Origin of the sequence: Streptomyces sp. NPDC050504, from assembly GCF_044458065.1 — a bacterium.
Taxonomy (GTDB): Bacteria; Actinomycetota; Actinomycetes; order Streptomycetales; family Streptomycetaceae; genus Streptomyces.
This window is the reverse complement of sequence record NZ_JBITHO010000003.1, coordinates 916,322-973,992: the sequence shown is the minus strand read 5'-3', so window position 1 is coordinate 973,992 and position 57,671 is coordinate 916,322. Positions and strand designations below refer to the sequence as shown.

Genomic DNA, 57,671 nt, shown 5'->3' with positions numbered 1-57,671 from the left:
ACGCGCCTTGCTGGGCCTCGACGTGGCAAGCGGGCACATGGCATCCGGACACCTCGACACCGCGTTCGCGCTCGCCGGCCGTTCGCTCGACACGGGGCTGCGACTGCGCTCCGGCCGGGTCGTCGAGCGCGCCCGCGCATTCCGGCGCGGCTACTCCTCGGCTACCCCGCCGACCATCGTCCGCGACTTCGACGCGCGGCTGCACGACGCCTATCTGTAGAAGACGAGAGGAAGACATGAGAGTTGGAATCACGGGTCACCGCGGTCTGCCCCCCGAGGTCGAGCAAGAGGTACGCCGCGCCCTGGTCGAGGCGGTCAAGGCGTACGACCCCGCCGAGCTGGTCGGCTTGAGCTGCATCGCGGACGGACCCGACACCTGGTTCGCGCAGGCCGTCCTTGACCACGGCGGACAGATCGAGGTCGTGCTACCCGCCGAGCAGTACCGCGCCGACCTCCCCGACTGGCACCACCCCACGTACGACGAACTGCTGCGCCGCGCCGCAGCCGTGCACCGCACAGGCCTCGATGGCTCCGACTCTCAGGCCCACATGGCGGGCAGCGAACTCCTCGTCGACCAGGCCGACGAGCTACTCGCTGTCTGGGACGGACAACCAGCACGCGGATACGGCGGCACGGCGGACGTGGTCGTCTACGCCGAGGGCAGGAGGGTCCCGTTGCGTGTGCTCTGGCCCGAGGGCGCGACGAGAGACTGAATACTCCCAGTCGCGAAGACCACATCCACCGGTCGCAGCGGAACTGAGCCTCATGAAGAAGGAGCGAAGCTGACACCAGACTGGGAAGACGGTCCCTCCAAGAGACAACGGGCCTACGTGGGGATCCGAGTTACTCAGGTCCGCGGTTGCTTGTCGTGCGGCATCTACGCACGGCGCTGCATCTCGCGCCAACTCCAACCGCGCCGTACTCCGCCTCTCGGGGGGGGCAAGAGCCACCGGGATTGAGGCATTCCATCTCGGTGTGCGGCTAGCTGTCGACCTTAATCCGTCCGCCTGGTGGGATGTTCTGCGCCATGGAAATGACGAAGGCCGGTGTCATGGACGGCCGTTCAGTGTCTATGCACCCTGAACTTGCAGCCCATGGGCAGGGAGAACCGAGCCGCAGGTTATGTAACTGACAGCTACGAGCCGTCACTTGTAGCTATGACTCAAGGTGAACAGTCGGGTATGAGAGTTGCGGCCACCACTTCAAAGGGGAAGCTTTTGCGGCTTTTGAACCAAAGGAGATTTCGTTGCGAAAGCAAAATCCACCCAATAGATGTCATCCACTTGGGGGAAACCGAGACGCCTGTTGACCGTGACGCACAGGGCATCTACCTGCAACAACGGGCAGATGACCCTCAGTACATAGCTATTGCGCAGCCTGGCGTTTGCGGAATCTCGCCCCTTCGGCCGCTTGTATGATTGGCCAGGCTTCATTCGCTTCCCCTTGAACTCAACTTAGGAGTAAGTGAGTTCGAGGATTCCGGCCCGCTGAAGAGGCGCCGGTTGATCAGTCCCGTGAGGCTGACAGGGGGAGAGGGGAGGTGGTGCGATGAGCTCCGAGGTGGAGGTGCGCCGCAGGTGGACCGGCCCTGAAAAGTGGACGGTTGGCTTGGCGGCTGTGACTCTACTGGTGGCGATCATCGCCTTGGCGGTTCAGTTCACTCAGTAACACTGAGTACCGCCCGAGGACCCGGCCGAGCCGAGCAGCTGCACACCATGCAGCGAGCCCGGTCTCTTGGTGATCGACCGGGCTCGTGAACTGCGTAGGGGGGCCTGACCGGGGTAGGAGCCGGGAGGGCCCTCCGTCGCTCCCGTCGCGATTCGCAAGCAAACTATTTTGCTTACAGATTCCATTCAACGGACGACAACTAGGACTATACAACGCGACGTTGTCATCCACACAGGTAGGTGGAAGACCTGAAGAGACGGGTAGCCACCTGGCCTGCGGTCACGCCATGGGTCGGCGCGAGGTTGTCGAGGTCGAGGCGGGTACCGCTGTCGGGACACGGGCACGAAGAGCGAGACCATGCCCCGACAGGGGCCGAGCCGTCTGTCGGGCCCTGGTCCGTCACTGATCCAAGAGCGTGAGGGCATTGCATGCCTCGCGGCGGCGTGCCTGTACATCGTGGATACGGTGAAGCAGGTACGAGGACTCCATATCCGGTACACGTCTTTATGGAGTGGCGTGGTTGCGAACGCGTCGCCTTCGCGAAAGTGACGAATGGTGGTGATCAGAGCCAACCGAACCGGGAGCGCCCGACGAGTCCCAAGCTGCTGTCAGTGATCCGTAGTACCCGCGCACGCGCGCGCAAGGCGCGACCGGTCGCGCCTCATTCACACCAGGGACTCCGGGGGCGTAGGGGACACCCTGCCGGGTCTGCTCTCTACAACCTTCCCCCTCCCCTGGAGAGGAACAGAGAAGAGGGGGTGCTACAGCGTCCCCCTCGTCCCCACACTCGGCTCAACGGGCAGATTAGGCGCACGATTCAGTCCGCCCCCCGCGGGGGGCCGTCCCCCGTCGGTGACACCGCGTCCCCTCCCATGATCACGTCGCCCCCATCACACACGACCGCCCCGGCAGCATCGAGCCAACCGGCGCGGTTGTACGGGTATCGAGCTACGCGGCGGCCATGATCGTGTAGCGCCTGCCGTTCTTCTTGCTCGTCGGGGCGGTGATGGCGATGCCTCGGGCTCGGAGCGCCAGCGCGGTCTACCTGAGGCGTTGGCTCAGGACCGCTGCGGTGCGCGGCCACCGGTCGGTGCTGCCGCCGACTCGGGCTGTGAGTACATCGAGCAGCTCGGTCATGGTTCCTGTCCAGCCACCAACGGGGAACATCGACGAGCCGACCCAGTCGCGCAGCGTGGCGGTAACGGGCTGACCGTCGAGCACAGCGTCGACCAAGTCGTCCTGCGCCCCGTAGAAGGTGTTCAGCCCTTGCCATCCAGTGACACGGTCGATCGCGTGCAGCAGCACCGCGAAGTCGGCCATGCGAGCAAGGCGGGTCAAGTCTGCTGCTGCCGGGAGATCGGCCCAGACCTCATCGGCGAGGTCGAGCAACGCCCCGAGGACTTCCGGGCGCGCCCCCTCGTACGCACCCCTCAGAGCGGCGGCCGTGCGCCTCTGGGTAATCGGCAGCAGTTCGAGCGGCGTCATGCGCTCGGCCAGGTCATTGCGCAGTGCGCCGATGTCAATGCCGGTGAGCAGTACAGGCCGTTGATAGACCAGTAGGCTCACGTCATCGTCGCTGTACAGAGCTCGACTCACCTGCGCGTCGCCTGTGACGACGCGACACAGCGCGTCCGACAGACAGCCCGGTACGCCCGAGAGGTTGCCGAGCGCGAGCATCCATCTGGCAGCCACCGGTACGCAGAGGTTCGAGCGCGAGCACGATCAGCCTCGACGACGACACCGTGAGCGTCCTGCGGGCCCACCGGGTCCGACAGAACAAGGAGCGGCTCAAGGCCGGGGCAGCCTGGCAGGCCACTGGGAAGGTCTTCGTCCAGGAAGACGGTTCCTGGCTGCGCCCCGACACCGTGTCTAGGGAGTTCCGGCGCGTGTCCGACGAGGTCGGCCTCCCGCCGATCAATCTCCGTGACCTGCGACACTCGACGATCACGCTCACGTCGGACACGTACACGAGCCTGATGCCGCAGGTGGACAAGGCCGCCGCTGAGGCAGCCGCACGACTCGTCCCTCGGGCCCGTCCCGCGGTCGCAGCGAACACGGCCAGCGACACCACCGCTCCCGCATCTCTCCCGCACGAGGGGTGAAACGACGAAGCGCCCCGACCGGCCGAAGCCAGGCGAGGCGCTAAGTAGCAGGTCAGAGGGGTTCTCCTCCGCCTACAGCAGGTAGGCCATGTCGGACTCGAACCGACAACCAACGGATTAAAAGTCCGCTGCTCTGCCAATTGAGCTAATGGCCCTTGGCACAACACCCCCGAGCATAGCCCGCCGGGGCCCGTCGGCCGATCGGGTATCGGTCGACGGGGCCCGGCGCGGCCCGGAAAGCGGGGAGTGCGGGGGCGTGTGCGGGGCGCGGGGCGGGGCTAGTACAGGCCCTCGTACGGCTGCCAGCCCGTGCCGAGCACCGCCGTCGCGCCGAACGTTCCCCGGCCCGTGCCGAGGTTGCGCAGCAGGCGGCCGCTGGTGTCGCGGGTCAGCAGGTCGTTGGTGCCGTTCGCGTCCAGGTCGCCGACGCCGACGAAGGCGTTGCGGTTCGCGGCCCACTTCGCGCCGTGGGCCAGGACGCCGGGCCTGACCGTGGCGGAGCCGTCCGCGCGGGTGCGGCCCTCGTAGCGCCAGAGGTTGTCGGCCTTGTCGACCGCGAGCAGGTCACCGACGCCGTCGCCGTTCAGGTCGCCCGCGCCGATCACCGCGCGGAAGCCCGTCCACTTCGAGCCGATCTTGACCCCGGGCCGCAGGCCGCCCGTCGCCGTCGTCGCGTAGAGGTAGACGTCACCGGTCGTGCGCTGGCGGGCCACCAGGTCCGGGCGGCCGTCGCCCGTCATGTCGCCGGGGGCGGTCAGGACGTCGAAGGCGCTGAAGCCGCGGCCGATCCTGACCCGGGCGCCGCCCGGACGCGGCAGGCCGCGGCCCTCGGCGTAGCGGTAGAGGTCGCCCGCCGTGGTGCGCACCAGCAGGTCGTTGGCGCCGTCGCGGTCCACGTCGCCGAGCGCGACGACGTGGTTGACGCCCGACCAGCCGGCGGAGGGGATGCCGCGGTTCATGCCGGGCCCCTGGTGGGCGCTGAGCTCGCCCTGCCGCCGCGTCAGCAGCTCGGGCTCGCCGTCGCCGTCGTGGTCCCGGAACGGCGCGGTGCCGCCCTGCGCCCGCACCACACCGGAGGTCACCGCGCGCGTCCCCGCGCCGTCGCCCGCGTCCGCGCTCAGCGTCCAGGCGTACGGGCCGTTGACGACCGGCTTCCCGTCGGCGTCCTTGCCGTCCCAGCCCGCCTTCAGCACGGCCCCCTCAGGGGTGGTGACCGTGCCGGAGACGGTACGGACGGTCCTGCCCGTGCGCTGCTCCTTCAGGGCGAGGCTCCAGCGCGCCACGGGCCGCGACAGCAGCCACTCCGGCGCCCAGGCGGCCTGCCCGCCCCCGCGGCCGCCGAAGTCGGCCGCGCCGTCGACCCGCGCGTCCACGACGCCCACCGCCGAGCGCGGGACGGTCACCGGCTTGATGTGGATGCGCTGCTGCGCGTCGGTGTACGCGACGTGGCCGCCGAACCTGTCGACGGTCCAGCCGATGCCGCGCCCCGCGGAGTCCGACGGCGGGGCGTCGGAGAACACGCGCGTCGTCACGGGCGCGTCGCCGCCCTCGTGGAAGTCGGTGAGCACCAGCTTGTTCAGCGTCTTGTCGTTCCGTACGAGATAGCCGTCGCCCAGCAGCACCTCGCCGTTCCTGGGGACCGCCTTCGACACGCGGGTCTTGCTGTCCCAGACTCCGGCCTTCGACGTGCCGCACACCCAGTAGACCCAGCGGCCCACCACCTGGAGTTCGGTGGGGGAGCAGCCGGAGCCGAGCGGGAAGTCGGCGGAGTTCTTCTTCGTCGCGAGGTTCGTCCAGCTCACCGTCCCGGACGTCCTGCCGGGCTTCCACAGGAGCGGGCCCCAGAGCGCCGCCGCGGTCTGCGAGCGGGTGAGGACGACGCCGGTCTCGCCGTGCTGCTCGAAGTCGGCGACGTACTGACGGCCGTCGTCGCTGTTGGTGACCGTGTAGCGGCCCGTCCCCGCGACGAGGCTGCCCGGTCCGCCGAGGTGGACGGTCTTGGCGGTGGAGGTGGAGAGGGGCGCGCTCACGCCCCAGTCCGTGCCGTGCGCCACCAGCCCGTCGCCCAAGGAGCGCAGGCCGCCGTAGGAGTTGCCGTAGTAGCTGCGCACCCGTCGCTCGCCCGGTACGGGCGTGCCGGACAGCGCGGTGTCCCGCTCGTACAGGGCCCTGGTGGAAGAGCCCTCCGAGTCGGCGACGTAGTGGAGGCGACCGGCGCCCAGCGCCAGTTCCTGGACCTTCGTCGGGATCGGGGCGACCGTCTGCAACCGGGTGAGGACCGGCTCCCCGTCCGGCCCGGTGGTGATCCGCCGCACGGCCCAGTCGCTCGCCTTGGTGCCGCCGACCGCCATGGCGCCGCCGGGCGCGGGGATCAGCTCCTCGGAGGCCTGCGGCAGCAGTTCGCGCGCCTCGCCGCCGCCGACCGGCACCGACTGGAGCTTGTAGCCCGCCCTGGTCCCCTCCCAGCCCGGGTCGATGAGCTTGCGGAACACGATCCGGTCGCCGACGGCCACGGCCACGGTGAACGGGCGCTCGCCCGGGGTCTGGGCGGGCAGCGGCGTCCGCGTCGGCGTCGCCGACGGGTCGTCGCGCGGCACCGTCCGGACGACCCCGCCCTCGTCGTTCTCGGCCCACAGCACCAGGTGCTCGTCGCCCATGGACCTGATGTCCGAGAACCGTGCGTTGGACACGGGGCGCAGCTTCCCCGTGGCGTAGTCCAGGTAGAAGCGCTGGCGCGCCTCGCCCTCCAGGTGGAAGTCGAGGAACGCCCCTTCGAGGTCCTGGAGGTGGGTCGGCCAGACGCGTTCCGCCCCGGCGGGGAAGCCCGTGACCGGGGTCTCCACGACCGTGTCGCCCGTCTTGCGCAGGATGCTCAGTCCGGTGATCCCCGTGTCCGGCACCCTGGCCACCGTCACGGTGTCCGCGGTGTACACGACGGCCATGTCGTCCGCCTGGAAGTCGAACTCCGTGACGGCTCCGGTGGCGAGGGAGCGGATGCTCGCCCGGTAGCCGCTCTCGCCGTAGGTCTCCGTGACGCGGAGACCCGAGTGGTCCAAGTTCCGGTCCGGGCGCGTCGTCGGCCGGGTCTCGCCGGTGGCGGAGTCCGTCCAGAAGTACTTGTCGCTGCCCTCCTGCCTGGATACGTATCCGGTGCTTCCCGCGTCCGACAGGTGCACGGAGCGGGGCGCGCGGCGGGCTTCCGCCGGGATCACGACCTCTTCGGGTGCGGCGGAGGCGGACGCGGAGGAGGCGGGCGCGGAGGAGGGAGAGGAGGCGGCGGAGGCGGCGGCGGGTGCGGCGGACACCGTGGTCTTCGTTCCCGTGTCCGCCGCGACGGCCGTGCCGGGGGCGGCCAGGAACGGGGCGCCGCTCGCGGCGAGTGCGACGGCGGTGGCCGTCAGCCGGATCCTCCGGTGCGGGCGTCTCGTGCTCGGCGTTCTCATGCTGTGTGTCATTCCGTTTCGTCGGACCGAGGCTTCGTTTCGTCGGACCGGAGGGTGGGGTGGTGTGGTGGGGCGCCGGACCGGAGGGTGCGGTGGGCGCCGGTCAGGACGCAGGAGTCAGGCGTCAGGAAACGGAGCGGTACTTCTGCCAGCCCGCGCCGATCCGTACGGTCGGGCGCAGGGCACCCGCCCCGGTCACGTAGTTGCGCAGCAGGTGACCCGCGGCGTTGCGGGAGACCAGGTCGGGAACGCCGTCCTTGTTGAGGTCGCCCGCGCCGACGAAGGCGTTGCGGCCCTTGGCCCAGCCGCCGCCTGCCACCAGGACGCGCGGCTTCAGCGAGCCGGAGGCCGCACCGGCGTACCGCCAGAGGTTGTCGGCCCTGTCCACCGCGTACACGTCCGCGACGCCGTCGCCCGTCACGTCGCCCGCGCCGAACACCGCGCGGTAGCCGGTCCACTTGGCGCCGATCTTCCCGCGCGCCTTGAGGCCGCCCGCGGCGTTGTTGGCGAACAGGTACAGGTCGCCGGTCGTGCGCTGCCTGGCCACCAGGTCCGCACGGCCGTCGCCGGTCAGGTCGCCGGGCGACATCAGGACGTCGTACTGGTTCCAGCCGGTGCCGAGCTGTCGCTCCTCGGAGCCGTTGAACACGAACCCGCCGTGGCAGTTGAGCGTGAGGGAGGTGAGCTTGCCGCCGGGACGGCGCAACAGCGCGTCGTTGCAGGTGTCGCCGTTCAGGTCGCTGAAGGGCACCACCGCTTCGTAGGTGCTGGCCAGGTAGCTGCTGTCGACCACGATGCCGCCGCGGCCGTTGCCCCGGTGGACCTTCAGCTCCCGCGTCCCGGCGGCGCCGCCGGGGCCGTCGAGCGTCAGCAGGTCGCCGACCCCGTCGTTCGGGCCGGAGAAGTCCCGCCAGGGCGCCGTGCCCGCCACCTTGAGCCGGCCGCCGCGCACGAGCGGCGCGCCCTGCCCGTCGGCGGGGAGGACCGTCAGGGTCCAGTCGTACGAGCCCTTGACGGCCTGGTTGCCCTTCGCGTCCTTGGCGTCCCACACCGGCGTGAGCCTGCCGCGGGTCTCCCCGCCGGTCAGCGTCCGCACCGCCCTGCCGGTGATCGCGTCCTTGAAGGCGAGCGTCCAGCGGGCGGCGGGCTTGGACAGCACCGCGTCCACCGGGACGACGAGGTTGGCCGAGACGGCGGGGGACTCGTCGGTCAGGGTCAGCGGCTGCGCGGGGACGCCGGAGGGCACCACGTGCACCCGCTCCTGTGCGTCCGCGTACGCGACGTGTCCGCCGAACCGGTCCACGCTCCAGCGCACGTGGCGCTGCGGTGCCCCGGTGTCGGGCAGGTCGCCGATCGTGCGGCTCTCGGCCGAGCCGGTCGCCACACCGGTCAGGACGAGCTTCCCCGCGCCCTTGTCGTGCGTGACCACGAAGCCGTCGCCGAGCAGTGCCTCGCCCGGAGGGACGGGCACGGACTTCTTCGCCGTACGGTCGTAGACCCCGGCCGGGCCGCCGTCGGCGCAGTTCCAGTAGATCCAGCGGCCGACCGTCTGGAGTTCGGCGGGGACGCAGCCCGAGCCCGTGGCGACGGTCTCGGTGACCCTCTTGGTGGCGAGGTCGAGCGCGGTGACGCTGCCCGCGCCGGTGCCCGGGGCCCACAGCTTCCCGTCCCAGAGCGAGGCCGCCGTGCCCGGCCGTTGCAGGACGGGCACGCTGCGGAACGTGTCGTAGACGGTCTGCGCGCCCGTCTTCGCCCCGGCGTGGAGGGCGTAGTGCCCCGCGGCCGAGGTGACGGCGCCGTACTCGGGCGTGGTGAGGGAGTCGTGGTACTCGCCCCTGCCCGACCAGAGCCGGCCGGTCCCGTCGCCCAGCGGGTCCTCGCGGACGAACCCGCCGCCGCCCGCGCCGCGCAGCGAGCGGCACTCGTGGTCGGCCGCCGCGCAGTCCGTCGGGCCCATGTGGAGCGACCAGAGCGCCTCGCGCGGGCCGGGGACCGGCGTTCCCGCGGCGGCAAGGGGGCGGACGTAGTCGAGCCGCCGCCCTGTCGGTGCGCTGTCGTCGGTGACGGCGAGGAAGCCGTCGGAGAGCGCGAGTCCGTCGATCCGGGCGGAGACCGGCGGCAGCCGCTTGATCTGCGTGACGACGGGCCTGCCCGTCGCGTCGGGGGCGATGCGGCGGATGCCCCAGTCGGCGGGGGACGTGCCGCCGACGGTGACGGCGGTGCCGCCGGGGGCCGCCGCCAGCGCACCGGCGGCGCTCCGGCCGGGCAGCAGCGTCCGGGGGCCGCCGTCGAGCGGCACGACCTGGAGGCGCGTGTCCCACTCGTGGACGATCTGGCGCACCAGCGAGTCGCCCACCAGCGCCAGTTGGTGCGTCGGCTTCGACGGGCCAGGGGCGCTCATGGTCACCGTGGACGGCTTCGCCGAGAGGTCGGCGCGGGGCGACACCGTCAGGGTGGCGTTGTCCAGGCCGTACGCCACGAGGTACGTGGGCGAGAGCATGGCGAACCGGTAGTCGTCGGTGAGCGGCGCGGTGACCCCTTCGAAGCGTCCCGTCTCCGCGTCCACCACGAACATCCGGCGCGTGCCGTCCAGCCGCCCGATGAAGACGATCGCACCGGAGTCGGCCGTGACGGGCTCGCCGGTCGTCGCGCCCTCGGGCAGCCCGTTCAGCGTCGCGTCACGGGTCGTGCCGTCGGCCTGCGGGGTGAGCAGGTGTTTGACGGAGCGGGCGCCGTCGGCCGACGTGACGTGCGCGACGACGGTCGATCCGTACGTGCCCGCGTACCGCGCCCCCTCCGGGAGCGTGACCACCCTGGTGGTGCCGGTGGCCGCGTCGCGCAGTTCGACCCGGCCGTTCCCGACGTGTGCGAGCACGTCGCTGCCCGTCGGCTCGACCTTGACGCCGGGTCCCGGCGCGGCGACGGGGAAGGACCTGCCGTCCGCGTACCGCGTCCACTGGCGACCTGCCAGCCCCTCCTCGGTGTGGAACACGCCCAGCGCGCCCGCGCCGTCTCCGGGGCCCGACCTTCCGGGGTACGCGAGTTCGGCGGCCCTGGCCGAGGGCCGCAGCGTCTCGGGAACCACGACCTCGGCGGGTGCGGCGGACGGACCGGTTCCCGGTGCGGCGGTCTCCCCGGGCGCGGCGAGTGCGGCCGGGCCGCCCGTCGGGCCGAGACCGGCGGCGAACGCCACGGCCAGCACGGTGGAAACGCCGGCACGCAGCAGCGCATGACGGTTCAAAAGGAGCCCCTCCCCAGGTGCCCGTAAAGGCGTGGGAGGGCTCGACGGCCGCGCTTCGGGCGTGACGCGCCCGGTCCGGCCCCCCCCTTGCCGTGCCCCCACCACAAGTGGGCGGAGCGTAACAGCCGCCTCATGGGCAACGGAAGGGGTTTTCGAACCTGTTCAAATCACTGTGCCGTACGTCCCGGACGGCACCGCTCCGTACGACCGTCCGTACGAAGCGGCACGAGCCCGTCCGTACAGAGCGGCACAAGCCCGTCCGTACAGAGCGGCACGAGCCCGTCCGTACAGAGCGGCACGAGCCCGTCCGTACGGCTCAGTGGATGCTGCCGTACTGCTGCCACCCGGCCCCGACCTGCACCGTCCCGCCGAACGACCCCTTGCCGTCGCCCGCGTTGCGCAGCAGCTCGCCGGTCGGGCGGCGGGAGATCAGGTCCGCCCTGCCGTCCCCGGTCACGTCCCCGACGCCGACGAACTCCGCGCGGTTCACGCCCCAGTTCTTGCCGTACACCAGCGCTCCGGGCTTCAGCGCGCCGCTCTTCGTGCCGTCGAACCGCCACAGCGAGTTCGCCCTGTCGACCGCGAGCAGGTCGCCGACGCCGTCGCCGTTCAGGTCGCCCGCGCCGATCACCGCGCGGTAGCCCGTCCACTTCGAGGCGATCTTGACCCCGGGCTTCAGGCGGCCCGTCGCGGTGGTCGCGTACAGGTACACGTCACCGGTCGCCCGCTGCCGCGCCACCAGGTCCGGCAGCCCGTCCCCCGTCATGTCCCCCGCCGTGGTCAGCACGTCGAAGGAGTTGAAGCCCGCGCCGATCCGCACGCGCGGCGCCTTCGCGGACGGCAGGCCCACGCACTTGCCGGAGACGGCGGACAGTTCGCCCTTCGTGTCCCGTACGACGAGGTCGTTGCAGCCGTCGCCGTCCAGGTCGCCGAACGGCACGACCGCGGTGACGCCCGCCCAGCCGCCGGAACCGGTGACCACGCGGCCCGAGGTCCCGGTCCTGTCCGTGATTTCCTCGTGCGAGGTGAGCTCCGCGCCGCGCTTGGCGATCAGCTCGGGAACGCCGTTCCCGTCGAGGTCGCGGTACGGCGTGGCGCCGCCGGTCACCGTGAACTTCCCGGAGCCCGCCGTGCGCGCCCCCGTGCCGTCGCCCGGGTCGACGCTCAGCGTCCAGCTGTGCGTCCCGCCGGCCGCCCGCTTGCCCCCGGCGTCCTTCACGTCCCAGCTCGCCTTGATCCGGGCGCCGTCGGGCGTCGCGGACGCCCCCGACAGCGTCCGCACCGTGCGGCCCGCCGCGTCCTTGACCGTGACGCTCCAGCGCGCCGCCGGGCGGCTCAGCAGCCAGCTGCCGTTCCAGGTGTTCTCGTCGTCCCGCGGGGAGTTCGCCGCGACCCAGATGTCCGCGTCCGACTCCACCGGGCCGATCGAGGAGCGCGGCACGGTCACGGGCCGCACGTGGACGCGCTGCTGCGCGTCCACGTACGCGACGCCCCCGCCGAACTTGTCGACGGTCCAGCCCGTGCCGCGCCCGGCGCCCGCCGGGACCTCGGCGAACGCCGACGTCTTCGCGGGGCCCGTACCCGTGTGGAAGTCGGTGAGCATCAGCTTGCCCGCCGCACTGTCGTTCCGTACGAGGAAGCCGTCGCCCAGCAGCGCCTCACCGGACGGCACTGCGGTCGACGTGCGGGTCTTCTGGTCCCACACGCCCGCCTTGCCGCCCGCGCCGCAGGCCCAGTAGATCCAGCGGCCCACGGCCTGGAGTTCGCTGGGCGCGCAGCCCGAGCCGAGCGGGAAGTCGACGGAGTTCTTCTTCGTCGCGAGGTTCGTCCAGCTCACCGTCCCCGCCTTCGCGCCCGGCTTCCACAGCGTGGCGCCCCACACCGACGCGGCGCTCGCCGCGCGCGTCAGCTCGATGCCGTAGTACTTCATGTCACCGATGCGCTGCTTGCCGTCGGGGCCGTTCGAAACGGTGTAGCGGCCGGTGGCGTCGATCAGCTCGCCGGGCGCGTCCAGCATCCGCAGTCCGTTGCGGCTGATCGGGGCGACGACCGCGGATCCGTTGGAGTACGCGGACGAGCCGTCGCCCAGCGCGCGCAGACCCGTCGCGCGGTCGTTGAAGAGCGCGTACTTGAGGACCGGGGAGCCGGACAGCGCGCCGCCGGGCGTGAAGTCCTGCTCGTACAGGCCGGTGTCCGGCGCGGCGTCCGCCGCGCTGAGGAAGCTGAGCCGTCCGCCGCCCAGCGCCAGCGCCTCGATCTTCGCGACGACCGGTTCGACCTTCCGTACGGTGGTGAGTTCGGGCACCCCGCCGGGCGCCGCCTTCACCTCGCGCACCGCCCAGTCGTTCGCGCCCGTGCCGCCCGTGACCAGCGCGCGGCCGTCCGCGGTCTGCGCGAGCGCCTCGTGCGCGTGGCGCAGCAGTTCGCGGGGCTCGCCGCCGCCCACGGGCACGGCCAGCAGACGGCCGCCCGCGCGGTACTGTTTCGCGGGCGCGCTCTGCGCCTTGGCGACCAGGATCCAGTCGCCCACCGACCCGTACTTCCCGTGCGCCATCTCGGGTCCGGACGGTTCGGGCAGCGGGGTGCTCACGGGAGCGGCGGTCGGGTCGGCGCGGTCGATCGTCAGGACGGAGGAGTGGCCGCCCACGGCCCTCAGCACATGGCGCTCGCCCATGACCACGATCGTGCTCGCGAAGCCCCTCGGCAGTTCGGTGACCCGTCCGGTCGCGAAATCGAGCAGCCCCGCCGTCGTACCGCCGTTCTCGGCGGTACGGCCCAGCGTCAGCACGGCGCCCCTGCCGTCCTGGGCCTCCGGCAGCGTACGGGCGAACGCGACGCCCTGCGGAATGCCGGTGACGGGCCGGGCGGTGCCCTGCGCGTCGACCATGACGGGAGCGGTGAGCAGGCCGTCCACCACGCGGTACGCCAGCACCTCGTCGGCCGTGAAGACCAGCGAGGCCCAGCGGTGGCCGTCGGGCAGCGGCACCTCGGTGGCCTTGCCGGTGACCAGTTCGGTGATCGTCACGGTCCTGGAGACCACGGCGCCGTCGGCGTCCTTGGTGACCTTCTCGCTCGCCCGCAGCCCGTCGTGACCGCGCGAGTGGTCGTCCACCGCCTGCTTGGTCTCCCCGGACGCGTAATCGGTCCACAGCAGGCCCCCGCGCCCCTCCTGGCGGTGCAGGTAGCCGTCGCGCGTGGCCTCGGTGACCCGGTCGGCGCGCGGCAGGAAGCGGGTACCGGCCGGAACGACGGCGCCGCCGTCCGCGGAGGCGCCGGGAGCGGCGGAGTCGGGAGCGGCGGGGTCGGCGAGCGCGGCGGGCGCGGTGACCGCGCAGAGTCCGGCGCCCACCGAGAGCACGACGGCGGTGGCGGCGGCGCGGCGCAGCGCGGAGCGGTGGCGTATCAAGGGGTCTCTCCCGGGAGCTGTACGGAACTGCCGGCAGGTCCCCTGTGGTGCACACTCCCCGCAATTTTACTTGCACTTTAACATCGGTCGAAGGTGCGAAAAACGCCCGGACCCGGCCGGGAAGGCCGGGTCCGGGCGTCCGGACCGTGCGCGCGTCCTAGAACAGGCCCCGGTACGCCTGCCAGCCGCCCGCCAGCTTCACCGTGCCGCCGAACGACCCCCTGCCGTTGCCGTTGTTGCGCAGCAGCTCGCCCGTCGTCTTGCGGGAGACCAGGTCCGCCTTGCCGTCCCCGGTGACGTCACCGACGCCGAGGAAGACGTTGCGGCCCGCGCCCCAGTTCGCGGCGAAGACCTTCACGGGCGCCTTCAGCGAGCCGCCCGCCCTGCCGTCGTACCGCCACAGGTTGTTCGCGTTGTCCACGGCCAGGACGTCCGCGACGCCGTCGCCCGTCAGGTCGCCCGAGCCGAAGACCGCCCGGTGGCCCTTCCACGCGGCGCCGACCTTCACCGCGGCGGTCAGCCCGCCCCTGCCGTTGTCGGAGTACCGGTAGACGTCACCGGTCGCCCTCTGCCGCGCCAGCAGGTCGGGGCGGCCGTCGCCGGTCAGGTCGCCGGGCGAGGTCAGCAGGTCGAACCCGCCCCACGCCGCGCCCAGCACCTTGTACGCGCCGCTCGCCGACAGGGACGCGCCGCACGCCGGGTAGTGGACGCGCAGCTGGCCCGCGGGGAGCCGGACGAGCACGTCGTTGCAGCCGTCGTCGTTCATGTCGGCGAACGGCACCATGACCGTGCCCGCCGCCCAGGAGCCGCCGCCGGCCGCACCGGCCGCGAACGCGCCCTTGCCGTCGCCGTAGTGGAACTGCGCCTTGCCCGCCGAGGTCAGCGTCAGCAGGTCCCTGGCCCCGTCCGGCTTCCCGCCGCCGAGCCGCCCGTGGTCGCGCCACTGGGCAGCCGGGTCGGCGCCGCCGCTCAGCGCGATCGCGCCCTGCCGGACCAGGGCCGCGCCCTGCCCGTCCGCCGGGGTCGCCGTCAGGGTCCAGGCGTACGCGCCGTTGAGCGCCTTCTTGCCGTTGGCGCCCTTGCCGTCCCAGACCGGCGCGAGCAGCCCGCGCGCATCGGTGCCGGTGAGGGTGCGGACGACCGCGCCGCTCGCCTTGTTCTTGAACTCCAGCTTCCAGGAGCCGACCTGCTTCGACGTCCACCAGCGCGCCTTCCAGGACGCACCGGACGCGAGGTCGACGGCTGTCGGCACCTCTTCGTCGAGCGCGGCCAGCGGGGAGGCCGGTACGCCGGAAGGAACGACGCGGACGGACTGGTCGCCCAGCGCGAGGGCGACCGAGGAACCGTACGGATCGACGTCCCAGGTGCCGTACGGCTGGATGTCCTGGTTCGGATGGCCCAGCGAACGGGTGCCGTCCGTGCCCCGGAAGTCCGTGAGGTTGAGTTCGCCGTCCTTCAGCCAGGCGACGTACCCGTCACCGAGCTTGGCGTAACCGGGCTCGTGCCAGGGAAGCGGGGTGTTCTGCTCGGTCGTCAGGTCGTACGCGCCCGCCTTGGCGCCGCACGACCAGTACAGGCCGGTGGAGTTGGCCTGGAGCTGGTTGATGTCGCAGTCCGCGAGGGTGACGCTGCGCAGCGCCCTGCCCGTGCGCACGTCGACCGCGTCCACCTTGCCGGGCGCGCTCTCGGTCCACAGGGTGGGGCCGAACAGGGCGTAGTCGCGGGCGACGGGGACCTGGACGACGGGGCCCGTGTGGACCGGCTTGCCGGTGTCGATGTCGAAGACGAAGAGCTTCTGGCCGTCCTCGGTGTAGTTCCGCACGAGCGCGTACCGCCCCGAGACCTGCACGTCGCTGTTGTACGCGTACGCGGAGGACTCGACCGCGAGCCTGCCGGGCAGCGTGCCGCCCTGTTCGACGACGCGCAGCCCGTCGTCCGTCTTGTGGACGAGGCGCCCGTCGCCCGTGGCCAGGTACTCGGCGGCCCAGGCTCCGAAGCCGCGCTCCGTACGGGGACCGGCGGTGGGCGGCACGGTGGCCGAGACGTCGATGCCGCGCAGCCAGACCTTGGTGAGCGGGGCGCCCTGCACCCGCTCGGACAGGTCGAGGTGGCCCTGCGCGAAGGTGAGGGCGTGCACCGTCGGCCTGACGAGGGGCGCGGTGGCGACCGGCTTGACGGTGTACCCGTTGCCGGACGGGACGACCGCGACGGTCTCCAGGCCCGTGGCGCCACCCTGCCGGACGACCAGGACGCCCTTGTCGGTCGGCCTGGTCTCGGCGGTGCCCGCCGCCTTGTCGAACAGGGTGATCTCGTTGCCGCCCGCCAGCGGGACGAGGACGACCTTGTGGTCGAACGCGGTCGGATCGGCGCTGCCCGCCGCCGGCCCACGGGCGATCACGGCGTAGTTGCCGGCGAGCCCGAGGAGGTGCCCCGTGGCGTACCCGGGGAGCGCGTGGCGCTGGATGCCCGGATTGAGGCCGAAGGTGGTGACGAAGAGCGTGCCGCCGCCCTCAGGGGTCCACTGCGCGACGTAGTCGCCGCTGGACTTGATGGGGTACGGGCGGCCCGACGCGTCGCCGTACACGGTGCCGCCGAACGTGCCGCCGCGGGTCGCCCAGCCGTACGTCCACGCGTCGCCCTGCTTGTACGCGGCGGCGACGCGGTCGGTCCTGTTGACGCTCCAGACCCTGGTCTCGCTCGCGCCGGACGGCACGGACACCGGCCCGCGGCTGCCCGCCTCGAAGAATTCGATGCCGGCGGACGAGCTGCTCGACGAGTTCCGCGCGAAGTACGCCACTTCCCCGGCGACGCCGTCGACCCGGCTGCCCGCCATGAGGCGCTCCTGGCCGGTGGCCATGTTCCGCTGCACGACCCTGTTGCCGCTGAAGATCACGGTGTCCGAGCCGCCGATCCAGGCGGTGGACGTCTCGTACGGCAGCTCAAGGCGTTCCGTGGCGCCGTCGGCGTACTTCGTCCAGTAGTAGCCGCCGGAGACGTCGCCCCACAGGTAGCCGGTCGTCCCGGTGCCGACCACGTTGACGACCCCCGGGGTCGCCTGCTGCTGCGACGGGATCGTCAGCGGGTAGGGCGGCTCCGCCGCGACGGCCGACGAGGCCGGGGCAAGAGCCGTCAGAGGTGCGGCCACGCCCGTCGCGACGGCGACGGCGGCACGCACGAGTACTTGCTTTCTCAAGGTGTGGATCCCCCCACTCAATGGTGGGGTGACTGTAACAAGCCAAATCCAGAACCAAACAAGACTTACATCTCATCAACTCGATTGAATACGCACAGCAATTGAACGGAAACGGGCAGGGCCCGACCCCCTCCTGCGAGGGGATCGGGCCCTGCCCGGTCAGTCAGTGGGCGCCGCGGCCTCAGCCGTTGCGCTTCCAGCGCGGCTTGTCGTCGCGGCGGCCGAAGGAACCGCTGCTCGCGCCGCCACCGCGGTGGTCGTCGCGACGGCCGTACGGACGGTCGCCCGCACCGGAACGGAAGCCGCCCGAGGGACGGTCGTCGCGGCGGTCGCGGTTGAACGGACGGTCGCCGCCACCGGAGCGGTAGCCACCGGCGGGACGGTCGTCGCGACGGAAGCCGCCACGGTCGCCACCCCGGTCGTCACGACGCTCGAAGGAACGGCCACCGCGGTCACCACCGCGGTCGTCACGACGCTCGAAAGAACGGCCACCGCGGTCACCACCGCGGTCGTCACGACGCTCGAACGGACGGCCGCCACGGTCGCCACCGCGCTCGTCGCGGCGGAAGCCGCCACGGTCGCCACCCCGGTCGTCACGACGCTCGAAGGAACGGCCGCCACGGTCGCCACCGCGCTCGTCACGACGGAAACCACCACGGTCACCGCCACGGTCGTCACGGCGCTCGAAGGAACGGCCACCGCGCTCGTCGTCACGACGGAAACCACCACGGTCGCCACCGCGGTCGTCACGGCGCTCGAACGGACGGCCGCCACGGTCGCCACCGCGCTCGTCACGACGGAAGCCGCCACGGTCGCCACCCCGGTCGTCACGGCGGTCACGGCGCTCGTAGTTGCCCCGCTCGTCGCGCGCCTGGCGCGGCTGCTCGGCGGCCTCGGCTGCCGCTGCGGCGGCCGCGACCTCGGCCTCGGCGGCCTCCACGACCTCGGCGACCGCGGTCTCCGGGTCCTCGCCGCGCTCACGGGCGGCGCGCGCCACCAGACGGTCGGCCTCCTCGCGGAGCTCGACGGCACGGCGCTGGATGCGCTCCAGCTGCTTGGTCAGGTCGGCGACCTCGCGCTCGGCCTGCTTGGCGGCGTTGTTCGCGGAGTCGGCCTGGACCTCGGTGAGCGAACGCGCACCGGTGATCTCGGCGACCTCCGGGTCGAACGCGCCCGCGCCCTGGACGATGTGGCGCGTGGCGTCGACGCCCGCGTCCTCCATCAGGCGGAAGATCTGGCGGCGCTGGTGCGGCAGCGACAGCGAGACGACCGTGCCGGACTTGCCCGCACGGGCTGTGCGGCCCGAACGGTGCAGGTAGTCCTTGTGGTCGCCGGCCGGGTCCACGTTCAGGACCAGGTCGATGCCGTCGACGTGGATGCCGCGGGCGGCGACGTCGGTCGCGACGAGCGCGTTGACGTAGCCGTCCTTGAAGTCCGCGAGGACGCGGGTGCGCGCACCCTGCGTCATGCCGCCGTGCAGCGCGTCCGCCTTCACGCCCGCCTCGATGAGCTGCTCGGCGATGCGGTCGGCGCCCAGCTGGGTGCGGACGAAGATGATGGTGCGGCCCTTGCGCGCGGCGATCGCGGCGGTGACCGGGGCCTTGTCCTTCGGCTTCACGACGAGGACGTGGTGCGTCATGGTCGTGACGTTGCCCTGGGCGCTGTCGACCTCGTGGCTGACCGGGTTCGACAGGTAGCGCTTGACCAGGGTGCCGATCTCGTTCTCCATGGTCGCGGAGAACAGCATGCGCTGGCCGCCCTCGGGGACCTGGTCGAGCAGCTCGGTGACCTCGGGCAGGAAGCCCAGGTCGGACATCTGGTCGGCCTCGTCGAGGACGGCGACCTCGACGTTCTCCAGGGAGCAGGCGCCGCGGTTGATGATGTCGCGCAGTCGGCCGGGGGTGGCGACGAGGACGTCGACGCCGCGCTCCAGCGCGTAGATCTGGTTGCCCATCGACGTACCGCCGCAGACGACCTTCATCTTCAGGCCGAGCACGTCGCCGTACGGCTGGAGGGCGTCCGCGACCTGCATCGCGAGCTCGCGGGTCGGGGTGAGGATGACCGCGCGGGGCTTCTTCTTGTCGGTGTGGCCGTCGGCCAGGCGGGCCAGGGTCGGCAGACCGAAGGAGAGGGTCTTGCCGGAGCCGGTGCGGCCGCGGCCCAGGATGTCCTTGCCGGCCAGGGCGTCCGGGATGGTCGCGGCCTGGATCGGGAACGGGGTGGTGACGCCGTTCTGCGCGAGCTTGCGGACGACGCCCTCGGGGAGGCCGAGGTCGGCGAAGGTCACGGTGGGCTCGGCGTCGGCGTCGTCGACGTCCGCGTCGGCCTCAAGGGCCTCGTCGTCGATGTCGTCGGCGTCCGCGACGGTGGTCTCGTCGGCCGGGGCGGCCTCGGGGGCCTCTGCGACGACGGTGTCGATGTTCTCGACGATCTCGTCGTTCTCGGGCAGGACAGCGCGGTCAGAACTGGAAATGGACATGCGAAATGCGAAACCTTCCGGAGTCTCGGCACGCGCCCAAACTCCGTGAATCGCAATTCGACCGCCTCGATGCGGTCAGCCACGGCTAGGGAGAGTACGCGCCACACGGCGCTCTTCTGTGTCGGCGCCGGGCAATGGGATCAAACGATCTACCACCATACGCACTCCCCCCCACTCGGCGCAAATCCCCTCAGTGTGCCGCTCCCCACACCACGGCGTCCCCGGCCTGTCCGCGTGCCTATTCGTGGCCGCCCTGCGGGACCGGCGGGCCGGGCTGCGGCGGGGTCTCGGTCGGCGGCTCCGGCGTCGGCTGCGGCGGCTCGGGGGACGGCTCCGGGGGCTCGGGGGTGGCGCTGGGCGGCGGCTCGGGGGTCGACTGCGGCGGCTCGGGGTCGTGGCCCCCGCCGGGCAGGCCCCGGGTCGGCGAGGAGCTGGGCGCGGAGGGGCCGCGCGGGGGCTTGGTCGCGGCGGGCGCGCCGGAGGCGCCGGGGCTGGGCTCGGCCGTGGCGGCGGGCGCCTTGCCGTCGGCGACGGCGGCGGCGCCGGGCCGGGAGACGGTACGTCCGCCGGTACGCACGTCGGTCGCGCCCTCCGCCTCGGTGACATCACCCCGCTGGCCGGCGGTGGTCGGCGAGGGGGAGGGCCCCGGCTTGGCCCCGTCGTCGCTCACGCTCATGCAGCCCGCGGACGCCGCGAGGGCGAGTGCGGTGAGGGCCCACTGGAGGGGGCGCTGGGGGACGGTGATCTGGCGCACGACGGCACCTCCGGGGCGCGTGGAGCAGGATTCGCAGTGCCCAACTCCTCGCGCCCCGCCATGGACACGGGGGCGGTGGGGACGGTGCGCCCTTGTGTGCCCCGTTGTGTGCCCCGTGGCTGTCCGCCCCGCGGGGACCACGCCCCCGGCAAGACGAACAAGACGAAAGCGCCCTACCCCGCGATCCCCGCCCCCAGGACCACCGCGCCCAGCCCCACCAGCACCGACCCCGCCGCGTTGGCCGCCGCCAGGAACCCCCGGCCCCGCTCGGCCAACCGCAGCGTCTCGTACGAGAACGTCGAGTACGTGGACAGCGCCCCGCACAACCCGGTCCCCACCAGCGCGTACACCTGCGAGGAGACCGCCGCTCCCGCGAGCACGCCGAGCACCAGGCAGCCCGTCGCGTTCACCGTGAGCGTCCCCCACGGAAAGCCGCCCTCCCGCACCCCGGCCCGCGCCTGCACGGCCCTGTCCACGAGGTACCGCAGCGGCGCCCCCACCGCCCCTCCGGCGACCACCAGCAACCAGCTCACGCGCCCGCCGTCCGCCGTCCGCCCGTCCGGCGCGCGCCCGGCCACCGGCCGACCGCCCGCCGAGTGACCGTCGCGGCCGCCCAGACCGCGGCCATCGCCGCACCGAGCGTGCCCGTCACGTACAGCACCGCCCGTACCGCCTCGCCCCGCTCCAACAGCCGTACGGCGTCCAGCGCGTACGTCGAGAACGTGGTGAACCCGCCGAGCACCCCGACGCCCAGCAGCGGCCGCACCCACGCGGGCCCCGCGCCCCGCTCGGCGACGAGCACCATGAGGACGCCGATGAGCGCGCAGCCCACGACGTTCACCACGAGGACGCCCCAGACCGAGGGCCAGGCGAGCGCGGCGCCGTACCGCGTGACCGACCCGAGCGCGCCGCCGACGGCGATGATCCCGAGCGTCCCCGGGGGCACCCCGCCCAACACGGCGCGGGCCCCGCTCCCTTCGGGACGCGCCCCGCTCACCCGTACCCCAGCGCGTGCAGCCGCTCGTCGTCGATCCCGAAGTGATGGGCGATCTCGTGCACCACCGTGATCTCGGTCTCCGCCACGACGTCCTCGCGGTCCTCGCACATCCGCAGCGTCGGCCCCCGGTAGATGGTGATCCGGTCGGGCAGCACCCCGGCGTACCACTCGCCGCGCTCGGTCAGCGGAGTCCCCTCGTACAGCCCGAGCAACTCCGGGTCGTCGGCGGGCGGTTCGTCCTCGACGAAGACCGCGACGTTGTCCATCAGCCGCATCAGCTCCGGCGGGACGCGGTCCAGCGCCTCCGCGACCAGTTCCTCGAACTCCTCACGCGTCATCTCCAGCACGCGCCCATTCTCGTCCACGCCCCGCCCGCCCCGCCCCCCGCACGGAGCATCCGGGCAGGCCCCGCGCCCTTGTGCCCGCGCACTCGGTCCGGGCCTGACGACGGGCCGGGGCCGCGGCCGCCGTCCCGCGGCACAGGACCCGCACGAGGCCCGCGCGAGGAACCGCCGTCGAAGGCCCTCCCCCACCCCCTCCACGACCCCCCGCACCCCGCCCCCGTAAACCGTTTTGGCGATACCCCCCGGCATCCCATATGCTTCTCACGTCCCCGACGCGCTGCGAAGCGCACAGGCGGGCCAATTAGCCCTCATCGTCTAGTGGCCCAGGACGCCGCCCTTTCAAGGCGGTAGCACGGGTTCGAATCCCGTTGGGGGCACGCAACACCTGTGCGAGACTTGTTCTCGCACATTGCAAGGTCCTGTGGAGCAGTTTGGAGTGCTCGCCACCCTGTCAAGGTGGAGGCCGCGGGTTCAAATCCCGTCAGGACCGCCACGGCTCGCGAGAGCCGAGTGGCTGGGTAGCTCAGTTGGTACGAGCGATCGCCTGAAAAGCGATAGGTCGCCGGTTCGATCCCGGCCCCAGCCACCATTGGAAGGCCCCGATCCATCGGATCGGGGCCTTCGTCGTCACCGGCGGCCTGGACGGGCCGGTGCGGACGGCGACGCGTTCAAGGTCCGCTACGTGCCCGCGACCAGCAGCTGGGAGCCGACCGTCATGCACGGCGGCACCGCGACGCCGCGCGAGACGGGGCCCGGTCGGGCATCAGCCGACCGGGCCCCGGCCCGTACACCCGCCCCCTCAGGCCCCGTCCCCTCAGGCCCGGCCCCCGCTGCCTCCGCCCCCTCAGCCCTCGTCCGCCGCGTCCCGTTCCCGGGACTCGCGGCCCTTCCAGCCGCGCACCGCGAGGATCAGGACGGCGATCGCGACCAGGACGACCAGCAGGACCGCGTCCGGCACCGAGCGGCCCACCTCGCTCGCCCACCGCTCGACCTCGAACGAGTCGTCCACGTCCAGCAGGCCCGGCAGCGCCGTCGTCCCGTCGAAGACGAGGAACATCGTGCCGAGGGCGACGAAGAACAGGCCCGAGAGCAGGGTCGTCGTGTGCAGTTCGAAGCGCCCGGCCTTCAGCGGCCTGCCGCGCAGCCAGCGGCGCCTGCCCAGGTCGAAGCGGTCCCACAGGAGCGCCAGCAGGAACAGCGGTACGGCCATGCCCAGGGCGTAGACCGCGAGGAGCAGGCCCCCGTACACCGGGCTGCCGCTCGTCGCCGCGACGCCCAGGACGCTGCCGAGGATCGGGCCCGCGCAGAAGCCCGCGAGGCCGTAGACCGCGCCCAGCGCGTAGACCGACGCGACGGTCGTCGGGCGGATGCGGCCCTGGAGCTCGGTCATCCGCTTCGACGCGAAGCCCATGCCGAGCACCTGCGCGACGCCCAGCACGATGATCAGCAGGCCCGCGTAGAACACCAGCTCGTCGCGGTTGCCGAAGAAGAACCGCCCCACGTAGGAGCCCGCGGCGCCCAGCGGTACGAGGGTGGTGGCCAGGCCCGCGTAGAAGATGCCGGTCCTGGCGACCAGCTTCGACGTGGAGTCGATCGAGTACGCGAAGAAGGCCGGGAGCAGCAGGGCGCTGCACGGGCTGATCAGGGCGAGGAGGCCGGCCAGGAAGGCGGCGAAGTAGCCGATGTTCGCGGTCACTCCGGGGCACCCGTCCCGCCCTTGGCGGTGCCGGGCTCGCCCGCGTCCTCGGCCCCCGCCCCCGCCTTCGGCTTCGCCTCTGCCTCTGCCTTCGCCTTCTCGATGGCCTCGTGGAACACCTCGTCCGGCTGGGCGCCGGAGATGGGCCGCCCGTTGACCAGGAACGACGGGGTGGACGTCGCGCCCAGTCCGTACGCCTCCTCCTGGTCCTTCTTCACCGAAGCCTTCGCCCCCGCGCTGTCCACGTCGCGCGTGAAGCGCTCGGCGTCCGGGACGCCCGCCTCCTCGGCGAGTGCCTTGAGGCGGTCCTTGCCGAAGCCCTTCTCCTTGGCGCCCTCGGCGTACGCGGCGGCGTGGAACTGCCAGAAGCGGCCCTGCTGCCCGGCGGCCCAGGAGGCGCGGGCGACCCGCTCGGACTCCTCGCCGAAGATCGGGAAGTTGCGCCACTCGATGCGGAGCGTGCCGTCGGCGACGTACTTCTCCACGAGGTCGGGCTCGGTGTCGCGGGCGAACTTCCCGCAGTAGCCGCACTTGAAGTCGGCGTACTCGATGAGCACGACGGGCGCGTCGGCGCGGCCCTGTGCGAGCTTGTCGGCGGCGTCGCGGCGGGCGAGCTTCTGGAGCTCGGAGTGGACGCCGTCGCCCGAGTCCCGGGAGGCGTCCGCGGCGGAGCCGGCGGGCTTGTCGGAGGGCTTGGTGGCGGTGTACGACACGAGGCCGAGGAGGGTCGCGGCGGCGACCACGCCCGCGCCGATCAGGAGGTTGGTGCGGTTCTTCTTGGCGCTGCTCTTGGTGCTGTTCTTGGTGCTGTTCTTGGTGCTGTTCTTGGTGCTGTTCTTGGTGCTGTTCTTGGGCATGGTGAAGCGTCACTCCGGTACGAGGTTCCGTCGGGATGGATCGTTCGAGGAAGCGGCCGGAGGGCCTAGACGCGTAGTACGGAGAGGTCCACGGGCGTGGGCGGGGCCAGGGGCGGCGGGCCGCGCTCGGGGGAGACCGCGAGGGGCGCGTCGTGCACGTGCCACGCCCCGTCGCCCGGGGCGCGGACGCCCACCAGGGTGGCGGAGAGCTCGTGCGCCACGGAGGGGCGGGGCGGGGTGGCGGGGTGGTCCGAGTCCCCGTGCGGGGTGCGGTCGCCGCAGCCGGGCGGGGCCGGGGAGCCGGGGCCGTCCTGCGCGAAGGCCGCGGTGCGCGGCTGGTCCGGGGCGGTGGTGGCCGCGGCGGACGCGGTGGCGGCGGGCCCGCAGAGGACGCCCAGCACGACGGCGAGGGCCGCGACGAGGCGGCACCAGGCTGTGCGGGGCGGCGTGGGCACGGAGGCCTTTCGGGAGGGGCTCGGAGGGGAAACGGCTCGCCCGAAATGGTACGGGGTACGGGGCAGGGCCCCCGGAACGCCGTTTCGCCCGCCACGAGCGCTGCGCCCCGGGCCTGCCCGCCACAAGCGCTCCGCCCCGCCCCCGCCCGAGGGGAAATCGGTTGGCCAGGGTTGCGCGCAGGGTGAGATCCTGGAGCCCGTATGTCTACCTTCGACGATCTCAGGACCCTCCTCTCCGAGGCCCCCCTCCGCGACGCCCACCGCCTCGGCCGCCGCCTCGAAGGCGCCCGCCGCATCCGGAAGCCCGAGGCACGCCAGGCCGTGCTGGACGAGATCGCCGCCGAGGCGCGGAAGGCCGCCGAGCGCACCGCCCGCCGCGCGGCGGCCGCGCCCGCCGTCACGTACCCCGAACAGCTCCCGGTCAGCCAGAAGAAGGACGAGATCGCCGACGCGATACGGGACCACCAAGTGGTGATCGTCGCGGGCGAGACCGGCTCCGGCAAGACCACCCAGATCCCCAAGATCTGCATCGAGCTCGGCCGCGGCGTCCGCGGCATGATCGGCCACACCCAGCCCCGCCGCATCGCCGCCCGCACGGTCGCCGAGCGCGTCGCGGACGAGCTGAACACCCCGCTCGGGGAGGCCGTCGGCTGGAAGGTCCGCTTCACGGACCAGGTGAACCAGGACAGCACCTTCGTCAAGCTCATGACGGACGGCATCCTGCTCGCCGAGATCCAGACGGACCGCGAGCTGCGCGCGTACGACACGATCATCATCGACGAGGCCCACGAGCGCAGCCTCAACATCGACTTCCTGCTCGGCTACCTGGCCCAGCTCCTCCCCAAGCGCCCCGACCTCAAGGTCGTCATCACCTCGGCGACGATCGACCCCGAGCGCTTCTCGCGGCACTTCGGGGACGCCCCGATCGTCGAGGTCAGCGGCCGTACGTACCCGGTCGAGGTGCGTTACCGCCCGCTCCTCGAAGAGGACTCGGAGGACACCGACCGCGACCAGATCACCGCGATCGCGGACGCCGTCGACGAGCTCCAGGCCGAGGGCCCCGGCGACATCCTGGTCTTCCTCTCCGGCGAGCGGGAGATCCGCGACACCGCCGACGCGCTCAACAAGAAGCGGCTGCGCAACACCGAGGTGCTGCCGCTGTACGCCCGCCTCTCCCACGCCGAGCAGCACCGCGTCTTCCAGCAGCACACCGGCCGCCGCATCGTCCTCGCGACGAACGTCGCCGAGACGTCCCTGACGGTCCCCGGCATCAAGTACGTCATCGACCCGGGCACCGCCCGCATCTCGCGCTACAGCCACCGCACGAAGGTGCAGCGCCTGCCGATCGAGGCGATCAGCCAGGCCAGCGCCAACCAGCGCAAGGGCCGCTGCGGCCGTACGTCGGACGGCATCTGCGTCCGGCTGTACTCCGAGGACGACTTCCTGACCCGCCCGGAGTTCACGGACGCCGAGATCCTGCGGACGAACCTCGCCTCCGTCATCCTCCAGATGACCGCGGCCGGGCTCGGCGACATCGAGAAGTTCCCCTTCATCGACCCGCCGGACCACCGCAACATCCGCGACGGCGTGCAGCTCCTCCAGGAGCTCGGCGCCTTCGACCCGGCCGAGAAGGACCCGAAGAAGAAGCTCACGCAGCTCGGCCGCAAGCTCTCCCAGCTGCCGGTCGACCCGCGGCTCGCGCGCATGGTCGTCGAGGCCGACAAGAACGGCTGCGTACGGGAAGTGATGGTGATCGCCGCCGCGCTCTCCATCCAGGACCCGCGCGAGCGGCCCGCGGAGAAGCAGACGCAGGCCGACCAGCAGCACGCCAGGTTCAAGGACGAGGCGAGCGACTTCTCCGCGTTCCTCAACCTGTGGCGGTACGTCCGCGAGCAGCAGAAGGAGCGGGGTTCCAGCTCCTTCCGCCGGATGTGCAAGCAGGAGTACCTGAACTTCCTGCGCATCCGCGAGTGGCAGGACATCTACGCGCAGCTGCGCTCGGTCGCCAAGACCATGGGCATCCACGTCAACGAGGAGGACGCGCCGGAGCAGTCCGTGCACGTCTCGCTGCTGGCGGGGCTGCTGTCCCACGTCGGGCTGAAGGACGTCAAGGACGGTGCCAAGGGCGAGTACCTGGGCGCCAGGTCCGCCAAGTTCGCGGTCTTCCCCGGCTCGGCGCTCTTCAAGAAGCAGCCGCGCTTCATCATGTCCGCCGAGCTGGTGGAGACCTCGCGCCTGTGGGCCAGGGTCAACGCCAAGATCGAGCCGGAGTGGATCGAGCCGCTCGCCGGGCACCTGCTCAAGCGCACGTACAGCGAGCCGCACTGGGAGAAGGACCAGGCGGCCGTCATGGCGTTCGAGAAGGTCACGCTGTACGGCGTCCCGATCGTCACCGACCGCAAGGTGAACTACGGCCGCATCGACCCCGAGGTCTCCCGCGACCTGTTCATCCGCAACGCCCTGGTCGAGGGCGACTGGCGCACGCACCACAAGTTCTTCGCGGACAACCGCAAGCTGCTCACCGAGGTCGAGGAGCTGGAGCACCGCGCGCGGCGCCGCGACATCCTCGTCGACGACGAGACCCTCTTCGACTTCTACGACCAGCGGGTCCCCGAGCACGTGGTGTCCGGCGCCCACTTCGACTCCTGGTGGAAGCACAAGCGCGGGGAAGAGCCCGAGCTGCTCGACTTCGAGCGCGAGATGCTCATCAACGAGAAGGCCGGGCAGGTCACCAAGGACGACTACCCGGACTCCTGGCGCCAGGGCCGGCTGAAGTTCAAGGTGACGTACCAGTTCGAGCCGGGTGCCGACGCGGACGGCGTCACCGTCCACGTCCCGCTCCAGGTCCTCAACCAGGTCACGGACGAGGGCTTCGACTGGCAGATCCCCGGCCTGCGCGAGGAGGTCGTGGTCGAGCTGATCCGCTCGCTGCCCAAGCCGATCCGCCGCCACTACGTCCCGGCGCCGAACTACGCGGCGAAGTTCCTGGAGCGCGCGGTGCCGTTGCAGGAGCCGCTGCCGGTCACGCTCGCGCGCGAGCTCCAGCGGATGGTCGGCGTCCCGGTCTCGGCCGACGACTTCGACCTGTCCCGGGTCCCGGACCACCTGAAGATCACCTTCCGGATCGTCGACGAGCGCCGCAAGAAGCTCGCCGAGGACAAGGACCTGGAGGCGCTGCGCCTGAAGCTGCGCCCCAAGGCCCGTCAGGCCCTCTCCAAGGCCGCGGCGGCGACCGCGGGGCCCTCGGGCGAGTCCATCGAGCGTTCGGGCCTCACGGACTGGACCGTCGGCCCGCTGACGAAGGTCTTCGAGACCAAGCGGGCGGGCCACCCGGTCAAGGCGTACCCGGCCCTCGTCGACCAGGGCGCCACCGTCGCCGTGCGCCTCTTCGACACCGAGGCCGAGCAGGCGCAGGCCATGTGGCGGGGCACGCGCCGCCTGATCCTGCTGAACATCCCGGTGAACCCCGCGAAGTTCGCCTCGGACAAGCTCACCAACCAGCAGAAGCTGGCGCTCTCCAGCAATCCGCACGGCTCGATCCAGGCGCTGTTCGACGACTGCGCCACGGCGGCGGCCGACAAGCTGATCGCCGACCACGGAGGTCCGGCCTGGGGCGAGGAGTCGTTCCGGAAGCTGTACGACAAGGTGCGGGCCGACCTCGTGGACACGACCGTACGGACCGTGGGCCAGGTGCAGCAGGTGCTGGCGGCGTGGCAGGCGTGCGAGCGCCGGCTGAAGGCGACGAACAGCCTGGCGCTGATCAACAACGTCCAGGACGTGCAGACGCAGCTGAACGCCCTCGTACCGGCCGGTTTCGTCACGAAGACCGGGCTGCGCCGCCTGCCGGACCTGATGCGCTACCTGGTCGCCGTGGACCGCCGCCTCCAGCAGATGCCGTCCGGCGCGCAGCGGGACACCACGCGCATGGAGAAGGTCCACGAGATGCAGGACGAGTACGCCTGGCTGCTGGAGCAGCTGCCGCAGGGGCGGCCCGTCCCGCAGCAGGTCCTGGACATCCGCTGGATGATCGAGGAGCTGCGGGTCAGCTATTTCGCGCACGCGCTGGGCACCGCGTACCCGGTGTCCGACAAGCGGATCGTGAAGGCGATCGACGCCGCGGCGCCGTGACGCGGACATCGCTCTGCGTGAGTTCGACCTGAGCCTCTGACCTGCTGTACAGTCTGGTTCGCAACGCCGCGCAGAACGGCGGAGCGAAGCAAGGTCCTGTGGAGCAGTTTGGAGTGCTCGCCACCCTGTCAAGGTGGAGGCCGCGGGTTCAAATCCCGTCAGGACCGCAGTAGACGAAGGGCCGCACCGTTCGGTGCGGCCCTTCGTGCTTCCCGCGTCTTGACGGCGTCACCTGCCACCGGTACCCAAGCTTCTAGGGACGGGGGTTCCCACGACGGGAGGTGGCGCATGGCGGCGTCGACGGCGAGGCACGAGACACGCGCGCTGCTGCGCGCCCATCTGTCGGCCGCCTCCGGCTATCGGCACCTCACCCGCCACTGTCCCGTCTGCAGCCGCCTCCTGCGCCTCGCCATGGAGCGGGAGCCGGACAGGGCGACAGGTCCGGCAGAGCCCCGCGGGGGCGACGCGGACGGCGCGGAGAAGAGCCGGCGGGACCAAAGTCCTCCGCCCCGGTGACCAACGACTGAGCACCGGGCTTCCGTTGAGTGGCAGGCTCGGAACAGGCAAGGGCCCTGCGGTGTGACGGGAGTCACCGTACGAGTTTTAGGGACGAATGAACTTACACCCTGCCTACAACTAGCCAATTTAATATGTGCAATTGCACCACCCGTACGAGACCTTCCCCAAGGCCCCGAACCACCTCCCCGGTGGGATCGAAAGCGCACCCCAGCGGCCCTGCGCCGGTCGTGCGCCACACGCGCCGCCGAGCGCCCCGGACGCTCCCCGAGCCCCCGAAAGGGGCCCGAAGGCCCCCGGCGCCCCCCGGCCGACCGTTCGGGAGCATGAAAAAATCGCGCTGGACCCGGCGGAGTCCAGCGCGATCGATGGCGGCAGTCCGTTGGGGCAGACGTCCGTCATGTGGAGCTATGGGTGGTCACTTCCGGGGTGGGGGCCCCGGGAATGCCCGTTTTTGCCAGTTTTACTGGGGTGTTCAGGCCTCGCTGCGCTGCTGCGGAATACCCGCAAGCAGTGCGCGGACCTCTGCCTCGCGGTACCGGCGGTGTCCACCGAGCGTGCGGATGGACGTGAGCTTGCCAGCCTTGGCCCAGCGGGTGACCGCCTTCGGGTCCACGCGGAACATCGTGGCAACCTCAGCCGGGGTCAGCAGCGGCTCGGCATCAGGGGTGCGAGCGGTCATGAGCGGCCTCCTCGGGAGAACCGAACCTTCTCGGTTCTTTCCTCTAAATTCTGCACCTTGACCCGCGTTGCCCGAAATGGCGGACGCGGGCCGAGTCGGTTATAGGACGAACGGCTTGTCCTCGGCACTACAACTACACCATCCGTCCAGCCACGTCGGCCAAACCGATGGAATTGCCCTCCCAGGTGTTCATCAGCGACGAAGCCGATGGACCATGCCATAGCGGACAGTCACGCCACAGTGACGATCAGTCACAGAGCGATCAGGAGTCGTCAGACCCCCCATAGAGTGCATTACCGAGAATTCCGCCCCCAGTTGGACGGAAGGAACCCTCCCCGGACTCCTTGTCCTATTTTGGCATGAGGGGTGGGGAAGGATGCAAGGGCGAAGTTAGTGCCATCCGTCACGCTTGACACAAAGGCCCGGATCGGGACGTAGGTCCCAGACTGCTGGGGCCCAAGGGTCCCGGAGTGACCATAGAGGCCGCCATCAGGGCCCCGGCGGACCTCAGTTCGCGAACTGGAGGTCCCGCACCGCGCGCCAGCGGTCCGCCAGCCTGCCGTACGCCTCCCCCGCCGCGTCCCCGTCGCCGGCCCGCAGCGCCGCGATGCCCTCGGCCACGTCGGCCGCCGAGCGGTCGTCGGCCAACTGCTCCTCGGACAGCAGGTGCACCAGGCCCCCGTAGTCCAGCTCCACGAGCGAACGCGGGTGGAAGTCCTCCAGCCAGCGCCCCACGTCCACCAGACCCTCCGTCAGCGGCCCCTCGTCGATCGACTCGCGCAGCGCCTTGAGCGAGCGCGCGAGGCGCCGCCTGGCCTGCACCATCGGCGTCCGGTAGCGCATCAGCGCGGCGCCGTCGGACGACTTCGGCACGTACTCCCGCTCCTCGTCGTCGAAGAGCGTGAACCAGCGCACCGGCACCTGCCACACCTCGCCGCGGATCCACGGCCGCGCGTCCGGGTTCCGCCGCAGCCACCGCCCGTGGTCCGCCACCGCCTGCTCGCGCACCACCGGCGGCAGCACCGCGTCCAGCACCGGGGCAGGGAACATCCCGCCCAGCCCCTCCAGCGCCAGCCAGCCGCGCAGCCTGGTCCGCCACGGGCAGACGCACAGCACGCCGTCCACCTCGGCCACGAACGCGTCCGCGCTCTCGTGCACCCGCACCGGCACCGGCGGCGTCGCCGCCAGGTCGGCCAGCGAGCGCCGCAGTTCGTCCTGGGCCGTGGGCGTGCGGGCGCGGCGGGCGTAGCGCGCCCAGTGGCCGCGCTCCGGCTCCGGGAAGGCGGCCAGGGGCTCGTAGACACGGAGGTAGGACGCGTACGGGACGATCACCGAGGACACCACCGACATGAGGCGATCGTGCCACGCCCGCACTCCCCCGGGGGGTGATCCTGGGCACTGCGCCTGATCTACGGGCGCGTAGCACTTACCCTGCTGCCGAACCGGTCCTTCCCCACCCTCAGGAAGGACCCCAACCGCCGCTTCGCACTTGGGGAGTCACCACAGTGACCGATGCATTCGACGGCGTCCTGCACACCCTGTTCCAGTCGGAACAGGGAGGCCACGAGCAAGTCGTGCTCTGCCAGGACCGCGCCTCCGGACTGAAGGCCGTCATCGCCCTGCACTCCACCGCCCTGGGCCCCGCCCTGGGCGGCACCCGCTTCTACCCGTACGCGAGCGAGGCCGAGGCCGTCGCCGACGCGCTGAACCTGGCGCGCGGGATGTCGTACAAGAACGCCATGGCCGGGCTCGACCACGGCGGCGGCAAGGCCGTCATCATCGGCGACCCCGACCAGATCAAGTCCGAGGAACTGCTGCTGGCCTACGGCCGGTTCGTGGCCTCGCTCGGCGGGCGGTACGTGACGGCCTGTGACGTCGGCACGTACGTCGCGGACATGGACGTCGTCGCCCGCGAGTGCCGCTGGACCACCGGGCGCTCCCCCGAGAACGGCGGCGCGGGCGACTCGTCGGTGCTCACCGCGTTCGGCGTCTTCCAGGGCATGCGCGCCTGCGCCCAGCAGCTGTGGGGCGACCCCTCGCTGCGCGGCCGCAAGGTCGGGATCGCGGGCGTCGGCAAGGTCGGGCACCACCTGGTGGCGCACCTGTTGAACGACGGCGCCGAGGTCGTGATCACGGACGTGCGCGAGGAGTCCGTGCGCCGGATCACCGACGCGCACCCGGAGGTCGCCGTCGTGGCGGACACCGAGGCCCTGATCCGGGTGGAGGGGCTCGACGTCTACGCGCCGTGCGCGCTCGGCGGCGCGCTGAACGACGCGTCCGTGCCCGTGCTGACGGCGAAGGCGGTCTGCGGCGCGGCCAACAACCAGCTCGCGCACCCGGGCGTGGAGAAGGACCTCGCCGACCGCGGCATCCTCTACGCGCCCGACTACGTGGTCAACGCGGGCGGTGTCATCCAGGTCGCCGACGAGCTGCACGGCTTCGACTTCGAGCGGTGCAGGGCGAAGGCCGCGAAGATCTTCGACACCACCCTCGCGATCTTCGCTCGTGCAAATGAGGACGGCATTCCTCCGGCCGCCGCCGCCGACAGGATCGCCGAGCAGAGGATGGCGGAGGCGCGCGGCGTCTGACCCTCGGGGGTGCCCGGCCGCGCCGTGCGCGGGCCGCGGAGAGACGAGGCTCACGCCGCGCGGCGGGTCGGGCGCCAAGAAGAGGTTAAAATCGCGGTTGACCAGCGAGGACGGGGCTCCTCACTGGTCCCGCGCCGAGGCGTGTCATGCGGGCGGCGTACCGTATGGCCGCAGAAGCAGGTACCGTTGAAGCCCTACGGACCGGTCCCTCTACGGAGAGCCCGTTCCGAATCATGAACGCGTGTCAAGACTCTGGGGCCGTCGAGCCCCGTCACCGAGGGGGTCGAGCCATGGGGCGCGGCCGGGCAAAGGCCAAGCAGACGAAGGTCGCCCGCCAGCTGAAGTACAGCAGCGGCGGGACTGACCTCTCGCGCCTGGCCAACGAGCTGGGCGCTTCGACTTCGAGTCAGCCGCCGAATGGCGAGCCGTTCGAGGACGACGACGAGGAAGACGACCCGTACGCGCAGTACGCGGATCTCTACAACGACGACGATGACGACGACTCCGAGGAGTCCGGTCCTTCGTCGCAGCGCCGCGGCGCTTGACCTCGCACTGAAGAACCGATCGACCACTGACCCGGTCCGGGAATCCCCGGACCGGGTTCTGTGCTGTCCAGGCGGTCGGGTCAGCCCGCGTACGTGCCGGTCAGGGCCGCGCCCGTGGCGTGGTCGCCGCGGTCGGTGATCTCGCCCGCGACCCAGGAGTCCACGCCCCGGTCGGCGAGCGTGGCCAGGGCCGCGTCCACGGACTCGGCGGGGACGACCGCGATCATGCCGACGCCCATGTTGAGCGTCTTCTCCAGCTCCAGGAGCTCGACCCGGCCCGCCTTGCCGACCACGTCGAAGATCGGGTCGGGGGTCCAGGTGGCGCGGTCCACGGTGGCGTGCAGGTGATCGGGGATCACGCGCGCCAGGTTGTTCGCAAGACCGCCTCCGGTGACGTGGCTGAAAGCGTGCACCTCGGTGGTGCGCGTCAGCGCCAGGCAGTCCAGCGAGTAGATCTTGGTGGGCTCCAGCAGCTCCTCGCCGAGCGTGCGGCCGAGCTCCGGGACCTCCCGGTCCAGCGCCCAGCCGGCGCGGTCGAAGACGACGTGGCGGACCAGCGAGTACCCGTTGGAGTGAAGGCCCGAGGACTCCATGGCGATGATCACGTCGCCCTTGCGGATGCGGTCGGCACCCAGGACCAGGTCGGCCTCCACGACGCCCGTACCGGCGCCGGCGACGTCGAAGTCGTCCGCGCCGAGCAGGCCGGGGTGCTCGGCGGTCTCGCCGCCGACCAGGGCGCAGCCCGCGAGCACGCAGCCCTCGGCGATGCCCTTGACGATCGCGGCGACCCGCTCGGGGTGGACCTTGCCGACGCAGATGTAGTCGGTCATGAACAGCGGCTCGGCACCGCAGACGACCAGGTCGTCGACGACCATGCCGACGAGGTCGTGGCCGATGGTGTCGTACACGCCCATCTGCCGGGCGATGTCGACCTTCGTGCCGACGCCGTCGGTCGCGGAGGCGAGCAGCGGGCGCTCGTAGCGCTTGAGGGCCGAGGCGTCGAAGAGGCCGGCGAAGCCGCCGAGGCCGCCGAGACCGGTGGTCTCGGGGCGCTGCGTCTTCTTCACCCACTCCTTCATCAGCTCGACGGCGCGGTCGCCGGCCTCGATGTCGACGCCCGCGGCTGCGTAGCTGGCACCAGTGGTCTCAGACATGGGTTGAGAACTTTCGTGTCGTACTGCAGGGGTTCTACGGGCGCGCTACGGGCGGCGCAGCGCGTCGGCGGCCGCGGTGTTCGCGGGGCCCGCGGCCAGCTCGGTCTCCAGCAGCTGCTTGCCGAGGAGCTCCGGGTCGGGCAGCTCCATCGGGTACTCGCCGTCGAAGCAGGCGCGGCAGAGGTTCGGCTTGGCGATCGTGGTCGCCTCGATCATGCCCTCGATGGAGATGTACGAGAGGGAGTCGGCGCCCAGGGACTTGCCGATCTCCTCGATCGACATGCCGTTGGCGATCAGCTCGGCGCGGGTCGCGAAGTCGATGCCGAAGAAGCAGGGCCACTTCACGGGCGGGGAGGAGATCCGGATGTGGATCTCGGCCGCGCCGGCCTCGCGGAGCATCTTGACCAGGGCGCGCTGGGTGTTGCCGCGGACGATCGAGTCGTCGACGACCACCAGCCTCTTGCCCTTGATGACTTCCTTGAGCGGGTTCAGCTTCAGCCGGATGCCCAGCTGGCGGATCGTCTGGGAAGGCTGGATGAAGGTCCGGCCGACGTAGGCGTTCTTGACGAGTCCCGCGCCGAACGGAATGCCCGAGGCCTCCGCGTACCCGATCGCGGCAGGGGTGCCGGATTCGGGCGTCGCTATGACCAGGTCGGCCTCGACCGGAGCTTCCTTGGCGAGTTTCCGCCCCATCTCGACGCGCGAGAGGTAGACGTTGCGGCCGGCGATGTCCGTGTCGGGACGGGCCAGGTAGACGTACTCGAAGACACAGCCCTTGGGCTTCGCTTCCGCGAATCGAGAGGTGCGGATGCCGTTCTCGTCGATCGCGATCAGCTCGCCGGGCTCGACCTCGCGGACGTAGGAGGCGCCGCAGATGTCGAGGGCGGCGGACTCCGAGGCCACCACCCAGCCGCGCTCCAGGCGGCCCAGCACCAGCGGGCGGATGCCCTGCGGGTCGCGGGCGGCGTAGAGGGTGTGCTCGTCCATGAAGACGAGCGAGAAGGCGCCGCGGACGTCGGGAAGGACCTTGGCCGCGGATTCCTCCACGGTCAGGGGCTTGCCGTCGTCGTCCGTCTGGCCCGCGAGGAGCGCGGTGACCAGATCGGTGTCGTTGGTGGCTGCCACCTGGGTGGCCCGGCCGTTCTCCTTGGGGAGTTCGGCGACCATCTCGGCGAGCTGCGCCGTGTTGACCAGGTTGCCGTTGTGGCCGAGCGCGATCGAACCGTGCGCGGTGGCGCGGAACGTCGGCTGGGCGTTCTCCCAGACGGAGGCCCCGGTGGTCGAGTAGCGGGCGTGACCGACCGCGATATGACCTTGGAGGGAGCCGAGCGAGGTCTCGTCGAAGACCTGGGAAACCAGTCCCATGTCCTTGAAGACGAGGATCTGAGAGCCGTTGCTGACCGCGATACCCGCGGATTCCTGGCCTCGATGTTGGAGGGCGTAGAGCCCGAAGTAAGTGAGCTTCGCGACCTCTTCACCCGGAGCCCAGACACCGAAGACGCCGCAAGCGTCCTGGGGGCCCTTCTCGCCGGGGAGCAGGTCGTGGTTGAGTCGTCCGTCACCACGTGGCACGGGACCGAGTGTAGGCGAGATCGACCACTGGTCCGAATTGGGGACGGCGGGGCGCGGGGTGCGGGGGCGCGTCGGGCGTGCGGCCGAGGGCGGGTGTCGTCGCTGTGCGCTGCGGGGTGTCGCTCTGCGTACGGGCTCGCGGGGTGCGTACGGGGCGCGTCCCGCCCTTGCCCAGGCGCCCCGGAGGGCGTGCGGCGCCTCGCCGCGGGGCCCCGGGCGGGGGCGGCGGGCGGGGGCGGCGTCCCCCGGCGGGCCGGGGCGGAGCGGGGCGGGGCGCCCGTGTCGCGTTTCACATTCGGCGGGGCGGGGGGCGGCCGGGCGCCGGGGGGATTCGTCCCGTCCTGGGTGTCCAGGGACGCGTCCGGATCCTGGGACGGGGCGTTGACAGGGGTACGGGGGCTGCGTGAGGCTCCATGGCCATGCAGCCCCTCGGTGATCATGCGGTCACGCTTGTGGAGCGCCGCCACGTCGACCTGGTCCGATGCGCGAGCGCGATCTGTCGCTGAGCTGAGCCCGGGGTACGGGGGGTGGGCCTCCGTTCCCCCGTGGATGCCCCGTGGCCCGGGGCGGGCGCCTTTCGCCTGGGGCGAGCCCGCTCAAGCGGAGTGGGCGCGTGCGGCGTCTGCCCCACCCTCGCGCAGTTCCCCGCGCCCCTACGGGGCTCGCGGCCCGCAGGGCACCATCGCGCCCTCATGAGCGGCGCCCCCTTCGCCGCGTACAGCACGTACGACACGTACACCAGGAGCCCCCATGTCCTCGCAGGACCCTGCCCTCTCGCGGCGCGCCTTCTCCGGTGCCGTCACGGCCACCGCCGTGACCGCCGCCGCCGTCGCCTCCTCCGGCACCGCCGGTGCCGCCGCCCCCGAAAGCGGGGAGCGCCCCTTCCGGGCCGCCCCCGGAAAGCCCCGTTCCCGCCGCCCCAACATCCTCTTCATCCTGGGCGACGACCTCGGCTGGGCCGACCTCTCCTCGTACGGCTCGCCCCACATCCGCACCCCGCACCTCGACCGCCTCGCCCGCCAGGGCGTCCGCTTCACCGACGCGTACTCCGGCTCCGCCACCTGCTCCCCCACCCGCTTCAGCCTCTACACCGGCCGCTACCCGGGCCGCACGAAGGGCGGTCTCGCCGAGCCCATCGCGGACAGGTCGGTGGGGCTCGAACCGACCCACCCCACCCTCGCCTCGCTCCTGAAGGGCGCGGGCTACTCCACCGCGCTCATCGGCAAGTGGCACTGCGGCTACCTCCCCGACTACAGCCCCACCCGCTCCGGCTGGGACGAGTTCTTCGGGAACTTCGGGGGCGCGCTGGAGTACTACTCCAAGCTGGGCCTGGCCGGGGAGTACGACCTGTACGAGGGGGACGCCGAGTACAAGGACCTGCGGTACTACACGCGGATCCTGACCGAGCGGGCGAGCGAGTACGTCGGGCGCGACCACCACGACAAGCCGTGGCTGCTCAACCTCAACTTCACCACCCCGCACTGGCCGTGGACAGCCGACGGCGACGAGGCGCAGAGCGCCGAGATCGTCCGGCGCATCAAGGCGCGCGAGCCCGGTGCGCTCCAGCACCGCGACGGCGGTTCGCTGGCCAAGTACAAGGAGATGGTCGAGGACCTCGACCGCTCCGTGGGCGAGGTGCTGCGCGCCCTGAAGCGCTCCGGGCAGGAGCGGAACACCCTCGTCTTCTTCGCCAGCGACAACGGCGGCGAGCGCTTCTCCTACAACTGGCCGCTGAGCGGCAACAAGGGCTCGCTCCAGGAGGGCGGCATCCGCGTGCCGGCCGTGCTGCGCTGGCCCGCCCGGATCGACGGCGGGCAGGTCAGCCACGAGCCGGTGTTCTCGCCCGACTGGACCGCGACCCTGCTCGAACTGGCCGGGGCGCGGCCGCACCCCGCGTACCCGCTGGACGGCACCAGCCTCGCCGGATACCTGCTGCGCGGCGAGGAGGTCGGTGAGCGCGACCTGTTCTGGCGGGTGCGCGGGGAGCGCGCGCTGCGCCGGGGCGACTGGAAGTACTACCGGGGCAGAAGCGGCCGCGACCAGCTCTTCCGGCTCGACGAGGACGAGCGGGAGCAGGCCGACAAGGCGGCCCTGCACCCGGGCGTGCTGGCCGGGCTGCGGTCCGCGTGGGAGCGCACGGACGCGCAGCTGCTGCCGTACCCGTCGAACTGACGGACCGTTACGCGGACTTCGTCCGCGCGGCCGTCAGGCCCTTGCCGCTCTCGGCGGTGAGGGAGAGCTGGCCCTCCTGGAGGCGGAAGGCGGTCTTCCCCTTCAGCACCTCCTGGAGGGCGCGCTCCGTCTTCCCCGCCTCTCCGGCACACATCATGCGCGTGAGGGCGAGCCGTCCGAAGGTCACCGACGAGCCGTCGGCCTTCGCGGTCGTACGGAAGGTGTTGCAGCCCAGGCGCCCGGTCGCCGTGCCGTCCGCACCGATGGTGAGGTGCGAGGCGCCGTTGCCGGGCGGCACGGCGTCGATCTCGGGGCCCGAGGCCAGGCCCACCACGGTCCACCTGGTGCCGACGAGCGGGGCGGGCGGCAGCCGCCTGGGGGTCGCGGTCCTGGTCAGCGCGATGGTGCCGCCCCCGGCCCCGGTCAGGGTGGCCGCGCTCTCCGTGCCCCGTACCGCGATCCTGCCGTGGAACACCTCGTGCAGCGCCCGCTCCGCGCGCATCACCGGGTCCTCGCAGGCGATCTCGGTGTGGGCGGCCTCGTCCACCACGATGCCGCCGTCCTCGAAGCGGAACATCCCGCCGTAGGCGTTGCACGCCGTCCCGCCCGCCGTCCCCTTCTCGGCGCTGAGCGAGAAGAGGGTCCTGCCCGGCACCCCGGGGACCTTCTCGCCCCCGGTCGTGATCGATTCGACCTGCCAGGTGCCGCCGCTCAGCGGGACGTCCGTCCCGCCCCCGGGCGGCGGGGAGCCCTTGCCGCCGCTCCCGCCGCCGTCCCCGCCCGCGCCCCCGCCCCCGTCGGACACCGAGCCCGAGCCCGAGTCCGTACCGCAGGCCGCGAGGGTGAGGAGCGCCAGTACCGTCACTGCTGCACGTCGAGTCCGCATGCCGGTGTGACGTGCCCCACCCCGGGCCGGTTCCCTAGCCGAGCAGGGGCAACAGCGGCGCCAGATCGGCCCGCTCGCCACTCGCGGCCACCTTCGCCGCGGCCACCTCCGCGGCCCATCCCGTGCGCCCCGTGGCGAGCCTGATCCAGGTCAGCGGGTCCGTCTCCACCACGTTCGGCGGGGTCCCGCGCGTGTGCCTGGGCCCCTCCACGCACTGCACCACCGCGAACGGCGGCACCCGCACCTCGACCGCGCCGCCCGGCGCCTTCGTCGCGAGCGCGTCCGCGAGCAGCCGCGCGCAGGCCGCGAGCGCCTGCCGGTCGTACGGGACGTCGAGGCCGGTCGCCGCGTTCAGGTCGTCGGTGTGGACGATCATCTCGACCGTGCGCGTGACGACGAAGTCGCCCAGCCGCATGGTGCCCATCCGGGCCGGGACCAGCCGGTCGTCGTCGGCCGTCGCCAGCGCCGCCTCGACGTCGGCGAACAGCCGGTCGTACAGCCCGAGCAGGTCGGGGCTGGCCTCGGCGATCTCGCGGGTGTCGTCGTCGACCGCGCCCTGGTAGGCCACCGTCGCGAACGGCCAGTCGAGCAGCGGGACCTCCAGCTTCGGCGGCTCGGGCAGGGCGAGGTACCTGGGGACCGTGCCCGCGACGAGCACGATGTGCGCGGCCAGTTCGCGCACGGTCCAGTCGCCGAGCCTGGTCGGCAGCGCGAGCTGCTCGGGCGTGAGCGTGCGGACCGCGTCCCTGACGTGGCCGAGCTGGGCCAGGACGGCGGCGCGGGTCTTGGCGGAGTCGTAGCTGCGGGCGCGCTTCTTGCTGGCAGGTGGCATACGTCGGAGGCTAGCGCTCGCTGCCGACGACGGCCTCGAAAATTTCCCGGTCGGCCGGGACCCCGATGCCGCGCCAGTGGAACGGGACGCCGCGCGCGACCTTCGGGTCCGGGGCGTCCATCAGCTGGAAGTGCAGGTGCGGCTCGCTGGAGTTGCCGGAGTTCCCGCAGGCCGCGAGGGTCTGCCCGGCCGTGACCCGGTCGCCCGGGCGCACCTTCAGGGAGCCCCGCTTCAGGTGGGCGTACATCGCGTACACCCCGTCACCGAGGTCCAGGACCAGGTGGTTGCCCGTGACCCGGCGCGCGCCCCCGACCGAGCGGATGACGGACTCGGCGACCAGCAGGTAGAGGACGCCGGGCAGCGAGGTGCGGGTGAGGTGGTCGCGCTGGGCGTCGTCGGCGGTGACGACCGTCGCGTCGGCCGCGGCGAGCAGCGGGGCGCCGAAGGCCGGGTACGCCTCGGGGCGGCGGCCGAACGGCCACAGCAGTACGGGTGCCGGGCGGCCCCCCTCCGCCCCGGGCTCCCCCTCGGCCGTGATGTCGATGGCGTACGACTGTCCCAGCGCGTGCGTGCCGTGGCTTGGCACCTTGTCCGCCGGGCTGTTCAGCGCCGACCAGCGCCCGCCGACCGGCGGCTCGACCTCGACGGGTTCGCGCGGCTTGAGCCTGATCTCGCGGTCCCTGGTCAGCCGCAGCCCCAGCCAGCAGCCGAGGGACGCGGCCATCAGCGCCAGGGTGATCCAGTACGGGGTGCCCAGCGAGGGCTGGCTGAAGGCGTAGCAGGCGAACACCACCCACAGCAGGCGGTGGAGCAGGGCGACGAGCAGTCGTCCGGACATCGTTCCTCCCCTTCGTGCGACACGTTCGTACGGCGAAGGCCCGTCAGGCGGGCCGGGCGGCGGAGAGCATCACGAGCAGCGGGACGACCCGGCCGGCGGGGACCGTGTACTTCCCCCGGCCCTCGGCGTGCAGCCAGCCCGCGGCGGTGAGTTGGCGCAGGTGGTGGTAGATCTGCCCGGAAGTGCCGAAGCCGTCCAGCTCGCCCAGTTCGGCGGCGGTGCGGCGGCCGGACAGGACCTCGCGCAGCAGCCGCAGCCGCACCGCGTTGCCGAGCGCCGCGAAGGCGTCGGCCGCCCGGGACCAGTCGGTGTCCAGGAGGTCGTCGGTGGTCTCGCCGTACTGCCACTCGTACCGCTCGCCCGTCCCGGGCAGCCGTACGGCCCCGGTGTAGGTGACGCCCCCGTCGGCGACCCCGAGCCGGGCGAACTGCTCCTTGAGCCCTTCCAGCGCCCAGAAGTCGCCGTCCCCCGCCCGGGGGCCCGGCCCGGCACCCTCCAGCGCCGCGAGCCTGCGCTCCAGGTCGGCGACGCGATCTTCAAGATCCATGGGTTGAGAATACGTAATTACGTAATGACGAACAAGTGGGGTGCGGAAAAGCCCCCGCCCGGACCTGGTGGTCCGGGCGGGGGCCAGTGGATCGCGGCTCGGGCCGGATCGCGGCTCAGCCGAAGAGGCCGGGCAGGGTCTCCTCGTGCGCCGTGCGCAGCTCGGCCAGCGGGAGCGTGAACTCGCCCTGGACCTCGACCGCGTCGCCGTCGACGACGCCGACGCGGGTCACGGGCAGGCCCCGAGCGCCGCACATGTCGGTGAAGCGCAGCTCCTCGGAGCGCGGCACGGAGACGACCGCGCGCCCCGCCGACTCGCTGAACAGGAACGTGAACGCGTCGAGCCCGTCCGGGACGACGAGGCGCGCGCCCTTGCCGCCCTTGAGGCAGGACTCGACCACGGCCTGGACCAGACCGCCGTCGGACAGGTCGTGCGCCGCGTCGATCATGCCGTCGCGGGAGCCCGAGATCAGGATCTCGCCGAGCAGCTTCTCCCGGTCCAGGTCGACCTTGGGCGGCAGGCCGCCGAGGTGCTGGTGGACGACCTGGGACCAGGCCGAGCCGCCGAACTCCTCGTCTGTGTCGCCCAGCAGGTAGAGGAGCTGGCCCTCTTCCGCGAAGGCGACGGGGGTGCGGCGGTTCACGTCGTCGATCACGCCGAGCACGGCGACGACCGGCGTCGGGTGGATGGCCACCTCGCCCGTCTGGTTGTAGAGCGAGACGTTGCCGCCGGTCACCGGGGTGCCGAGCGCCAGACAGCCGTCCGCGAGGCCGCGGGTGGCCTCGGCGAACTGCCACATGACGTCCGGGTCCTCGGGGGAGCCGAAGTTGAGGCAGTCGGAGATGGCGAGCGGCTTGGCACCGGTCGCGGCGACGTTGCGGTACGCCTCGGCCAACGCGAGCTGCGCACCGGTGTACGGGTCGAGCTTGGCGTACCGGCCGTTGCCGTCGGTCGCCATGGCCACGCCGAGGTTGGTCTCCTCGTCGATGCGGACCATGCCCGCGTCCTCGGGCATCGCCAGGACGGTGTTGCCCTGCACGAAGTGGTCGTACTGCGAGGTGATCCAGGACTTCGACGCCTGGTTGGGCGAGGCGACGACGGCCAGGACCTGTGCGCGCAGCTCGTCCGACGTGGCCGGGCGGGGCAGCTTGCCCGCGTCGTCGGCCTGGAGGGCGTCCTGCCACTCGGGGCGGGCGTAGGGGCGCTGGTAGACCGGGCCCTCGTGGGCGACGGTGCGCGGCGGCACGTCCACGATCTGCTCGCCGTGCCAGAAGATCTCCAGCTGGGAGCCCTCGGTCACCTCACCGATGACGGTGGCGATGACGTCCCACTTGTCGCAGATCTCCAGGAAGCGCTCGACGTGCTGCGGCTCGACGACCGCGCACATGCGCTCCTGCGACTCGCTCATGAGGATTTCCTCGGGCGAGAGGGTCGCGTCGCGCAGCGGCACGGTGTCCAGCTCGACGCGCATGCCGCCGGAACCGGCCGAGGCCAGCTCGGAGGTGGCGCAGGAGAGCCCGGCGCCGCCGAGGTCCTGGATGCCGGCGACCAGCTTCTCCCGGAAGATCTCCAGGGTGCACTCGATGAGGAGCTTCTCCTGGAAGGGGTCGCCGACCTGGACGGCGGGGCGCTTGGCCGGGCCGGTCGACTCGAAGGTCTCGGACGCGAGGACCGAGACGCCGCCGATGCCGTCGCCGCCGGTGCGGGCGCCGTACAGGATGACCTTGTTGCCCGTGCCCGACGCCTTCGCGAGGTGGATGTCCTCGTGCTTCATCACGCCGATGCAGCCGGCGTTGACCAGCGGGTTGCCCTGGTAGCACTCGTCGAAGACGACCTCGCCGCCGATGTTCGGCAGGCCCAGGCAGTTGCCGTAGCCGCCGATGCCCGCGACGACGCCCGGCAGGACGCGCTTGGTGTCGGGGTGCTCGGCCGCGCCGAAGCGCAGCGGGTCCACGACGGCGACCGGGCGGGCGCCCATCGCGAGGATGTCGCGGACGATGCCGCCGATGCCGGTGGCGGCGCCCTGGTAGGGCTCGATGTACGAGGGGTGGTTGTGCGACTCGACCTTGAAGGTCACCGCGTACCCCTGGCCGACGTCGACCACACCGGCGTTCTCGCCGATGCCGACGAGCATCGCGTCGTTCTCCGGGACCTTCTCGCCGAACTGCTTCAGGTGGACCTTGCTGCTCTTGTACGAGCAGTGCTCGGACCACATGACGGAGTACATGGCGAGCTCGGCGCCGGTGGGACGGCGGCCCAGGATCTCCCGGATGCGGGCGTACTCGTCCTCCTTGAGGCCGAGCTCCTTCCAGGGCTGCTCGACCTCGGGGGTCTCCGCGGCGTGCTTGACCGTGTCCAGCGTCATGCGTTGACCAACTTCTTCAGGATCGAGGTGAAGAAACCGAGCCCGTCCGTCTTGCCGGTGCCGATCAGCGGCTCCACGGCGTGCTCCGGGTGCGGCATCAGGCCCACGACGTTGCCCGCCGCGTTGGTGATGCCGGCGATGTCGCGCAGCGAACCGTTGGGGTTGAAGTCGAGGTAGCGGAAGGCGACGCGGCCCTCGGCCTCCAGCTCGTCGAGCGTGCGCTCGTCGGCGACGTACCGCCCGTCCATGTTCTTCAGCGGGATGTGGATCTCCTGGCCCGCCGCGTAGTCCGCGGTCCAGGCCGTCTCCGCGTTCTCCACGCGCAGCTTCTGCTCGCGGCAGATGAAGTGCAGGTGGTTGTTGCGCAGCATCGCGCCGGGCAGCAGGTGGGCCTCGGTGAGGAACTGGAAGCCGTTGCAGATCCCGAGGACCGGCATGCCGGCCTTCGCCTGCTCGATGACGCTCTCCGCCACGGGCGAGAAGCGCGAGATGGCGCCGGCCCTGAGGTAGTCGCCGTAGGAGAAGCCGCCCGGCAGGACGACCGCGTCGACCTGCTTGAGGTCCTTGTCCTTGTGCCAGAGCGGGACCGGCTCGGCCCCCGCGATGCGCACGGCCCGCAGGGTGTCGCGGTCGTCGAGCGTGCCGGGGAAGGTGACGACGCCGATACGGGCGGTCACTTCTCCTCCTCCACCTTCACGGTGAAGTCCTCGATGACGGTGTTGGCGAGGAAGGTCTCGGCCATCTCGTGGATGCGGGCGAGGGCGGCGTCGTCGACCGGTCCTTGCACATCGAGTTCGAAACGCTTCCCCTGACGTACGTCCGCGATTCCGTCGAACCCGAGGCGGGGCAGTGCGCGCTGCACCGCCTGTCCCTGGGGGTCGAGGATCTCGGGCTTGAGCATGACGTCGACTACGACGCGAGCCACGGGCACTCCCGGTGTGGTGTTGCGAGGGCGGTTCCCTCAGCCTACCCGGCCGAAAATTCTACGCGGGTAGATATCGGTTCCGGCAGATCACGTCCAGATATCGGACCCGAGAACGCCCGGGGAAAATCCAGGGAAAAAACTGGCGCATGAGATTGCGGGCTGACACGCTGACGTAATTGGCTGGGCTTCACATTGTGATGCCTGCCGCTGTACAAAGGATTACCGCAGAAAGCAGCATTGCCCCGAAGAAGCCGGAAGGCCGTCGTCACCGCACGTCAGGCAAGTTCCTGGCGCGGTGCAGGCGCAGGAAAGGACCGATATCCGTGGCGCAGCGCGTAGTGGTGACGCTCTCCGACGACATCGACGGCGGGGAAGCGGCGGAAACGGTTTCGTTCGCCCTCGACGGGAAGTCGTACGAGATCGACCTCAATCAAGCCAATGCAAAGAAACTGCGCAAGTCCCTGGCGCCGTACGTGGCGGCGGGCCGAAAGCAGTCGAAGTCGGGCAAGACCTACCGGCACACGTCCGTGGACCCGGACCCGGCGGCGGTCCGCGCGTGGGCCCGCTCCCGCGACATGGAGGTGCCGGCCAGGGGCCGGATCCCGAAGAAGGTCTACGAGGCGTTCAACGCGGCGGTCTAGCCGGGGAGCGGCCGTGCCGGACGGCCCCGTCCGGCACGGCCGCTCCCGCCGGGCCGCGGGCCCGCCCCACCCCGCCCCACCGCCCCGTCAGAAGCGCCCGCCCCGAACCGAGTTGCAAAGCACCCCCTGACGTGGGCTAGAGTTTGGACCACGCCGAGGGGCAAGGCCGAAAGGCCGAAACCCACGGAGCGTGCGGGTGTAGTTCAGTAGCAGAACATCCCCCTTCCAGGGGGAAGGCGCAGTGTGCAATTCCTGTCACCCGCTCTGCATCGCTCTCCAGACCACTCCGGTGGTTCGGGTAGAGTGGTGAACGCACCGCCCAGTGAGAGCTGAGCGGCAGCAATGCGGACGTGGCTCAGTTGGTAGAGCATCACCTTGCCAAGGTGAGGGTCGCGAGTTCGAATCTCGTCGTCCGCTCAGGAAGCGAAGGCCCCGGTCATCAGACCGGGGCCTTCGTCGTGCGCCCGGCACCCGCCGATGACATTTGTCATGGACGCCGATGACAGGCCGCACTGATACCGGTCTCCGCCCGGCGGAAGACTCGAAGCATGAACACCGACCAGTACGTCATCGATGTCGAGGGGCTCCGGCGCACCTACGCCGGAGGCTTCGAGGCCGTACGTTCCCTCTCCTTCTCCGTGGCACGCGGCGAGCTCTTCGCCCTGCTCGGCACCAACGGCGCCGGCAAGACCTCCACCATGGAACTGCTGGAGGGGCTGGCCGCGCCGACCGGCGGCACCGTGCGGGTCCTGGGCCACGACCCGTACGCCGAGCGCGCCGCGGTCCGCCCGCGGATCGGTGTGATGCTCCAGGAGGGCGGCTTCCCCTCCGAACTGACCGTGCTGGAGACGGCCCGCATGTGGGCCGGGTGCACCAGCGGCGCGCGGCCCGTCGGCGACGTGCTGGAGCGGGTCGGGCTCGGCGGCCGCGGCAAGGTCCGCGTCAAGCAGCTCTCCGGCGGCGAGCGCCGCCGCCTCGACCTGGCGATGGCCCTGCTCGCCGACCCCGAGGTGCTCTTCCTCGACGAGCCGACCACGGGACTCGACGCCGAGGGCCGCCAGGAGACCTGGGAGCTGGTGCGGGAGCTGCGCGAGGCCGGCACCACCGTGCTGCTCACCACGCACTACCTGGAGGAGGCCGAGACGCTGGCCGACCGGCTGGCGATCATGCACGAGGGGCGGATCGCCGCCGAGGGCCGCGTCGAGGAGGTCGTCGCCGCGCACCCCTCCCGGATCTCCTTCACCCTCCCCGACGGCTACCACCTCGGGGACCTCCCGCCGCTCGGCGCGCTCGGCGTCACGGGCCACGAACTCAACGGCCGCACCGTGCGGCTGCACACCGACCGGCTCCAGCGGTCCGCCGCCGCGCTGCTCGACTGGGCCGGGACGGCGGGCGTCGAACTGCGCGGCCTCGACATGCGGTCCGCCTCCCTCGAAGAGGCCTTCCTGCACATCGCGCGCGAAGCGAAGAACGGTCGGAACCAGAACGCGAAGGAAGAGGTGGCGGCGCGATGAGCACGGCCGTGATGGGGCGCCTGGCAGCACTGACCAGGGCCGAGATGATCCTGCTCGTACGCCACAAGGCGGTGCTGGTCACCGCGCTGGTGCTGCCGCTGGCCATGACCTTCGCCATGCAGTCGCTCATCTCCGACCTCGACCTGGAAGACGCCGGACTGACCCTCGGCACGATGCTGATGCCGTCCATGCTCGGCTTCGTCTTCCTCTTCGGGGTGTACTCGGCGCTGGTCACCGTCTACGTCGTGCGCCGCGACCAGCTCGTGCTCAAGCGGCTGCGCACCGGCGAACCCGGCGACCTGGAGATCCTCGGCGGCACCGCGTCCGCCACGCTCGTCGCGGGCGTCGTGCAGTGCCTCGTCCTCGCCGTCGCGGGCGCGCTGGTCCTCGACGTCGAGGCGCCGAGCAGCATCCTGCTCGTGGTGCTCGGTGCACTCTTCGGCCTCGTGCTGGCCACCGGACTCGCCGCCGTCACCGCCGCGTTCACCAAGTCCGCCGAGGGCGCCCAGCTGACGATCACCCCGATGCTGCTCGTCTCGATGATCGGCTCCGGGATGGTCGTACCGCTGGAGCTGATGCCCGAGAAGATGGCGTCCGTCTGCGAACTGCTGCCGCTCTCGCCCGCGGTGCAGCTCGTCCGCGGCGGCTGGACCGGCACGCTGAGCACGTACGACGTCCTGGGCGCCGTCGCCGTCGCCCTGGCCTGGACCGTAGTGTCGGTCTTCGCCGTACAGAAGTGGTTCCGCTGGGAGCCCAGGCGATAGGCACACGGGAACACGGGGGAACGGCAGATGCACGGGGTGCGGGCGTGAAGACCTTCTGGAGCGGCCGGAGCCACGCGGCCAAGCTCGACCTGTACATGCGGATCACGCTCTACGTGCTGCCCGTGCTCTTCGCCCTCGGCATCATCGGGTCCCTGGCCGGGACCGTCGACGACGAAAGGGCCGTCCCGCTCGCCCAGGGACTCGGGGCGCTGGTCCTCGCCCAGACCGCGGCCACCACGGTCTGCCTGCGCCACGGACTGACGCACTACCTGAAGGGCGCCCCCGTCCCGCGCCAGTGGGTGACCCTCGTCCTGGTGCTCTGCGCGGCCTCCCTGGGCCTGCTGTTCGCCCTCCTGCGCATGGACGGCGTGGGCGGCTCCGACTTCGGCATGATGCTCCCCTACGTCCTCGGGTACGCGAGCTGGGCGACGTACCTCTTCGGTTCCGTCCGCAGGCTGCTGGCCTGCACCGCGCTGGCCGGGCTCCTGGTCGCCGGGGCCGGCTGGCTGGCCAAGGGCGGCGAATACGCGGCGGGCGGCGCGGCCTCCGTGCTCTTCGTCGCCGGCTTCACCCTGCTGACCGTCCGCACGACCGGCTGGTTCCTGACGGTGATCTGGGAGCTCGACCGGTCGCGGGACATCGAGGCGCGGCTCGCGGTCGCCGAGGAGCGGCTGCGCTTCGGCCGCGACATGCACGACGTGCTGGGCCGCAACCTCGCCGTGATCGCCCTCAAGAGCGAGCTCGCCGTGCAGCTCGCACAGCGCGGCAGGCCCGAGGCCGCCGACCAGATGGCCGAGGTCCAGCGCATCGCCCAGGACTCCCAGCGCGAGGTGCGGGAAGTCGTGCGCGGCTACCGCGACGCGGACCTCGCGGGCGAACTCGCGGGCGCGCAGGGCGTGCTGAAGGCCGCCGGGATCGACAGCCGGGTCAGCCGCGACGGCGTCGAAGGGGACCCCGACGGGGGCAAGGGCTTCGCCCTGCCCGAACCCGTCCAGTCGGCGCTCGGCTGGGTGGTGCGCGAGGCCGCCACGAACGTGCTGCGGCACGGCAACGCCAAGTGGTGCGCGATCCGGCTGACCGCCGCCGACGGGCGGGCGGTGCTCGCCGTCGAGAACGACGGGGCGCCCGATGCGCCCACGGCGCCCCCCGGCTCCGGCCTCGCCGGACTGCGCGAGCGCCTCGCCGCACTGGACGGCAGCCTGGAGGCGGCCCGCACCGAGGACGGAAGATGGCTGCTGACCGCGTCGGTACCGCTGGTACTGGAGAAGCAGTGACCAAAGCCGTGATCGGAGAAGCCGTGCCCGCAGAAGCCGAGCCCACAGGAGCCCCCGGCCCTTCGGGGTCCGCCCCCGCCCCTTCGGGGTCCGCCCCCGTCCGCGTGCTGCTCGCCGACGACGAGCACCTGATCAGGGGCGCGCTGGCCGCGCTCCTCGCACTGGAGGACGACCTGGTGGTGGTCGCCGAGGCCGCGTCCGGGCCCGAGGCCATCGCGATGGCGCTGGCGCACCGGCCCGACGTCGCGGTCCTCGACCTCCAGATGCCGGGGGCGGACGGTGTGAAGGTCGCCACAGCGATCCGGTCCGACCTGCCCGGCTGCCAGACCATGATCGTGACCAGTCACGGCCTCCCCGGGCACCTCAAGCGGGCGCTGGAGGCGGGGGTGCGGGCGTTCGTCCCGAAGACCGTGAGCGCCCAGCGGCTCGCCGAGATCATCCGGACCGTACGGGCGGGAAACCGCTACGTGGACCCGGAATTGGCCGCCGACGCGATCTCCGCGGGCGACTCGCCGCTGACCGCGCGCGAGGCCGACGTGCTGGAGTTCGCGGCGGACGGGGCGCCCATCGCGGAGATCGCGCAGAGGGCCGCGCTGTCCCCCGGGACCGTACGGAACTACCTGTCGTCGGCCGTGACGAAACTGGGCGCCGAGAACCGTCATGCGGCGGTGCGTCTCGCGCGCGAGCGAGGTTGGGTATAGTGGGTTCCGCGCTACGGCGCATGCGGACGTGGCTCAGTTGGTAGAGCATCACCTTGCCAAGGTGAGGGTCGCGAGTTCGAATCTCGTCGTCCGCTCGGCAGAAAGCCCCCGGTTCTCCTGAACCGGGGGCTTCTTCGTGCGTACGCGCGCCCCGCCGGGCGCCTCGGTCGGCGCCCGGCGGGGCAGCGGCACTCAGCTCCAGGTGAGGCCGGTGAGCAGCTCGTACGCCTCGACGTACTTCGCCCGGGTCGCGTCCACGACCTCCTGCGGCAGCGCGGGCGGCGGCAGCTCGCCCTTGCGGTCCCAGCCGGACGCGGGGGACGTCAGCCAGTCCCGCACGAACTGCTTGTCGTACGAGGGCTGGGCGCGGCCCGGCTGCCAGGACGCGGCGGGCCAGAAGCGCGAGGAGTCCGGGGTCAGCACCTCGTCCGCGATGATCAGCCGCTCGCCCTCGTAGCCGAACTCGAACTTGGTGTCCGCGAGGACGATCCCCCGGTCCTTGGCGATGTCGCGGGCCCTGGAGTAGACGGCGAGGGTCGCCTGGCGCAGCTGCGCGGCGGTCTCGGCGCCGACCTGGCGGGCCACTTCCTCGTACGAGACGTTCTCGTCGTGCTCGCCGACGGCCGCCTTCGTGGCGGGCGTGAAGATCGGCGCGGGCAGCTCGGAGCCGTCGGTCAGGCCCTCGGGGAGCGCGAGGCCGCAGACCGTGCGGGACTCGTCGTACTCGACCAGGCCCGAGCCGGTGAGGTAGCCGCGCGCGACGCACTCGACCGGGACCATCCGCAGCGACTTGCAGACCAGGGTGCGGCCCGCCCAGTCGGCGGGGGCGCCGGGCGGCAGCTCCGTCGAGATCACGTGGTTGGGGACCAGGTCGGCGAGCTGGTCGAACCACCAGAGCGAGAGCTGGGTGAGGACCCGGCCCTTGTCGGGGATCTCGGTCGGCAGCACCCAGTCGTACGCCGACATCCGGTCGCTGGCGACCATCACCAGGTCACCTGCGGCGTTCTGGTAGAGGTCGCGCACCTTGCCGGTGTGGAGGTGGGTGAGGCCCGGAACCTGAAGCGGCTCGGGCTTTTCTACGAATCCGGACACGGTGCCTCCGCGTAGGTTGATCCAGGAGCGGTACCGATTCTCCCGTACGGGCGGAGTACCGGGTGCCCCGGGGGCCCCGGACCAGACCCCCGTCCCGCCGCCGACGGGGTCAGTCGCGCTTGCAGATGCGGTCCAGCAGGTTCGCCGTGGCCCGCTGGACGCGCGCGTCCACGTGCCCGGGGCGGTCCAGCGCGGGCGACCACGCGAACGTGCCGGACGCGAAGACGAGCGCGCCGGACGGCGCCCGGTACAGCGACGTCTCCTGGTGCCGCCGCGCCCCCTCCCCGTCCCGGTAGGGCGAGTGGGCGAGCAGGATCCGCCCCTGGTGCTCCGGCAGGGCCGTCCGCGGGAAGTACCGGTCCGCCTCCCCCGCCACCAGCCCCGGCAGCTCGTCCCCCTCGGCGCCGCCCGTCGCCTCCCACAGCCAGTGGTCCGCGTTCCGCACGACCAGCGGGGAGGGGTCGGGCACCCGTCCCGCGTACTGGATGCCGAGGAGCTGCTGCTCGGGCCGGTCGACCTCGCGCCACAGCGCGGGCCTGCCGGGGCCGCGCCGCTTGCGGCAGGTGAGGAGCCGGTCGGGCACGCCGGACGGCGAGGCGGACAGCTCCACCTGCCAGTACATGGTGTTGGCGGAGAGGAAGACCAGCGAGGTCCCCTGGTCCCGGGCCAGCTCGGTCGTGCGGCGCATCGGCACGGACCAGTACTCGTCGTGGCCGGGGAAGACCAGCCCCCGGTAGCGCGAGGGGTCGACGCGGCCCGCGTGCAGGTCGCGGGTGTCGGCGTACGCCAGGTCGTAGCCGTACCGCTCGGCCCAGCGGATGAAGTCGTAGGCGTGCCCGACGTGCAGCGGCAGGCCCGCGCCCGCGTACGGGCGGTCGAAGGAGACCGTCACGGCGGCGTCCTGCTCGCCGAGCAGCCGGCCCTCCTCGTCCCACGCGTGGTAGAGGCTGGCGCCCGTGCGCCCGTCCTCGGGGTAGAGGTTGTACGCCTGCCAGGTCACGTCCGGGAGGACGAGGAGCAGGTCGGCCGGGTGGTTGTCGCGGACCGTGAAGGGGATGTGCGAGCGGTACCCGTCGGCGGTGGTCAGCACGGCGACGTACGCGCCTATGGAGGCGTAACCGGGGATCTGGTACCGCCAGGAGAGCCACCAGTGGTGGCAGGAGACCGTGCGGTCGGCGGCGAGCGGGGGCGGCTGCACGATCCCGGCGAGCCGGGGGCTGGTGGTGATCTTGCGGGCGCCGTCGCCGCCGTAGTGGCCGATGCGGTAGATGTCGACGGAGAACTCCTGGGGCGGGTCGACCGTGACGTGGAAGTCGATCGCCTCGCCGGGCGCCACGGCGCTGCTGGACGCGAAGCCCTTGATCTGGCGGTGCACGTCGTCGGACGTGCGGGGCCCGGTGGGCTTGCCCTGGGCCGGGACGCGCCCCTCGGGGGCCGCGTACCAGGGGACGACCTGCCCCGTGTTGTCGAAGTAGTGCTCGCTGCCGCGCAGCCAGGGGACGGGGCCCTGTCCGAACGGGTCCGTGACGGCGTGCGCCAGGGCTCCGGACTCCCACCTTCGGATCTGTTCCGGCCCCATGTCGCTCCCCTCCCTGGATCCCGGGCGCGCGTGGGTCGCGCTCCCGCCTGTCAGCGCCGATCCCCAGCACATCACATAACGCACGCGGTCCGTCACCGTTCGTCGCGAATTGACGTGAACGGAGCGGGAGGTTCCGGCGGAGAGCGGCGAAAGCACAGGTCAGGCGGGGTGTCTCGGCCGGTCCGGGGGCACCCCGTGGGGCGCCGCGCCCTCAGACCAGCCGCACCGGCTTCTCCGGACGCACCCCGACCGCCGCGATCCACTCCCGCAGCGGCTCCCCGTCCCCGTCCTCGACCAGGCTCAGCACCCGCCCGCCGAGATCCGCCCTGCGCTCCCCCTCCACCAGCAACGCGGGACCGTCCAGCCAGTCCAGGCCGGGCGCCGCCCCCGCGGTGTCGACGGCCGCGCAGCAGACCATCGCCGTGACGTGGTCGGCCAGCAGGTCGCGCCCCGTGCGCGGCGGCTGGAGCGGGAACAGCGGCAGCGGATCGGGGCCCCAGAGGTTCAGCGCGGCCGCCTCGGGCACCGCGGGGGCCGCCGCCTCGCGGGCCGCCTCCTCCCTGGCCAGCTCCGCGCCGAGCCCCGCCGCCAGCGGATCGCAGCGCTCGCCGCCTTCGAGGTGGTCCAGGACCCGGTCGAGGGTCGGGTCGCTGACGCCCGCCGCGTCCAGGACCCGCTGGAGGCGCGCCGCCTCCGTGCGCCACTTCCGGTCGACGACCTCTTCCGGGTACTCCTGCCAGTCGACCGGGGACCAGTCGGGGCCCGTCTCGGCGGGGCCGCCGTGGAAGAGCCTGGCCGCGAGGAGCGACGCCGCCTCGTCCGCCGCGCCGGGCTCTTCGAGGAGGTCGCAGGCGGGCCGCTCGCCGAGCCGGGAGGCGAAGCCCTCGGCGAGGCGGTCGCGGCGGGAGAGTTCGGTGAGGGCGGAGACGACGCCCGCGTCGAGCCTGGAGGGCCAGCGGCCCATCCGCCAGGCGGGCAGCGCGACCCGGGTGAGCAGCCGGTCCCAGCCCGCGTAGGCGAGGCCGACCTGCTCCTGGGCGACGATCCGCAGGCCGTAGTCGACGGCCTGGGCGCGCTCGGACGCGGCCGCGGCGACCCCGCGCTCCATCTCGGTGGCGTGGCCCCTGACGCCCCGCAGCAGGACGCGGGCGCACCGGGCGACCGTGCCGTACGCGGCCCTGCGTACGGGGTCGAGCCCGGGGCGCGAGGCGATCGCGGCGGCGGCGTCCAGGCCCCGTACGAAACGGCGGGCCGCCGCTATGTCCGGGTGGGCCGACGGGCCCGTGCCCGCGACGACGGGCGCGAGGACCGCGCGCAGCTCGCCGACGCGCATCCACCAGAGGAACGGGGAGCCGATGACGAGGACGGGCGCGGGGGTACGGCGGCGCGACGCCCTGCCGGGGGCCCCGGATATCGCGGTGCCCGGCCCGTCGGCACGCGCCGCGGTCCCGGCGCCCGTGCCGTTCCCTGACTTCGCGTTGCTCCCGGGCTTCGTGGCGCTACCGGCCTTCGCGTTGCTCCCGGCCTTCGTGGCGTTCACGGCCTTCGTGGCGGGGTGGCTGCGGTCCTCCAGCCAGCTGTCGCAGTCGGGGGTGAGCGCCACCGCCGACGGCGCCGGCACGTCGAGGCGCTCGGCCAGCTCGCGGACCATCCGGTAGAGGTCGGGCGCGGCGGCCTCGTCGAGCGGGACGGTCGGGCTGACCGCAGGTCTGGCACGGGCCACCACCGCGGCGACGGCCGCCGCCAGCAGCAGCACCGCCACCGCGCAGCCCGTCACGGCCCAGCGCGCCGCGTCCCAGCCCGCGCCGCCGACGAAACCCTTGGCGGCGGCGAACAGCAGCACCACGGCGACGGCCGCGGGCAGCAGCGCCACGGCCAGTGCCCTGCTGCGCACCCGCAGCACGGCGAGGGCGCGGGCGTGTGCGGCCCGCGCGCCCCGCTCCTCACCCGCATCGGTACTGGACACGGCCGGACGTCACCCCCTCTGCCCCTGATGCTTCCGTGACGGATCTGTTCACTCCCCCACTGTGGCACCCTCCACCGACATCGCAATGCCGGTGGGCCAAGTGCCGGAACGCCTGCGCCGCACCCTAGTTGGGGCTGCGGCGGGCGTCATCCAGATGGGGCAGTCGTCACCCGATGGAATGGCTTTGGGCAGAGGTGATGACGATCGGCCCTAGACTGCGGCCGCCCCGGGACCGCTCCCCGGGCGGCTCCCTCGGGCGGCTCTCTCGGGGCGGCTCCCCACAGCGGCGGGGCTCAGCCCTCCGCGGCCTCGCGCGCGATGTCCGTACGGTGCTGCGAGCCGTCGAGACCGATGCGGGCGACCGCGGCGTACGCGCGCTCCCGCGCCTGCGCCAGGTCCGCACCCGTCGCGGTCACCGACAGCACCCGGCCGCCCGCGCTGACGACCGCGTCGCCCTCGCGCTTCGTACCGGCGTGCAGGACGTACGCCTCGGGGGCGTCCTGGGCCGCGATCTCGTCCAGGCCCGTGATCGGGTCGCCGGTGCGGGGGGTGCCCGGGTAGTTGTGCGAGGCGACGACGACGGTGACGGCCGCGTCGTCGCGCCAGTTCAGCGGCGGCTCGGAGTCCAGCGTGCCGTTCGCGGCGTTCAGCAGGACACCGGCCAGCGGCGTCTTGAGGCGGGCCAGCACGACCTGCGTCTCGGGGTCGCCGAAGCGGGCGTTGAACTCGATGACCCGTACGCCGCGCGAGGTGATCGCCAGGCCCGCGTACAGCAGTCCCGAGAAGGGCGTGCCGCGGCGGCGCAGTTCGTCGACGGTCGGCTGGAGCACGGTCGCCAGGACCTCGTCGACCAGCTTGGGGTCGGCCCACGGGAGCGGGGAGTACGCGCCCATGCCGCCGGTGTTGGGGCCCTCGTCGCCGTCGAGCGCGCGCTTGAAGTCCTGGGCGGGCGTGAGCGGGAGGACCGTCACGCCGTCGGTGATCGCGAAGAGGGAGACCTCGGGGCCGTCCAGGAACTCCTCGATCACGACGCGGTCGCAGGCCAGCGCGTGGGTACGGGCCGCCTCGACGTCCTCGGTGACCACGACGCCCTTGCCCGCCGCGAGACCGTCGTCCTTCACGACGTACGGAGCGCCGAAGGCGTCCAGGGCCTCGTCGATCTCCTCCGGGGTCGTACAGACGTAGGAGCGCGCGGTGGGCACGCCCGCCGCCGCCATGACGTCCTTCGCGAACGCCTTGGAACCCTCCAGCAGCGCCGCCTCGCGGGAGGGGCCGAAGCAGGGGATGCCGGCCGCGCGCACGGCGTCGGCGACGCCGGCGACCAGCGGCGCCTCGGGGCCGACGACCACGAGGCCCGCGCCGAGTTCGGTGGCGAGGCGGGCCACGGCCTCGCCGTCCAGCTGGTCGACCGGGTGGAGCTGGGCGACCTCCGCGATCCCGGCGTTGCCGGGCGCGCAGTGCAGGGCGGTGACGCCGGGGTCGAGCGAGAGAGAGCGGCACAGGGCGTGTTCGCGGGCGCCGCCGCCGATGACAAGGACGTTCACGGCAGCCAGCCTAGCCGCCGCGCCGCGCTGCCTTCGTACGGGCCTCCGACCGCCCCTCCCCTACTCGTTCGTATATTCCTCCACCACCGAAGCGCCCAGCTCCCGCACGATCAGGTCGTGGCCCGAGAGCGCCGAGTCGACGAGGTCCGGGTCGTCCTCCTCGGGGATGTCGTCCTCGGGCGCGACCGGCGGGGGCGCGTACTCCGGCGTCCGGGCGGGGGCCTGCGCGGGCGGGCCCTGGGGCGCGGACTGCTGCGGCGGCTGCGCGTGCGACGGGGCGGGGGCGGTCTGCGGTACGGGGGCCGGGGCGGGCATCGGCGCGGGGGCCGGGGCGGAGGGCGGCGGCATGGGCGGGCGCGCCTGCATGCCTCCCATGCCTCCCGGGGCTCCCATGCCGCCCTGGACCGGCTGGCCGCCGCCCGACGGGTCGACGATCGCCTCGACCTTCCAGTGGTAGTTGAACTGCTCGGCGAGCGCCTGCTTGAGGACGTCCTCGCTGCCGCTGCTCGCGAAGTTGTCGCGGGCGCCCGCGTTGAGGAAGCCGATCTGGAGGGTCGTGCCGTCGAAGCCGGTGACCTGGGCGTTCTGGCTGAGCAGGATCCAGGTGAAGCGGCGGCGGTTCTTGACCGCGTCCAGGATGCTCGGCCAGAGGTTGCGCACGGTCGCGGCGCCCTGCGCCGGGTCGCCGCCGCCGGGGGCGGGCGCGGCGGGAGCTTGGCCGGGGGCGTGGCCCGGGGCCTGCGCCGCGGGGTTCTGCGCGGGGTTCTGCGCGGCGGGGGCGGGGCGGCCCTGGCCGGGCGCGGAGGCGGTGGGCCAGCCGCCGGGCTGTCCGCCACCGGCACCGGCACCCCCGCCGACACCGGCTCCGCTGCCGCCGCCGCTGCCGGGCCAGGCGCCGGGGCGCGCGGCGGCGGGCTGGGCGGGCGGGGGCGCCTGGGCGGGGGCGGGCGCCTGGGCGGGAGCCTGCGCCGGAGCTTGTACGGGTGCGGGGGCCGGAGCGGCCTGCACGGGGCCGGCCACCGGGGCCGGGGCGGGCGGGGCCATCGGGGCCTGGGCCATCGGCGCGGGCGCGTGCCCGTGGGCGTCGGGCCCGGGGACGTACCCCACGGCGGGCGCGCCGCCGCCGCCCGGCGTACCCGAGAAGGTCACTCCGCCGCGCTCCAGCCGGTCGAGCCGGGCCTGGAGCGAGCGCTCGTCGTCGAAGGCGGCGGGCAGCAGCACGCGCGCGCAGATCAGCTCCACCTGGAGCCGCGGCGACGTGGCGCCGCGCATCTCCGTGAGCCCGGTGTTGACCAGGTCGGCGGCGCGGCTGAGCTCGGCGGCGCCGAACACCGACGCCTGGGCCTGCATGCGCTCCACGACGTCGGCCGGGGCGTCGATGAGCCCCTTCTCGCCCGCGTCGGGCACGGCGGCGAGGATCACCAGGTCGCGCAGCCGCTCCAGCAGGTCGGCGACGAACCGCCGGGGGTCGTTGCCGCCCTCCATGACCTGCTCGACGACCTCGAAGGCGGCGGCGCCGTCCCCCGCGGCGAAGGCGTCCACCATCGAGTCGAGCAACGACCCGTCGGTGTAGCCGAGGAGGGCGGTCGCCATGGCGTACGTCACGCCCTCGTCGTCCGCGCCGGCGAGCAGCTGGTCCATGACGGACATGGAGTCGCGCACGGAACCGGCACCGGCCCGCACGACCAGCGGCAGCACGCCCTCCTCGACGGAGGCGCTCTCCCTGCCGCACACCTCGCCGAGGTAGTCCCGCAGGGTCCCGGGGGGCACGAGCCGGAAGGGGTAGTGGTGCGTGCGCGACCTGATGGTCCCGATGACCTTCTCGGGCTCCGTCGTCGCGAAGATGAACTTCAGGTGCTCCGGCGGCTCCTCGACCACCTTGAGCAGCGCGTTGAAGCCCGCCGACGTGACCATGTGGGCCTCGTCGATGATGTAGATCTTGTAGCGGCTGCTCGCGGGCCCGAAGAACGCCTTCTCGCGCAGGTCACGGGCGTCGTCCACACCACCGTGCGAAGCGGCGTCGATCTCGATCACGTCGATGGACCCCGGCCCGTTCCGCGCGAGGTCGCGGCAGGACTGGCACTCCCCGCAGGGCGTGGGGGTGGGACCTTGCTCGCAGTTCAGGCAGCGGGCGAGGATCCGCGCGCTGGTGGTCTTGCCACAGCCGCGCGGACCACTGAACAGGTACGCGTGATTGACCCGGTTGTTCCG

General features: G+C 72.2%; 43 protein-coding genes and 8 tRNA genes (2 of these 51 running past the window's edge). 21 read left to right on the top strand and 30 right to left on the bottom strand.

What is annotated here, in order from left to right; genetic code table 11:
• Together ACIBNE_RS15245 and ACIBNE_RS15240 are read left to right on the top strand one after the other, a co-directional pair.
• On the top strand, window positions 1-220 hold the final stretch of the coding sequence (locus tag ACIBNE_RS15245) for a helix-turn-helix domain-containing protein (RefSeq protein ID WP_399271312.1). Its footprint begins 1,046 nt before the window's first position; 220 of the gene's 1,266 nt are visible here — the last part of the coding sequence; the start codon falls outside the window, past its left edge; its stop codon occupies window positions 218-220.
• 16 nt (window positions 221-236) lie between these two features.
• On the top strand, window positions 237-713 hold the full coding sequence (locus ACIBNE_RS15240; protein ID WP_399271313.1) for a hypothetical protein: 477 nt from the start codon (window positions 237-239) through the stop codon (window positions 711-713).
• Window positions 714-2,709: 1,996 nt separating this feature from the next.
• Here the strand turns inward: ACIBNE_RS15240 and ACIBNE_RS15235 are convergent.
• Window positions 2,710-3,345: a hypothetical protein gene (locus ACIBNE_RS15235; protein ID WP_399271314.1), complete on the bottom strand. Its 636-nt coding sequence runs from the start codon at window positions 3,343-3,345 to the stop codon at window positions 2,710-2,712.
• A gap of 65 nt (window positions 3,346-3,410) precedes the next feature.
• On the opposite strand from ACIBNE_RS15235, the gene ACIBNE_RS15230 reads away from it, so the two are divergent.
• On the top strand, window positions 3,411-3,770 hold the full coding sequence (locus tag ACIBNE_RS15230; protein ID WP_399271315.1) for a hypothetical protein: 360 nt from the start codon (window positions 3,411-3,413) through the stop codon (window positions 3,768-3,770).
• 82 nt (window positions 3,771-3,852) lie between these two features.
• Here the strand turns inward: ACIBNE_RS15230 and ACIBNE_RS15225 are convergent.
• The 10 genes from ACIBNE_RS15225 to ACIBNE_RS15180 all read right to left on the bottom strand — a co-directional run bounded on the left by ACIBNE_RS15225 (window position 3,853) and on the right by ACIBNE_RS15180 (window position 21,630).
• Window positions 3,853-3,925, bottom strand: a tRNA-Lys gene (locus ACIBNE_RS15225).
• Window positions 3,926-4,048: 123 nt separating this feature from the next.
• On the bottom strand, window positions 4,049-7,213 hold the full coding sequence (locus ACIBNE_RS15220; protein WP_399271316.1) for an FG-GAP repeat domain-containing protein: 3,165 nt from the start codon (window positions 7,211-7,213) through the stop codon (window positions 4,049-4,051).
• A 124-nt stretch (window positions 7,214-7,337) separates the two neighbouring features.
• The gene (locus ACIBNE_RS15215; RefSeq protein ID WP_399271317.1) at window positions 7,338-10,454 is read right to left on the bottom strand and encodes an FG-GAP-like repeat-containing protein; all 3,117 of its coding nucleotides are present in this window, start codon (window positions 10,452-10,454) and stop codon (window positions 7,338-7,340) included.
• A 316-nt stretch (window positions 10,455-10,770) separates the two neighbouring features.
• The gene (locus tag ACIBNE_RS15210) at window positions 10,771-13,860 is read right to left on the bottom strand and encodes an FG-GAP-like repeat-containing protein (protein WP_399271318.1); all 3,090 of its coding nucleotides are present in this window, start codon (window positions 13,858-13,860) and stop codon (window positions 10,771-10,773) included.
• Between the two features lie 157 nt (window positions 13,861-14,017).
• Window positions 14,018-17,053, bottom strand: a complete 3,036-nt coding sequence (locus ACIBNE_RS15205) for an FG-GAP-like repeat-containing protein (RefSeq protein ID WP_399271319.1) — start codon at window positions 17,051-17,053, stop codon at window positions 14,018-14,020.
• A gap of 181 nt (window positions 17,054-17,234) precedes the next feature.
• Entirely contained in the window at window positions 17,235-19,532 is a 2,298-nt protein-coding gene (locus ACIBNE_RS15200) for a DEAD/DEAH box helicase (protein ID WP_399271320.1), read from the bottom strand.
• 238 nt (window positions 19,533-19,770) lie between these two features.
• Window positions 19,771-20,286 carry a hypothetical protein gene (locus tag ACIBNE_RS15195; protein WP_399271321.1) on the bottom strand — a complete coding sequence of 172 codons (516 nt, stop codon included), beginning with the start codon at window positions 20,284-20,286 and terminating at the stop codon, window positions 19,771-19,773.
• A 173-nt stretch (window positions 20,287-20,459) separates the two neighbouring features.
• Window positions 20,460-20,819, bottom strand: coding sequence for a fluoride efflux transporter FluC (locus ACIBNE_RS15190; protein ID WP_399271322.1), 360 nt, complete (start codon window positions 20,817-20,819; stop codon window positions 20,460-20,462).
• Window positions 20,816-21,283, bottom strand: a complete 468-nt coding sequence (locus ACIBNE_RS15185) for a fluoride efflux transporter FluC (protein WP_399271323.1) — start codon at window positions 21,281-21,283, stop codon at window positions 20,816-20,818. Before ACIBNE_RS15185 ends, ACIBNE_RS15190 begins: the two co-directional genes overlap by 4 nt.
• Window positions 21,280-21,630, bottom strand: a complete 351-nt coding sequence (locus ACIBNE_RS15180) for a metallopeptidase family protein (RefSeq protein WP_399271324.1) — start codon at window positions 21,628-21,630, stop codon at window positions 21,280-21,282. Before ACIBNE_RS15180 ends, ACIBNE_RS15185 begins: the two co-directional genes overlap by 4 nt.
• Window positions 21,631-21,931: 301 nt before the next feature.
• On the opposite strand from ACIBNE_RS15180, the gene ACIBNE_RS15175 reads away from it, so the two are divergent.
• The 3 genes from ACIBNE_RS15175 to ACIBNE_RS15165 all read left to right on the top strand — a co-directional run bounded on the left by ACIBNE_RS15175 (window position 21,932) and on the right by ACIBNE_RS15165 (window position 22,216).
• Window positions 21,932-22,004: transfer RNA gene (locus tag ACIBNE_RS15175), tRNA-Glu, on the top strand.
• A gap of 38 nt (window positions 22,005-22,042) precedes the next feature.
• A tRNA-Asp gene (locus ACIBNE_RS15170) sits at window positions 22,043-22,120 on the top strand.
• A gap of 19 nt (window positions 22,121-22,139) precedes the next feature.
• A tRNA-Phe gene (locus ACIBNE_RS15165) sits at window positions 22,140-22,216 on the top strand.
• 255 nt (window positions 22,217-22,471) lie between these two features.
• Here the strand turns inward: ACIBNE_RS15165 and ACIBNE_RS15160 are convergent.
• From ACIBNE_RS15160 to ACIBNE_RS15150, 3 genes are all read right to left on the bottom strand, one after another.
• Window positions 22,472-23,323: a cytochrome c biogenesis CcdA family protein gene (locus ACIBNE_RS15160; RefSeq protein WP_399271325.1), complete on the bottom strand. Its 852-nt coding sequence runs from the start codon at window positions 23,321-23,323 to the stop codon at window positions 22,472-22,474.
• Entirely contained in the window at window positions 23,320-24,180 is an 861-nt protein-coding gene (locus tag ACIBNE_RS15155) for a DsbA family protein (protein WP_399271326.1), read from the bottom strand. Before ACIBNE_RS15155 ends, ACIBNE_RS15160 begins: the two co-directional genes overlap by 4 nt.
• A gap of 65 nt (window positions 24,181-24,245) precedes the next feature.
• Window positions 24,246-24,635 (bottom strand): hypothetical protein, encoded by a 390-nt coding sequence (locus ACIBNE_RS15150; protein ID WP_399271327.1) that lies wholly within the window; start codon window positions 24,633-24,635, stop codon window positions 24,246-24,248.
• 201 nt (window positions 24,636-24,836) lie between these two features.
• On the opposite strand from ACIBNE_RS15150, the gene hrpA reads away from it, so the two are divergent.
• The 3 genes from hrpA (at window position 24,837) to ACIBNE_RS15135 (ending at window position 29,279) form a co-directional block, all read left to right on the top strand.
• Entirely contained in the window at window positions 24,837-28,763 is a 3,927-nt protein-coding gene (gene hrpA / locus ACIBNE_RS15145; RefSeq protein WP_399271328.1) for an ATP-dependent RNA helicase HrpA, read from the top strand.
• 92 nt (window positions 28,764-28,855) lie between these two features.
• Window positions 28,856-28,930: transfer RNA gene (locus ACIBNE_RS15140), tRNA-Asp, on the top strand.
• A gap of 121 nt (window positions 28,931-29,051) precedes the next feature.
• Window positions 29,052-29,279 carry a DUF6274 family protein gene (locus tag ACIBNE_RS15135; RefSeq protein ID WP_399271329.1) on the top strand — a complete coding sequence of 76 codons (228 nt, stop codon included), beginning with the start codon at window positions 29,052-29,054 and terminating at the stop codon, window positions 29,277-29,279.
• Window positions 29,280-29,754: 475 nt separating this feature from the next.
• Here the strand turns inward: ACIBNE_RS15135 and bldC are convergent, their stop codons facing one another.
• Window positions 29,755-29,961: a developmental transcriptional regulator BldC gene (gene bldC, locus ACIBNE_RS15130; protein ID WP_086732921.1), complete on the bottom strand. Its 207-nt coding sequence runs from the start codon at window positions 29,959-29,961 to the stop codon at window positions 29,755-29,757.
• Between the two features lie 507 nt (window positions 29,962-30,468).
• Window positions 30,469-31,311 carry a hypothetical protein gene (locus ACIBNE_RS15125; protein ID WP_399271330.1) on the bottom strand — a complete coding sequence of 281 codons (843 nt, stop codon included), beginning with the start codon at window positions 31,309-31,311 and terminating at the stop codon, window positions 30,469-30,471.
• Window positions 31,312-31,466: 155 nt separating this feature from the next.
• On the opposite strand from ACIBNE_RS15125, the gene ACIBNE_RS15120 reads away from it, so the two are divergent.
• Both ACIBNE_RS15120 and ACIBNE_RS15115 read left to right on the top strand, forming a co-directional pair.
• Entirely contained in the window at window positions 31,467-32,549 is a 1,083-nt protein-coding gene (locus ACIBNE_RS15120; RefSeq protein ID WP_399271331.1) for a Leu/Phe/Val dehydrogenase, read from the top strand.
• Between the two features lie 290 nt (window positions 32,550-32,839).
• Window positions 32,840-33,094 carry a DUF3073 domain-containing protein gene (locus ACIBNE_RS15115; protein WP_399271332.1) on the top strand — a complete coding sequence of 85 codons (255 nt, stop codon included), beginning with the start codon at window positions 32,840-32,842 and terminating at the stop codon, window positions 33,092-33,094.
• Between the two features lie 80 nt (window positions 33,095-33,174).
• On the opposite strand, the gene purM is transcribed toward ACIBNE_RS15115, so the two are convergent.
• Together purM and purF are read right to left on the bottom strand one after the other, a co-directional pair.
• Window positions 33,175-34,248: a phosphoribosylformylglycinamidine cyclo-ligase gene (gene purM, locus ACIBNE_RS15110; RefSeq protein ID WP_399271333.1), complete on the bottom strand. Its 1,074-nt coding sequence runs from the start codon at window positions 34,246-34,248 to the stop codon at window positions 33,175-33,177.
• Window positions 34,249-34,293: 45 nt separating this feature from the next.
• On the bottom strand, window positions 34,294-35,820 hold the full coding sequence (gene purF, locus ACIBNE_RS15105) for an amidophosphoribosyltransferase (protein WP_399271334.1): 1,527 nt from the start codon (window positions 35,818-35,820) through the stop codon (window positions 34,294-34,296).
• Window positions 35,821-36,233: 413 nt separating this feature from the next.
• Here purF and ACIBNE_RS15100 point away from each other — a divergent pair, with 413 nt between their 5' ends.
• A complete protein-coding gene (locus ACIBNE_RS15100; protein ID WP_399271650.1) occupies window positions 36,234-36,326 on the top strand; it encodes a putative leader peptide in 93 nt (30 codons plus the stop codon).
• A gap of 244 nt (window positions 36,327-36,570) precedes the next feature.
• Window positions 36,571-37,992 carry a sulfatase gene (locus ACIBNE_RS15095; RefSeq protein ID WP_399271335.1) on the top strand — a complete coding sequence of 474 codons (1,422 nt, stop codon included), beginning with the start codon at window positions 36,571-36,573 and terminating at the stop codon, window positions 37,990-37,992.
• A gap of 7 nt (window positions 37,993-37,999) precedes the next feature.
• On the opposite strand, the gene ACIBNE_RS15090 is transcribed toward ACIBNE_RS15095, so the two are convergent.
• From ACIBNE_RS15090 to purS, 7 genes are all read right to left on the bottom strand, one after another.
• Window positions 38,000-38,857, bottom strand: a complete 858-nt coding sequence (locus ACIBNE_RS15090) for an META domain-containing protein (RefSeq protein WP_399271336.1) — start codon at window positions 38,855-38,857, stop codon at window positions 38,000-38,002.
• 55 nt (window positions 38,858-38,912) lie between these two features.
• Entirely contained in the window at window positions 38,913-39,710 is a 798-nt protein-coding gene (locus tag ACIBNE_RS15085; RefSeq protein WP_399271337.1) for a sterol carrier family protein, read from the bottom strand.
• 10 nt (window positions 39,711-39,720) lie between these two features.
• Window positions 39,721-40,548: a M23 family metallopeptidase gene (locus ACIBNE_RS15080; RefSeq protein WP_399271338.1), complete on the bottom strand. Its 828-nt coding sequence runs from the start codon at window positions 40,546-40,548 to the stop codon at window positions 39,721-39,723.
• A gap of 43 nt (window positions 40,549-40,591) precedes the next feature.
• On the bottom strand, window positions 40,592-41,095 hold the full coding sequence (locus ACIBNE_RS15075; RefSeq protein WP_399271339.1) for an ArsR/SmtB family transcription factor: 504 nt from the start codon (window positions 41,093-41,095) through the stop codon (window positions 40,592-40,594).
• A 115-nt stretch (window positions 41,096-41,210) separates the two neighbouring features.
• On the bottom strand, window positions 41,211-43,460 hold the full coding sequence (gene purL, locus ACIBNE_RS15070) for a phosphoribosylformylglycinamidine synthase subunit PurL (RefSeq protein WP_399271340.1): 2,250 nt from the start codon (window positions 43,458-43,460) through the stop codon (window positions 41,211-41,213).
• Entirely contained in the window at window positions 43,457-44,137 is a 681-nt protein-coding gene (gene purQ, locus ACIBNE_RS15065) for a phosphoribosylformylglycinamidine synthase subunit PurQ (RefSeq protein ID WP_399271341.1), read from the bottom strand. The genes purL and purQ overlap by 4 nt, the downstream gene beginning before the upstream one ends.
• The gene (gene purS / locus ACIBNE_RS15060; protein WP_399271342.1) at window positions 44,134-44,385 is read right to left on the bottom strand and encodes a phosphoribosylformylglycinamidine synthase subunit PurS; all 252 of its coding nucleotides are present in this window, start codon (window positions 44,383-44,385) and stop codon (window positions 44,134-44,136) included. The genes purQ and purS overlap by 4 nt, the downstream gene beginning before the upstream one ends.
• Window positions 44,386-44,708: 323 nt before the next feature.
• Here purS and ACIBNE_RS15055 point away from each other — a divergent pair, with 323 nt between their 5' ends.
• The 8 genes from ACIBNE_RS15055 to ACIBNE_RS15020 all read left to right on the top strand — a co-directional run bounded on the left by ACIBNE_RS15055 (window position 44,709) and on the right by ACIBNE_RS15020 (window position 49,374).
• Window positions 44,709-45,026, top strand: a complete 318-nt coding sequence (locus tag ACIBNE_RS15055; protein ID WP_399271343.1) for an Lsr2 family protein — start codon at window positions 44,709-44,711, stop codon at window positions 45,024-45,026.
• Window positions 45,027-45,218: 192 nt separating this feature from the next.
• Window positions 45,219-45,290, top strand: a tRNA-Gly gene (locus tag ACIBNE_RS15050).
• A gap of 80 nt (window positions 45,291-45,370) precedes the next feature.
• Window positions 45,371-45,443 (top strand) — tRNA-Gly (locus ACIBNE_RS15045).
• 131 nt (window positions 45,444-45,574) lie between these two features.
• On the top strand, window positions 45,575-46,540 hold the full coding sequence (locus tag ACIBNE_RS15040) for an ABC transporter ATP-binding protein (protein WP_399271344.1): 966 nt from the start codon (window positions 45,575-45,577) through the stop codon (window positions 46,538-46,540).
• A complete protein-coding gene (locus ACIBNE_RS15035) occupies window positions 46,537-47,304 on the top strand; it encodes an ABC transporter permease (RefSeq protein WP_399271345.1) in 768 nt (255 codons plus the stop codon). Before ACIBNE_RS15040 ends, ACIBNE_RS15035 begins: the two co-directional genes overlap by 4 nt.
• A gap of 44 nt (window positions 47,305-47,348) precedes the next feature.
• A complete protein-coding gene (locus tag ACIBNE_RS15030; RefSeq protein ID WP_399271346.1) occupies window positions 47,349-48,578 on the top strand; it encodes a sensor histidine kinase in 1,230 nt (409 codons plus the stop codon).
• Between the two features lie 104 nt (window positions 48,579-48,682).
• The gene (locus ACIBNE_RS15025) at window positions 48,683-49,279 is read left to right on the top strand and encodes a response regulator (protein ID WP_399271654.1); all 597 of its coding nucleotides are present in this window, start codon (window positions 48,683-48,685) and stop codon (window positions 49,277-49,279) included.
• Window positions 49,280-49,301: 22 nt separating this feature from the next.
• Window positions 49,302-49,374 (top strand) — tRNA-Gly (locus ACIBNE_RS15020).
• A 97-nt stretch (window positions 49,375-49,471) separates the two neighbouring features.
• Here the strand turns inward: ACIBNE_RS15020 and ACIBNE_RS15015 are convergent.
• From ACIBNE_RS15015 to ACIBNE_RS14995, 5 genes are all read right to left on the bottom strand, one after another.
• The gene (locus tag ACIBNE_RS15015; RefSeq protein WP_399271347.1) at window positions 49,472-50,371 is read right to left on the bottom strand and encodes a phosphoribosylaminoimidazolesuccinocarboxamide synthase; all 900 of its coding nucleotides are present in this window, start codon (window positions 50,369-50,371) and stop codon (window positions 49,472-49,474) included.
• 109 nt (window positions 50,372-50,480) lie between these two features.
• Complete coding sequence (locus ACIBNE_RS15010) at window positions 50,481-51,950, bottom strand: N,N-dimethylformamidase beta subunit family domain-containing protein (RefSeq protein ID WP_399271348.1); 1,470 nt, start codon at window positions 51,948-51,950, stop codon at window positions 50,481-50,483.
• A gap of 211 nt (window positions 51,951-52,161) precedes the next feature.
• On the bottom strand, window positions 52,162-53,916 hold the full coding sequence (locus ACIBNE_RS15005; protein ID WP_399271349.1) for a hypothetical protein: 1,755 nt from the start codon (window positions 53,914-53,916) through the stop codon (window positions 52,162-52,164).
• Window positions 53,917-54,209: 293 nt separating this feature from the next.
• Complete coding sequence (gene purD / locus ACIBNE_RS15000) at window positions 54,210-55,460, bottom strand: phosphoribosylamine--glycine ligase (RefSeq protein ID WP_399271350.1); 1,251 nt, start codon at window positions 55,458-55,460, stop codon at window positions 54,210-54,212.
• A gap of 60 nt (window positions 55,461-55,520) precedes the next feature.
• A protein-coding gene (locus ACIBNE_RS14995) for a DNA polymerase III subunit gamma and tau (RefSeq protein ID WP_399271351.1) crosses the window boundary here: on the bottom strand, window positions 55,521-57,671 show its 3' portion. The gene runs 96 nt beyond the window's last position; 2,151 of the gene's 2,247 nt are visible here — the last part of the coding sequence; its start codon lies off the right edge, out of view; its stop codon occupies window positions 55,521-55,523.

What these genes read in the sequence shown, in the direction of transcription:
- ACIBNE_RS15080 (WP_399271338.1), bottom strand. Translation starts at nt 40,548, where the DNA reads ATGTCCGGACGACTGCTCGTCGCCCTGCTCCACCGCCTGCTGTGGGTG.
- ACIBNE_RS15075 (WP_399271339.1), bottom strand. Translation starts at nt 41,095, where the DNA reads ATGGATCTTGAAGATCGCGTCGCCGACCTGGAGCGCAGGCTCGCGGCG.
- purM (WP_399271333.1), bottom strand. Translation starts at nt 34,248, where the DNA reads ATGTCTGAGACCACTGGTGCCAGCTACGCAGCCGCGGGCGTCGACATC.
- ACIBNE_RS15155 (WP_399271326.1), bottom strand. Translation starts at nt 24,180, where the DNA reads ATGCCCAAGAACAGCACCAAGAACAGCACCAAGAACAGCACCAAGAAC.
- ACIBNE_RS15240 (WP_399271313.1), top strand. Translation starts at nt 237, where the DNA reads ATGAGAGTTGGAATCACGGGTCACCGCGGTCTGCCCCCCGAGGTCGAG.
- ACIBNE_RS15235 (WP_399271314.1), bottom strand. Translation starts at nt 3,345, where the DNA reads ATGCTCGCGCTCGGCAACCTCTCGGGCGTACCGGGCTGTCTGTCGGAC.
- bldC (WP_086732921.1), bottom strand. Translation starts at nt 29,961, where the DNA reads ATGACCGCTCGCACCCCTGATGCCGAGCCGCTGCTGACCCCGGCTGAG.
- ACIBNE_RS15100 (WP_399271650.1), top strand. Translation starts at nt 36,234, where the DNA reads ATGGCCATGCAGCCCCTCGGTGATCATGCGGTCACGCTTGTGGAGCGC.
- ACIBNE_RS15115 (WP_399271332.1), top strand. Translation starts at nt 32,840, where the DNA reads ATGGGGCGCGGCCGGGCAAAGGCCAAGCAGACGAAGGTCGCCCGCCAG.
- ACIBNE_RS15035 (WP_399271345.1), top strand. Translation starts at nt 46,537, where the DNA reads ATGAGCACGGCCGTGATGGGGCGCCTGGCAGCACTGACCAGGGCCGAG.
- ACIBNE_RS15040 (WP_399271344.1), top strand. Translation starts at nt 45,575, where the DNA reads ATGAACACCGACCAGTACGTCATCGATGTCGAGGGGCTCCGGCGCACC.
- ACIBNE_RS15125 (WP_399271330.1), bottom strand. Translation starts at nt 31,311, where the DNA reads ATGTCGGTGGTGTCCTCGGTGATCGTCCCGTACGCGTCCTACCTCCGT.
- hrpA (WP_399271328.1), top strand. Translation starts at nt 24,837, where the DNA reads ATGTCTACCTTCGACGATCTCAGGACCCTCCTCTCCGAGGCCCCCCTC.
- ACIBNE_RS15095 (WP_399271335.1), top strand. Translation starts at nt 36,571, where the DNA reads ATGTCCTCGCAGGACCCTGCCCTCTCGCGGCGCGCCTTCTCCGGTGCC.
- ACIBNE_RS15010 (WP_399271348.1), bottom strand. Translation starts at nt 51,950, where the DNA reads ATGGGGCCGGAACAGATCCGAAGGTGGGAGTCCGGAGCCCTGGCGCAC.
- ACIBNE_RS15135 (WP_399271329.1), top strand. Translation starts at nt 29,052, where the DNA reads ATGGCGGCGTCGACGGCGAGGCACGAGACACGCGCGCTGCTGCGCGCC.
- purL (WP_399271340.1), bottom strand. Translation starts at nt 43,460, where the DNA reads ATGACGCTGGACACGGTCAAGCACGCCGCGGAGACCCCCGAGGTCGAG.
- ACIBNE_RS15220 (WP_399271316.1), bottom strand. Translation starts at nt 7,213, where the DNA reads ATGAGAACGCCGAGCACGAGACGCCCGCACCGGAGGATCCGGCTGACG.
- ACIBNE_RS15200 (WP_399271320.1), bottom strand. Translation starts at nt 19,532, where the DNA reads ATGTCCATTTCCAGTTCTGACCGCGCTGTCCTGCCCGAGAACGACGAG.
- ACIBNE_RS15085 (WP_399271337.1), bottom strand. Translation starts at nt 39,710, where the DNA reads ATGCCACCTGCCAGCAAGAAGCGCGCCCGCAGCTACGACTCCGCCAAG.